Here is a 56,167-nt window from a genome sequence, read left to right on the forward strand (position 1 = left end):
CGTCACCGCGATCAGCGGCAGGCTGAATTGCGCGCGCCACAGCGCGGCCAGCTCGCCCAGCGCGAGCCGGGTGTCGGGCACTTCCACACCAGGCAACCCGGCCGCCGTCAGCCCACCGTTCGCGATCGCGGCCACGGCCCCGGCGGCACCCGCCTGGGGCAGGAACGTGTTGGCATCGAAACGCTCGCCGCGCAGGGCGACGAAGAGGTCACCCGGCTGCAGGCTGCGGGTATCGGTGTGCACGCGCACGATGGGGGCGATCACCTCGCCTTGCGGGCGCGCACCCTTGAGCAGGGGCAACAGTTCGGCAAAAGACTTCATGCCGCCGCTCCTTCGACCGCCCGGCGCGCCAGCGCCATTTGGGCCTGCTCGTGATCGGAGAACGGGCGCTTGACGCCCATCACCTCCTGGTAATCCTCGTGCCCCTTGCCGGCGATCAGCACCACATCGGCCACCGCCGCTGCCTGCACCGCCAGGGTGATGGCGGCAGCCCGGTCGGGCTCGATGCGCGCCGCGTCCGGCCGCGCCAAACCCGCGCGCATCTGCGCCAGGATCGCCAGGGGATCTTCGCTGCGCGGGTTGTCGCTGGTGAGCACCACACGATCGGCCTCGCGCTCGGCCACGTCCGCCATCAGCGGCCGCTTGCCCGGATCGCGATCACCACCGCAACCGGCGACCACCCACAACACACCACCGCGCTGGCGCGCCAGCGGCTGCACGGCCTGGAGGGCCTTTTCCAGCGCGTCGGGCGTGTGGGCGTAGTCGACCAGCACCAGCGGACGGCCTTCGCGCGCATCCACCTGCGCCATACGGCCCGGCACCGGGGTCAGCGCGGCGCAAGCGGCCACCGCGTCGGCCAGCGGCACCCCGAGGGCGCGCGCTGCGGCCAGCACGCCCAGCAGGTTGCTCACGTTGTAGGCCCCCACCAGCGGCAGGCTCAGCGCAAGCCGCGCCCGCTCGGCACCGGCCGCATCGGCCTCGACCAGATCGAACGCCATGCCTTGCGTGGTGAAGCGCAGACCCTGCGCCGACAGACGGGCCGGGGCACCGATGGCCAGCGTCCATACGTCCACACCGGCGCGCGCACCCAGCCGTTCGGCCAACCCACGCCCCTGGGCATCGTCGAGGTTGACCACCGTCGCCTGCAGGCCCGGCCAGTCGAACAGGGCTTGCTTGGCGTCCCAGTAGGCGGCCATGCTGCCGTGGAAGTCCAGGTGGTCCTGCGTGAAATTGGTGAACACCGCCACCCGCACCCTCACGGCATTGAGCCGGCCTTCGACGAGGCCGATGGACGAGGCTTCGATGGCGCAGGCACGGGTGCCGGCATCAACCAGTCCGCGCAGGCGCTGCTGCAGCAGAACCGGGTCGGGCGTGGTCAGACCGGTGGGCACCAGGCTGTGCCCCGACTGTCCGGCCAGCGGCGGCCGGCCAATGCCCAGCGTGCCCACCACCGCGCACGGCCGGTCCAGCGCCGACAGCAACTGGGCCATCCACCAGGCGGACGAGGTCTTGCCGTTGGTGCCGGTGAAGGCCACCACGTCCATGGCCGCGCTCGGGTCTTGGGCATAAGCACTGGCGATGGGACCGGCCAGCGCTTTGAGCCCCGGCACGGCAACGATGCGCGCGTCGTCGAAGCCGTAGGCCTCGACACCCGCCTGTTCGACCAGCACGGCTGCGGCGCCGGCCTGCAGCGCGGCCGCCACGAAGCGGCGGCCATCGGTCGCCGCGCCCGGCCAGGCGACGAAGCCATCGCCGGCTTGCACCTGGCGGCTGTCGCAATGCAACGCGCCGCGAACGCGCGCGCGCAGCCAGTGAGCGATCCGGGCCGGGTCGTGCATCAGGGTGGTCGCCATCAGAACGACTCCTCCACCGCCTCGGTCACGATCTGCGGCTTGACGTTCATGTCGGGCTGCACACCCATGATGCGCAGCGTCTGCTGCACCACTTCGCTGAACACCGGCCCGGCCACGGTGCCGCCGTAGTAGGCACCGGCACTGGGCTCGTCGATCATCACCGCGACGATGATGCGCGGCTTGTCGATCGGCGCCATGCCCGTGAACCACGAACGGTACTTGCCGGAGGCGTAACCCTTGCCGACCTGCTTGCGCGCCGTGCCCGATTTGCCGCCCACCGAATAGCCCACAGTCTGTGCCTTCTGGCCGGTACCGCCCGGGCCCGTGGCCAGCCACAGCATGTGCCGCACCTTGGCCGCGTTGTCGGCGGAAAACACGCGCGTGCCCGTGGCCGGCTCCGGCGACTTGAGGATGGTCACGGGGATGATGCTGCCGTCGTGCGCAAACGCCGTGTACGAGCGCGCCATCTGGAACAGCGACGCCGACAGGCCGTAGCCATAGGACATGGTCGCCTGCTCGACCGGCTTCCAGCTCTTCCAGGGCCGCAGACGGCCGCCGACCACGCCGGGGAATTCGACCTGCGGCTTCTGACCGTAGCCCAGCGCGGTGTAGAAATTCCACATTTCCTGCGGATTCATGCGCTGGGAGATCTTGAGCGCCCCCACGTTGCTGGACTTCTGGATCACGCCGTCCACGGTGAGCACGCCGTAGTTGTGCGTGTCGCTGATGGTGAAGCCGCCGATGGCGTAACGCCCGGGCGTGGTGTCGATGATCGTCGCGGGCTTGACGCGCCCGAGCTCCAGCGCCGAGGCCACGGTGATCGGCTTCATGGTCGAGCCCGGCTCGAAGGTGTCGGTCAGCGCCCGGTTGCGCAACTGTTCGCCCGACAGCTTCTGGCGCCGATTCGGGTCGTAACTCGGGTAGTTGGCCAGCGCCAGCACCTCGCCGGTCACCGCGTCGAGCACCACCACGCTGCCGGCCTTGGCCTTCTGCGCCGTCACCTGGTCCTTGAGCTTCTGGTAGGCGAAATACTGGACCTTGGAGTCGACGGAGAGTTGCAGATCCGGCCCGTCGACGGGCGGGATCACGTCGCGCACGTCCTCGACCACGCGGCCCAGCCGGTCCTTGATGACCCGGCGCGAACCGTTCTTGCCGGCCAGTTTGGCGTTGAAGGCCAGCTCCACGCCCTCCTGCCCGACATCCTCGACGTTGGTGAAGCCGACCACGTGCGCGGCCGCCTCGCCTTCGGGGTACTGGCGCTTGTATTCGCGGCGCTGGTAGATGCCCTTGATGTCCAGCGCGGCAATCTGCTTGGCGATGGGCTCGTCGACCTGGCGCTTGACCCAGACGAAGGTCTTGTCGTCGTCGGCCAGCCGCTTGCGCAGCTCGGGCAAGGGCATTTCCAGCAGGCGCGCCAGATCGCGCAGCTTGGGATGCTGCTTGTCCACGTCCTCGGGAATGGCCCAGATGCTCTGCGCCACCACGCTGGAAGCCAGCAGCAGGCCATTGCGATCGAAGATGCGGCCCCGGTTGGCCGGCAGCTCCAGCGTGCGTGCGAACCGCACCTCACCCTGGCGCTGGAAGAAATCGTTGCCGATCACCTGCACGTAGACCGCGCGCGCCGCCAGACCGACAAAAGCCAGCGCCAGCCCCGCCACGATGAACTTGCTGCGCCAGACCGGCGTCTTGCTTGCCAACAGGGGGCTGGCACCGTAGTTGATGCTGCGGCGGCTCATGGGGCGCTCCCCCGACCCGTCGCCGACGGCACCGTCGGCGTCACGTATTCGGTGATGCCCGGATGGGCCGGCCGCATCTGCAACTGGCGGGTGGCCAACTGCTGTACCCGTGCCGAGGCCGCCTGGGCGCGTTTTTGCACCTGCAACTGCTCGTGCTCCGCATCCAGCCGGCGCGTCTGGGCGTTGGCGCGGTCCAGCGCGGCGTACAGCCGGCGCGATTCGTACTGCGTGTGCACCAGGTAGAAGGCGCTCACGATCACCGCGGCCAGCAGCATGAGGTTGAGGCGGATCATGCGGCCACCTCCGTGCGGGTCGCCACCCGCATCACGGCGCTGCGCGCACGCGGGTTGGCCTGCACCTCGGCAGCCGAGGGCATGATCCGGTGCACCTCGGCCAGCCGGGTCGGGGGCGGTTCGGCGAACGGGGCGCGGCGATCCACCACGGCGCGCGAATGGCCCGCCATGAACTGTTTGACCATGCGGTCTTCCAGGGAGTGGAAACTGATCACCACCAGCCGACCTCCGGGACGCAGCACCTGCAGGCTGGCCGTCAGCGCCTGTTGCAGCTCTTCAAGCTCGGCGTTGATGAAAATCCGAAGAGCCTGAAATGTGCGCGTTGCAGGGTCCTTGCCCGGCTCGCGGGTTTTGACCGCGCCAGCCACGACTTCGGCCAGCTCGCCGGTGGTTCGAATAGGGCCCCGTTCCTGTCGGCGACGATCAATCGCCTTTGCAACCGATTGAGCAAACCGTTCTTCGCCGTATTCACGAATGACCTCCGACAAGGTGGACACATCGGCCGTTTCCAGCCATTGGGCGACGCTCTGGCCGCGCGTGGTGTCCATGCGCATGTCCAGGGGTCCGTCGTTGCGAAAAGAAAAACCCCGGGCGGGGTCGTCGATCTGGGGCGAGCTCACCCCCAGGTCCATCAGCACACCGTCCGCACTGGCTGGCGCCAGCCCGGACAGCAGCCGAAATCCTTCGTGCCTTATGAAAAAGCGGCCATCGCGGGCCGCCAGTTCCTGCGCCACCGCCACCGCCTGTGGATCCTTGTCGAAGGCGGTCAGCCGCCCCTGCGCCGACAGGCGCTGCAGGATGAGCCGCGAGTGCCCGCCCCGACCGAAGGTGGCATCGACGTAGTGCCCTTCGGGCCTGACCGCCAACGCGTCCACCGCCTCGTTCAACAGGACGGTCTGGTGAATCCATGCGTTTTGCACCACCGGCCTCAGAAAGAAAAGTCCTTGAAGACATCGGGCATCTCGCCCTGCATGGCTTCGGCTTCCTGGGCCGCGTAGGTGGCGGCATCCCAGAGTTCGAAATGGTTGCCCATGCCCAGCAGCACGGCATCCTTGCTCAAGCCGGCGGCGGTGCGCAATTCGGGCGAAATCAGCACCCGGCCGCTCGCATCCATGTCCGCATCCATGGCATTGCCCAGGAAGATGCGCTTCCACCACTGGGCCGACATGGGCAGTGCGGCGATGCGCTCGCGGAACTTTTCCCACTCGCCGCGGGGGAAAATCATCAGGCAGCCATGGGGATGCTTGGTGATCGTGATCTGGCCGCCCGCCGTCGCGCTCAGGACGTCACGGTGCCGGGTCGGCACGGAGAGCCGACCCTTGGCATCGAGACTGAGTGAGGAGGCGCCTTGAAACACGGTGTCCTAGCCTAGAAAAACACTTTTCACCACTTAATTGCACTTTTTCCCACTTTATCAGGATTTGATCGCCCCACCCCATGGGAAGCGGTCTTTTTTCACAATGAAATCAATCACTTAGCGTCGATTTGCAAAGTTGATGAGTTCAAAATTCCTGCAAAAGCAAGCACTTACGTGGCTCACTGCATGTGAAGCTTGAAAACCCGTCTTGCCGGAATCTTTGTAACCAGTCGCATCAGATCGACGAACGGGCCACCACCTCCGGCAGGTACCCGACCAGGGACGGCAGGCTGTCCATGGCTGCAGACCACAAAAAAGGCCGGCAAAGCCGGCCTGGAGCACCCGATCACGCCTGAACTTCAGAGGATGTAGCGCGACAGATCCTCGTTGTGACTGAGCTCGCTCAGGCGCGCATCCACATAGGCGGCATCGATGACCACCGACTGCCCTTCCATGCGCGCAGCCCCGAAGCTGACCTCGTCCAGCAGGCGCTCCATCACCGTGGACAACCGGCGCGCACCGATGTTTTCGGTGCGCTCGTTGACGTCGCAGGCGATCTGCGCCAGGCGGCGGATACCCTCGGGCTGGAAGTCGAGCGTGACGCCTTCGGTCGCCAGCAGGGCCTGGTACTGCTTGACCAAGCTGGCATGGGTGCTCGTGAGGATGGCCTCGAAGTCGTCGACCGACAGCGACTGCAGCTCGACCCGGATTGGGAAGCGCCCTTGCAGTTCGGGAATCAGATCGCTCGGCTTGCTCAGGTGGAAGGCCCCCGAGGCAATGAACAGGATGTGGTCGGTCTTGACCATGCCGTACTTGGTCGACACCGTCGTGCCTTCGACCAGCGGCAGCAGGTCGCGCTGCACCCCCTGGCGCGACACCTCGGCACCGCTGCCCTCGCTGCGCGAAGCCACCTTGTCGATCTCGTCGATGAAGACGATCCCGTTCTGCTCCGTGATCTGCAGCGCACGGGTCTTGATGTCGTCCTCGTTGACCAGCTTGCCCGCCTCTTCGTCGATCAGCAGGTCCATCGCCTCGCGGACCTTGAGCTTGCGCTTCTTCTTGCGCTCCTGGCCCAACTGGCTGAACATGCCGCGCAGTTGCTCGGCCATCTCTTCCATGCCCGCCGGTCCCATGATTTCCATCGCAGGCCGCGGTTCGGCCAGGTCGATCTCGATCTCGCGATCATCCAGCAACCCCTCGCGCAGCTTCTTGCGAAAGGCCTGGCGGGCGGCGTTGTCCGGTGTGGGCTGCGGCTCGGTGCCCACACTGCGCGGAGGCGGCACCAGCACGTCGAGGATGCGCTCCTCGGCCGCGTCCTCGGCACGCATGCGCTGCTTGCGCATGTCGGCCTCGCGAACCTGCTTGACCGCCATTTCGACCAGGTCACGGATGATGCTGTCCACATCCTTGCCCACGTAGCCGACTTCGGTGAATTTGGTCGCCTCGACCTTGATGAACGGCGCATCGGCCAGCCGGGCCAGTCGGCGCGCGATCTCGGTCTTGCCCACGCCGGTGGGGCCGATCATCAGGATGTTCTTGGGTGTGATCTCCGGCCGCAGCTTCTCGTCGACCTGCTGGCGCCGCCAGCGGTTGCGCAGCGCGATGGCCACGGCACGCTTGGCGCCGTTCTGGCCAATGATGAAGCGATCGAGCTCGGAGACGATCTCCTGGGGGGTCATGGAAGACATGGGTGTTCTGCGTTGGGGAGTGTGGCGCCGGGCCGGGAGAGATTCGCGCTGAACGCCCGACGTCCAACGCGAAGCCCGATCAAAGCACCTCGATGGTGTGGCTCATGTTGGTGTAGATGCACAGCTCGCCCGCGACCTTCAGCGATTCGCGCACCACGTCTTCGGCGCTGAGCTGCGTGTGGTCGATCAGGGCCTTCGCCGCCGACTGGGCATAGGCACCGCCCGAGCCGATGGCCACGATGCCGTGTTCGGGCTCCAGCACGTCGCCATTGCCGGTGATGATCAGGCTGGCACTGTGGTCGGCCACGGCCAGCATGGCTTCCAGACGTCGCAGCACGCGGTCGGTGCGCCAATCCTTGGTCAGCTCGACCGCTGCGCGCGTCAGATGCCCCTGGTGCTTCTCCAGCTTAGCCTCGAAGCGCTCGAACAAGGTGAAGGCGTCGGCCGTGGCCCCGGCAAAACCGGCCAGCACCTTGCCGTGATAAAGCTTGCGCACCTTGCGCGCCGTGCCCTTGACGACGATGTGGCCGAGGGTGACCTGGCCGTCACCGCCGATGGCGACTTGAACCCCTTCGGGGGTGGGCCTGCGCACGCAGACGATGGTGGTGCCGTGAAACTGTTCCATGGCGGTGCAGATGGGGATGGAAAAGCCAAAAACAAGACCGCCCCGAAAGGCGGTCCGTACCGGGTGTCGGGCTGCGCTCAGTCGTTGCGCACCACGACCTTGGCGTATTCGGTGATACCGATGACGTGGAAGAAGGCCGAAACCAGCCGGTGCACGTCCACGAACTGCACCATACGCCCTTGGGCATGGTGGCCCGAGACCCAGTTGAGCAGCGTGCCGGCGGCCGAAAAATCGACCCGGATCAGGTTGCGGCAGGAGATGATGAGCACATCCGCCCCCTGGAGACGCGCTTCCAGGGCTTCGAGCATGGCCTGGGGGTCGCCCCGGATTTCACCGGACAGCTCCACCAGCCCGAGATGGTTCAGGCCCGAACTCTGTCCGTCGAACATCGATTCCTGCGGCAGCGTGGAGACCCCGGGAACCGGCTCGATCACGGACTCGCCGAGCACCGACATCCCCGACTCGCCCTGCCCCGTGGATATGCCCATGAAATGGCAGCGGGGCTTCTCCCAGCCAGGCGGTGACACCTCGTAAGTCACGCAGAAATCGAGCGCGGTCAACTCGAACTCGTCCGGCCGGCCCATCACCCGCAGCGCCGCCATCCGCAGTTCCCACCAGAGCTGCTCCACATCGCGGCGCCCCGAGGGCGTGAGGCTCTTGAGCAGGTCGCTCAGCCGCGCAGAGCCCAAAAAGCGCAACTCCACTTCCTGGTCGCCCCAGAGCGAGAACAGTCCCAGCAGGGCGCGGGCGGCCTTGACATCAATACTCTCCAGCGGCGTCCAGTCCAGCACCCAGGGCTGGGCAACCCGCAGGAGCACGTTCTGCAGCGTCCCGACCGCGTGCGCATCCAGTTCCGGCTCGCTCACCCAGACCGCCTTGGTCGACACACTGGACGGGGTGTAGGACCGCCCGGTCATGTCGGTCACCGCCCCCGGCATGTCGTACCACTGCGGCGCTGAGCGGCCGAAACGGTTGACGAAATCCACCGCGCGGCTTTCGAAAGGCGCCAGTTGGCCGGTCGCGCGGTACAGATCGAACATGGCCAGCCAGCCATCCACCTGGTCCGCTTTGGCGCCGCCCTCTCCCAGCGACTCGACCAGACCCTGTTCGGCGCCGGCATCATCGCCATTGGCGAAGCGGATCGCGGCCTCTTCGACCTCCGGATCCTGGGCAATTTCCTGCACATCCAGCGCGTAGAAGTGCGACGCCGAAAAGCTGGAGTTCCCACCGGTGTCGCCGGACGCCCTGGGGGCCACCAGACCGGTGCGCAATTGCTGGCTGGTGGCCGGCGCCGCCCCTAGCACCGCATCGTCCCGGTAAGACGGGGCCGCCGGCGCCGCCGGCTGCCGAACTGTCGAGTTCGGCTTTGTGGGCGGCGGATCGAGCGTCAGGGGCGCGGCCTCGGTTTCGTTGTACTGCGCCTGCCGACGCCGGGCTTCCGCCTGCTGCCGCTGGGCGTTTTCCGCCTGCGGCTGCGAAGCTGCGCCATCGGCAGACGGCGTGCCCGAGTGCAGCCCCGAACCCGTGGTGGTCAGGGAGTCCGGCCCCTTGGTCTTCCACCACTGCATGGACATCTGCGCCTCGATCTCGTCGATCTTCTTGAGCGTCATGGCCCGGTCGTCCGGTTTGGACGGCAGGCTGCTCTGGAAAAAGGACGGTCGCACGCCCGGCCCCTGGTGTTCGGAGGCTTCGCGGCTGCGGATCTTGCGCAGCATGTCGAACTCACGACGCCGCACAAAGTCGTTGCGGCGCTTGCGCTCGATCATCTCCTTGAGAGCCGCCTTCGAATACTCGCTTTCGCGGTCCGCACTGCGGGTGTCCAGGTCCGACCAACTGGTGGTGGGGTGGCGAACGAACTTCACCACCTTGGAGAGGAAACCGCCGCCGGAATCGTCCTTGGCCATGGAATGCGTGTGAAAGAGGAGGTGGCTCGAAGAAGGCGGCGATCCGCAGGATCAATCGCCGAACATCTTCTGCTTGAGTTCGCGACGCTGCTGCGCTTCCAGCGAGAGACTGGCCGTGGGCCGGGCCATCAGGCGCCCGACACCGATCGGTTCACCGGTCTCTTCGCAGTAACCATAGTCGCCCGCGTCGATCCGCGCAATGGCCTGCTCGATCTTCTTGAGCAGCTTGCGCTCGCGGTCGCGGGTGCGCAGTTCCAGCGCGTGCTCTTCCTCGATAGTGGCGCGGTCGGCCGGATCGGGCACCACCACGGTGTCCTCGCGCAAGTGCTCGGTGGTCTCGCCGGCATTGGCCAGCATGTCGGCCTTGAGCTGCTGCAACTTGCGGCGGAAAAACGCCAGTTGCACGTCGTTCATGTATTCGCTGTCGGGCATCGCCAGCACATCCTGGTCGACCAGTTGGTCGAGCGCCAGGGTTTTCCAGTTGTTGGCCCGTTTCGGGTCTTTCTGGAGAGAGGCGGGTGCGGGAGGGGTCATTACTCGTTCGCTCATGGTGAAAAACGTCGCCTTGGCGGCGTCGGGTGCATGGGTGGGGACCACCTCGGGCTGGGGCGGCGGCACCTTGGACACCTTGCGGGGTGCCCGGGGTGCCGGAGCGCGTGGCTCGACAGGCGCAATGATAGGCGCAGGAGGCGCCACCACCGCGGTCCGCGCGGGGCCAGCCACGGACGGAGAAAGCTCTTTCGCCGGGCCCCGCTCCGGCGTCCCTTTCGAAGACGCGGCAGGCAGAGCCACTGGCCGGGAATCGCTCCCCTTCTTGGCCGGCTTCGCGGTCTTCACCGCCGCACTGGCCGGACCCGCCTTCGCCACCGGCTTGGCAGACGCGCGCGGCCGTGATTCGGGAGGGGCCACTGCCTTGTCCGCCTTTTTGGCGGGAACGGCGGCCCGTGCGGCCGGCTTGGCGGACGCACGCCCCTGCACCACCACCGCCCCGGAAGGCTTGGCGGTCTTGGCTGTTGTCCTGCTGGCCGAGGCTTTCACGTGGGCGCTCCTCATTGCTCCTGACGATGCACGGTCTTCAGGCTGCACCTCCAGGAAGCAAAAACGCTTGCCGCCAGGAGGACCGGACGATGACGAGCCGCCGGCTCATCAACTTGGGCCGCGATTGTAGCCATGCATCGGCGGCGGCCTGCGAGAAAAAACGGACAAAGTCAACCGTCCGTTGGCAAGGCGAGACACCCAGACCTCAGACCAGCGACTGGTCCAGCCCCTGGACCAGGATGTCGCGCGGCAAATCGATGCCGATGAACACCATCTTGCTCACGCGCGGCTCACCTTCGGCCCACTGCGGCCCCAGGTCGCTGCCCATGAGTTGGTGCACGCCCTGGAAAATGACCTTGCGCTCGGTCCCCTGCATCGCCAGCACCCCCTTGTAGCGCAGCATGCGCGGGCCATAGACCTGCACGATGGCACCCAGAAAGTCTTCCAGCTTGGCCGGGTCGAAAGGCCGGTCGGCCCGGTAGACGAAGCTCTTCACATCGTCGTCGTGATGGTGGTGGTGTCCGTGACCACCGTGCTGGTGCGAGGGGTGGTTGCAGTGTTCCCCGTGCTCATGCTCATGGTCGTGATGACCATGATCGTGATCGTCGGCCTGGAGGAAGTCCGGGTCGATGTCGAGCTTGGCGTTGAGATTGAAGCCGCGCAGGTCCAGCACTTCCTTGAGCGCCACTTCGCCAAAGTGCACGGGGCGCAGGGCCGCCCGCGGGTTCATGTGCTTGAGACGGTGGGTCAGCGCATCAAGCTCTTCCGCGCTGACCAGATCGGCCTTGCTGACGAAAATCTGGTCGGCAAAGCCCACCTGGCGGCGCGCTTCCTGGCGGTCGTTGAGCTGCTGGGCCGCGTGTTTGGCGTCGACCAGGGTGATGATGGCGTCCAGCAGGTACTGCTCGGCCACCTCGTCGTCCATGAAGAAGGTCTGCGCCACCGGGCCCGGATCGGCCAGGCCCGTGGTTTCGATGATCACGCGCTCGAAATCCAGCTCGCCCTTGCGCTTTTTCTGCGCCAGATCGGTCAGCGTGGCGCGCATATCGTCGCGAATGGTGCAGCAGATGCAGCCATTGCTCATCTGGATGATGTTCTCGTTGGTGTCGGCAACGAGGATGTCGTTGTCGATGTTCTCTTCGCCGAACTCGTTTTCCACGATGGCGATCTTCTGCCCGTGCGCCTCGGTGAGCACGCGTTTGAGCAAAGTGGTCTTGCCCGAACCGAGGAAGCCGGTGAGGATGGTGGCGGGAATCAGTGACATGGCAGAGCAGGTTGCCCGCGAGGCGGGCCTGGGCGTTGGAGAAGGAAGCGGGGCAGTGTAGACCACCCGGCGCCCGCCTGCAGCGACCGATTCAGAGCTGGCGCATCAGCACCAGGCCCTTGAGGTACTCGCCCTCAGGAAAGGCCACGGTCATCGGGTGGTCACAGGCGCCGCCAAGGCGCTGCAGGATGGCCGCATCCACCCCGGCATCGAGCGCGGCCGAGGCCACGATCTTGTGGAAAAGCTCCACCCCAATGCCCCCCGAGCACGAAAACGTGAACAACATGCCGCCCGGTGGCAGCAGCTTGAACGCCAGCCGGTTGAGATCCTTGTAGGCACGCGCGGCCCGCTCGGCGTGCGCCGCCGTGGGGGCGAACTTGGGCGGGTCGAGCACGATGGCGTCGAACTGCCGGCCCTCGGCCACGAACTGGCGCAGCGAGCTGTTGACGTCGGCATCCAGAAACGCGGCGCGGCTCAGGTCCAGACCGTTGAGGCGCAGGTTTTCCCGCGCCTGAGCGAGTGCCGGGCCCGATGAATCGATGGACGTGACATGCCCCGCCCCGCCGGCCAGCGCCGCCACCGAAAAACCGCCCGTGTAGCTGAAGCAGTTGAGCACGGTACCGAACCGCAGCCGCCGCGTGTGCGCGTGCAGCGCCAGACGGCTGTCGCGCTGGTCCAGGTAGTAGCCGGTCTTGTGGCCGGTTGCGATGTCCAGCCCCAGTCGCCAGCCGTGCTCCGTCAGCTCGAACGCGGTCGGCCCGCTGCCGCGCAGCCAGCCCGTCACCTCCGGCAGCCCTTCCAGCGACCGGGCGCTGGCGTCGGAGCGTTCGTACAGCCGCTCGCAGCCGGTCAGCGCGAGCAGCGCGTCGGCAATCACGGATTTCCAGCGTTCCACCCCGGTCGCGCCGAACTGCGCCACCAGCGTGTCGCCGTAACGGTCGACCACCAGGCCCGGCAGGCCGTCGGATTCGCCATGCACCAGCCGCAACCCGTTGCTGTCGATGCCCATGCGCGCGCGCAAGCCGATGGCGCGGCGCAGGGTGTCGTGGAAAAAAGCGGCGTCGATGCGCCGGGCCTCATCGAAGCTCCAGGCCCGCACCCGGATCCGGGACTGCGGCGAGAAAGCGCCCCAGGCCAGAAAGTGCCCGTCGTGGCTCTCCACGCGCACGGTCTCGCCGGCATCGGCCCCGCCTTTGGCAATGGCCCCGTCGAACACCCAGGGGTGGCGCCGCAGCAGCGAGCGCTCTTTGCCGGGCTTGAGTCGGATGATTTTCATCCGGCTATTGTCCGCCCGCCCGGCAGGACGGCCCCAGCAACCGGCTCAGGGCCGCAGGTACACGAAACCTTCCTTGGCCTGCAGGCGCGCCACCTCGGCCACGCCCGAAGGCACCACCTTGGCCTCCATCACCAGCTTGGCGGGATCGATCTTGCGCGAGACCAGGGTGTTGTTGCAGACCCGGAACTCCACGCCGCGCGCCGCCAGCTCGCCGATGGCGCCGGCAAACGGCTGCTCCATCTGGTTGGTGGCGCCTTCGAGCAGGAAGTCGATGCCCAGGCCGTGCGTGACGACCACGATCTTGGCTTTCGGATCGGCGTTGAGGTGGTTGCGGATGTTGTTGATCGCGCGCGAGGCCTGGGGAATGCCCTCGCTCATGTGATAGACCACCTTGATGGCGTCATCGGCGGCATGGGCCGGCGCCGTCAGCGCCAGGAAACAGGCCAGCAGGGCCGTTTTGAGGGTCAGCAGGAAGCGGGTCATGGTGTCTCCGGAATGGGAAAAGGAGGAATCGGCCTCAAAAAGAAGCATGAAACGATATTTGAATTCGATATTGCTTCAAGCCGGGGCCCCGATGCTAGCGGGTAATCCCGGGCGCGCCCGCTCAGGACGATCCGGAGCCCCCACGGCGCGCGCGGGGATGGGCGGCGTCGTACACCCGGGCCAGATGCTGGAAGTCCAGCCGCGTGTAGACCTGCGTGGTGCTGATGCTCGCGTGGCCAAGCAGCTCCTGCACGGCGCGCAGATCGCCACTGGATTGCAGCACGTGACTCGCAAACGAGTGCCGCAGCATGTGCGGATGCACCGGCGTGGCCAGCCCCGCCTGCAGCGAGCGCTGGCGCAGCCGCACGCGGATGTGCTGGGGTGTGAGCCGCTGTCCGTGCTGGCCGATGAACAGGGCTGGTTCGTCCCTGGCCAGCGCGCCACGCACCGCCAGCCAGTGCGCCAGTGCGGCACGCACCGCCTGGCCCAGCGGCACGCTGCGGCGCTTGGCCCCCTTGCCCAGCACGTGCGCCACGCCTTCATCGAGATCGATCCAGCCCCGCGCCCGCGGGCCGGCAGCCACGTCAAGCCCCACCAGTTCACCGATGCGCAGGCCGCCGCCGTACAGCAGCTCGGTGATGCAGGCATCACGCGCCTCCAGCACCGGGTCGTCGTCGGTCTGGCGGTGGGTGGCCAGACCGACCGCTTCATCCACCCCCAGGGCTTTGGGCAGCGGTTTGCCCGCCTTGGGGGCTCGCACCGTCTGCACGGGGTGGTGGGTGATGTGCCCCTGGCGCCCCAGCCAGCCGTAAAAGCCGCGCCAGGCCGACAGCAGCAGCGCCAGACTGCGCGCGCTCAGGCCCTGCCCGTGCATCCGGGCCACCCAGCGGCGCACGTGGTGGTCCTGCACCTGCGCCAGGGGCACGGCGGCGGCTGCGGCGCAGGCGGCGAGCCGCTCCAGGTCGGCCCGGTAGAGCACGAGCGTGCGTTCGGCCAGCCGCTTGTCGACCCGGACATGGGTCAGGTACGCCTCCAGCCAGGCCCGGTCGGCCGCCGCCAAGGCCCCGGATGTGGTGGCGTTTGCGGCCGGCATGGCGGGAGCGGGCTCAGCCCTCGGCGGGCAGCAACCGCGACAGCGCGGCCGCCGACAGCTCGCCGATGCGCTCCAGGAATTCGGTGCCCATGTCGCTGGCGAAGCGCTGCGCGTCGGGCGATGCCAGCACCAGCAGGCCGAAAGCCTGGGCCGGGTCCTCGTGGCGCAACGGAATCAGCGCCAGCGACGCGGCCGCCGCCGGTTCGGCCAACCAGGTGGCCGCTTCCAGGCCGGGATTGCCCCCGCAGTACGGCTTGACCAGCGACGAGGCGAACGCCTGCGCGTCCTCGCTCGTGCCCTGGGCGCAGGGCAGGTCGGCCTGTTCGGGCGACAGCCCCCAGAGCTTGATCGTCACCTGGGGCACGGCGAAGTGGGCGGCGATTTCCCGCGCCACCACGTCGGGCAGGCGGCGGGCGTCGCGGGTGAGCAGCAGTTGCAGCGTCCAGCGCTGCAGGCGATCGGCGATGCCGCTGTTCTCGCTGCCGTGGCGGATCATTTCGGCCGCCTTGAGCTCCAGCCCGCGGATCTTCTCGCGCAGCATTTCGGCCTGGCGCTCCTGCAGGCTCACCGCGCGCTGGCCGTGCGGGCTGGTCAGTTGCACCGACGCGAGCAGACCGGCATGCCGTTCGAAAAAGTCCGGCGTGTTGACCAGGTAGTTGGCGATGTCGTCTTCGGTGATGGGGGGAATGCTGTGCTCGCTCATGCTCGGGAGTATCCAGAAAAGAAGAGGGTCAGGACAGGTCGGGCAGGTCGATCTCGCCCTCGAACACGGTCGTGGCCGGGCCCGTCATGAACACCGGCGCGTCCGGGTTGCCGGCCCATTCGATGGTCAGCACGCCGCCCCGGGTCTGAACATCCACCCGGGCATCCAGCCAGCCCTGGCGGATGCCCGCGACCACGGCGGCACAGGCACCGGTGCCACAGGCCAGGGTCTCGCCCGCACCACGCTCGTACACGCGCAGGCGCACGTGCGAACGGTCCAGCACCTGCAGGAAGCCGGCGTTGACGCGCCGGGGAAAGCAGGCATGGCCCTCGATCTGCGGCCCCCAGGTGCCCACCGGCGCGGCGTCCACGTCGGCCACACGCAGCACCGCATGCGGGTTGCCCATGGACAGCACGGCCACGGGCGCTTCCTCGCCGCCCGCCAGCGGCAGCGGCCAGGCCACCCAGCCGCCCGAGGGCCGCGATGCGAGACCGGCCGGCGCAAAAGGCACCTGCGCCAGATCGAAGATCGGCGGGCCCATGTCGACCGTGACCCGGCCGTCGGGATTGAGCGCGAGGCTGATCGCCCCGTGGTGAACCTTGACCCGCACCGGGTTGTGGGTGGTCAGGCCCTTGTCGTGCACGTAGCGCACGAAGCAGCGGGCGCCATTGCCGCAGTGCTCCACCTCGCCGCCGTCGGCGTTGTGAATCACGTATTCGAAATCCAGGCCGGCGGCGGGCGACGGCCGCACCGACAGGATCTGGTCGGCCCCGACCCCGAAGTGCCGATCGGCCAGAAAGCGGTACTGCGCAGCACTCAGGCCCAGCGGCCCGCGCCTCTCGTCCAGCACCACGAAATCGTTGCCGGCGCCCTGCATCTTGGTGAATCGCACTCGCATGGCCGGATTATCCGCCCACATCGGTGCACCTTCACCCGGAGGGCCGCTGCCGCGTGGTGCACCCCGAATCGGTGCCCCTGCACCAGCCTGCACGCCGGCGGGTACATCCGCCCTGGATGCGCACGATCTTGGGGATTTTTTGTACGCAATCCCCAAAAAATTGCGTACAAAACCATGGCACGGCTTATGCAAGAGCTGGGGCATGGACGCCACCACACCCCCACCCGCTGCCGTCGAACTGATTGCCCTGACCAAACAATACGGTCCGGGCAGCATCGCGGTCGACGCCATCAACCTGCGCATCGCGGCCAACAGCTACTGCTGCCTGCTGGGCCCCTCAGGCTGCGGCAAGAGCACCACGCTGCGCATGATCGCGGGGCACGAGAGCACGACCAGCGGCGACATCCTGCTGGAGAACCGCAACATCACCGACCTGCCTGCCGCCGAACGCGGCACGGCCATGATGTTCCAGAGCTTCGCGCTGTTTCCGCACCTTTCCGCGCTGGACAACGTGGCCTTCAGCCTGAAGATGAAGGGCGTGGCCAAGGCCGAGCGCCAGGCCAAGGCGCAGGACCTGCTGGAGCGCGTTTCCCTGGGCCACCTGGCGCACCGCAAACCCGGTGAACTCTCCGGCGGCCAGCAGCAGCGCGTGGCGCTGGCGCGCGCCCTGATCACCCAGCCGCGCGTGCTGCTGCTGGACGAGCCGCTGTCGGCGCTCGACCCCTTCCTGCGCATCCAGATGCGGGCCGAGTTGCGCCAGTGGCAGAAGGACCTGGGCCTGACCTTCATCCACGTCACCCACAGCCAGGAAGAAGCCATGGCGCTGGCCGACACCATGGTGGTGATGAACCACGGGCTGATCGAGCAGGTCGGCTCGCCCCACGCTGTCTACAACCACCCGGCCAGCGAATTCGTGGCGCGCTTCATGGGCGGGCACAACGTGCTCGACACCACCGCCGGCAAGGTGGCCGTGCGCAACGACCACATCCGGCTCGCGCCGCTGGGCAGCACCGGCTGGGCCGCGACGGTCAGCGACGTCGAATACCAGGGCACCTATGTGCTGCTCGGCCTGCAGCTTGACGGCCGCACGGACAAGGACGGCAGCGTCTCGGTGATGCTGCCCGAAGCCCGCTTCGTGCAGCAGTCCTATGCCACGGGCGACCGGGTCGACCTGAGCTGGGAGCCCAGCCAGGCGCACGTCCTGGCCGCCTGACCCCTCTGCCCTTCTTTCGTTTCCTCCCTCCGCAACCCTCCCAGGAGTTACCCATGTCCGATTCCATCGATTCGAAGTTCAGCGGCGCCGGCATCTCACGCCGCGGCCTGCTGCAAGGCACCGCCGGCATGGCCGGCATCCTCGCCAGCGGCCTGGCCCCCAGCGTGCACGCACAGGACAAGATCACCCTGCGCTACCTGGGCACCGCCGTGAACCAGGACAAGACCATCGCCGAGAAGTTCGAAAAGGACACCGGCATCAAGATCCAGTACGTGGCCGTGACCACCGACGACGTGACCAAGCGCGCCGTCACCGCGCCCAACAGCTTCGACCTGATCGACACCGAGTACTTCTCGCTCAAGAAGATCGTGCCCACCGGCAACCTCAAGGGCATCGACGTCAAGAAGATCAAGAACGCCGACAAGATCACCACGCTGTTCACCACCGGCACCGTGGCCGGCAAGTCCGTCGGTGACCAGGGCACGGCACCCAAGAAGGTGATCTTCCTGGAAGGCGAAAAGAGCAAGGTCTTCGCCAAGAGCCCGACCCAGTTCATGAGCCTGATCCCCACCGTGTACAACGCCGACACGCTGGGCATCCGCCCCGACCTGATCAAGCGCCCGATCTCCAGCTGGGCCGAACTGCTGAACCCCGAATTCAAGGGCAAGGCCGCCATCCTGAACATCCCCTCGATCGGCATCATGGATGCGGCCATGGTGGTGGAGGCCATGGGCATCCACAAGTACGCCGACAAGGGCAACATGACCAAGGCCGAGATCGACCTGACGATCAAGACCCTGATCGAAGCCAAGAAGTCGGGCCAGTTCCGCGCCCTGTGGAAGGACTTCAACGAGTCCGTCAACCTGATGGCCTCGGGCGAGGTGGTGATCCAGTCGATGTGGAGTCCGGCCGTGACCGCCGTGCGCACCAAGGGCATCGACTGCGTGTTCCAGCCGCTCAAGGAAGGCTATCGCGCCTGGGCCGCCGGCTTCGGCCTGCCGGCCACGCTGTCGGGCCGCAAGCTCGACGGCGCCTACGAGTTCATCAACTGGTTCCTCGACGGCTGGGCCGGCGCCTACCTGAACCGCCAGGGCTATTACAGCGCCGTGCTGGAGACCGCCAAGGCCAAGATGGAAGCCTACGAATGGGCCTACTGGATGGAAGGCAAGGCCGCCACGCAGGATATCAAGAGCCCGAACGGCGACGTGTTGGCCAAGGCCGGCGCGGTGCGCGACGGCGGCAGCTACGAAGCGCGCATGGGCGGCATCGCCTGCTGGAACGCGGTCATGGACGAGAACGAGTACATGGTCAGAAAGTGGAATGAATTTGTCGCGGCCTGACGGCCTCCCCCCGCGCCGCGCCTGCGGCGCGTCACCCCCCTGAGGGGGCGCCACTGGTGGCCCGGCCAAGCCGGTTCCGCGGTGGCGTGGAGGAGGCTTCGCTGTGCTCGCCGCGCTGCGCCCTCCGCTCTTCCCTGTTTGATCGAGTCATTCCATGAGCAGTCCCTCCACCTCCACCGCAGCGCTGGTCACCGACAGCCCCAACCGCACCGTGCCGGCCTGGTGGCAGGCCACGCCATACACGCTGGTGTTCGTGCTGTTCTTCCTGATCCCGCTGGGCCTGGTGCTGATGGTCAGCTTCTGGGACTTCAACGAATACGAGCTGATCCCGGCCTTCACGGTCCGCAATTACCTGTCCATCTTCGAGGGCTGCTCCACGCTCACCGACCACGGTGACTTCTGCGTCACGCTCTCGACCTACCTGTCCACGCTCAAGTTCAGCTTCCTGGTCTGGCTGATCACGCTGGTGCTGGGCTTTGCCGTCGCCTACTTCCTGGCCTTCCACGTGCGCTCGTCCGGCATGCAGACGGCCCTGTTCGTGCTCTGCACCGTGCCGTTCTGGACCTCCAACGTGATCCGCATGATCTCGTGGGTGCCGCTGCTGGGCCGCAACGGCCTGGTCAACCAGAGCCTGCAGGGCATCGGCCTGATCGATCAGCCCATCGAGTGGCTGCTGTTTTCCGATTTCTCGGTGGTGCTGGCCTTCGTCCACCTCTACACCATGTTCATGATCGTGCCCATCTTCAACAGCATGATGCGCATCGACCGCAGCCTGCTGGAAGCCGCCAGCGATGCTGGCGCGAGCGCCTGGCAGACGCTGTGGAACGTGATCGTGCCGCTGTGCAAGACCGGCATCATCATCGGCTCGATCTTCGTCATCACCATCGTCATGGGCGACTTCGTGACCATCGGCGTCATGGGAGGCCAGCAGATCGCCTCGGTCGGCAAGATCATCCAGGTGCAGACCAGCTACCTGCAATTCCCGCTGGCGGCCGCCAACGCCGTGATCCTGCTGGCGGTGGTGCTCATGATCATCTGGGGCCTGACGCGCCTCGTGGACATCCGGAAGGAACTGTGATGCGCGAACCCCGCTCGGCCGGCTTCTGGCCACTGGCCATCGTCTTCGCCCTGTTCGTGCTGTTCATGTACGGACCGATGTTTGTGATCTTCGTGCTCTCCTTCCAGGGCCCCGAAGGCGGCCTGACCTTTCCGCTGCGCGGTTTCTCGCTGCACTGGTTCCGCCAGCTCGCCGAAGGCCTGGGCACGGTGGACATCGGCGCCGCCTTCCGGCGTTCGCTCGCGGTCGGCGTGGTCGTCATGGGCCTGACCGTGTTGCTGTCGGTGCTGGCGGGCCTGGCTTTCCGCAAGAAGCTGCGCGGGGGCAACGCCCTGTTCTACGTGACGGTTGCCAGCCTGATCATGCCGTCCATCATCGTGTCGCTGGGCATCGGCCTGCAGTTCCGGCTGCTCGACGGCGGCATCAAATGGCTGCTTGAAGCGGTGGGGGCAACCGAAACCCTGGAAAATTACGGCACCGCGCTCGGCCTGTTCACCTCGGCCCTGGGCGCCCACCTGACCTGGACGCTGCCCTTCGGCCTGCTCATCATGTTCGCCGTCTTCAACCGCTTCAACCCTGCCTACGAGGAAGCCGCCCGCGACCTCGGCGCCACGCCCTGGCAGACCTTCCGCCACGTGGTGTTCCCGCTGATCGCGCCCTCGGTCATCGGCGTCGGCATGTTCGGCTTCACGCTGAGCTGGGACGAAATCGCCCGCACCTCGCAAGCCATCGGCGACGTCAACACGCTGCCGCTGGAACTGCAGGGCCTCACGTCCACCGTCACCACACCGGCGATCTACGCGCTGGGCACGGTCACCACCGTCGTCTCCTTCCTGGTGATGGCCGTGGCCGTCGGGTTGGCCATGGCGCTGGGCCGGCGCTCTCGCCAGCGCGGGAGGGTGCCGTCTTGACCCCCCTGGAAGTGCCGCCCGCCAGCCCCAGCGATGCCGAGATCTACGAACGCATGATCAACGCCATCCTCGACCACCAGTTGCCGCCGGGCACCAAGCTGGTGGAAGACCGGCTGGCCGGCGCCTTCGGCGTCTCGCGCACGCGCATCCGCCCGGTGCTGGTGCGGCTGGCCAACGAGCAGGTCGTCACGCTCACGCCCAACCGCGGCGCCACCATCACGCGCCCGAGCGAGCAGGAGGCGCGCGAGGTGTTCGAAGTCCGGCGCCTGATCGAGCCCACACTGACCGAACGCTTCATCCACAACGCCTCGCGCACCGACATCCAGCAACTGACGCAAACCATCCGCGACGAAGAAACCGCCCGCGCCGCCGGCGACATGCGCCGCGCCATCCGCCTGTCGGGCAACTTCCACCTGCTGCTGGCCGAACGTTCGGGCCACCAGACCATGGGCCGGATCCTGCGCGAGCTGGTTTCGCGCACCTCGCTGATCCTGATGACCTACAGCCCGCCGCACAGCCAGGCGCGCGAAGAAGCCACCGCCTGTGGCTGCGCCGAACACCGCGCGCTGCTGGCCGCCATCAAGCTCAAAGACGCGCGCGAAGCCGCCCGCCTGATGCGCGAACACCTGGAGCGGCTCGAAGCGCAGCTGGTGTTCGGCAAGGCCGAGCCCGAAGCCCTCGATCTGGCCCGCCTTTTTGCGGCCTGACACCATGCGCCAACTGCTGGTCATCAACCCCAACACGTCGGCGCGCGTGAGCGCGCTGCTGCAGCAGCACGTGCAGGCCGCCGCCGGTTCGCACGTGCAGGTGCGCACCGTCACGGCCCGCTTCGGCGCGCCCTACATCGCCGACGAAGCCAGCTACGCGATCGCGGCGCACGCAGCGCTCGACGCCTGGGCCGCAGCGCTGGCCGACACCGCCTCGCCGCCGCCCGACAGCGTGCTCATCGGCTGCTTCGGCGACCCGGGCCTGATGGCGCTGCGCGAATCCAGCCCGGCGCCGGTCACCGGTCTGGCCGAGGCCGCCTTCATCGAAGCCGCGCGCCATGGCCGCTACGCCATCGTCACCGGCGGCGAGCGCTGGGGCCCCATGCTGCAGCGCCTGGCGCAGGCCCTGGGCCAGGCCCAGCAACTCGCTGGCATCCACACCGTGGTGCCCACCGGCGCCCAACTCGCGGCCGACCCCGACGCCGCACACCGCCTGCTGGGCCAGGCTTGCCGCGACGCCGCGCACCAGTTGGGCGTGCAGGCGGTGATCCTTGGCGGCGCCGGGCTCGCGGGCATGGCCGCTGCGGTGCAGTCCGCCGTGCCGGTGCCCGTGATCGACAGCGTGATCGCAGGCACCCACTGGGCGCTGCGCACCCCGCCCCTGCCACCCCAGCGCGCGACGCCGGGCTTCGACATCGCCTGGGAAGGGCTGTCGCCCGAGATGGTGGCGATGAGTGGTGAGCCCCCACGCTCCACCGCTGCGCGGGTCGCTGCCCCCCAAGGGGGCTGACCCCGCCTTGGGGCGGCCCGGCGGCAGGGTCGGTGAGCCCTTACCCTCCACCGCTGCAAGGTCGCCGACGCACACACACCGTCATTCCCGCGCAGGCGGGAATCCAGCCGCTTCAGGGCAGCCGGAGCCAAATACCCTCCACGCGCGCGGCCTTTTGCCCCACCCGCGCAAACCCCGATCCCCTGCGACAGCGCCGCGCACCCGGGCGACGCACAATGTCGCCATGGTCCGCCCCACCCAACTCCTGCACCCCCAGCGCACCCCTGTCGCCGTGCGCCCCGCCGCCACCGTCCTGCTGCTGCGCGACAGCCCGCAAGGCCTTGAAGTGCTGATGACGCGCCGCTCCATGACGGCCAGTTTCGCGCCCGGCGCCTACGTCTTCCCCGGCGGCGGCATCGACGCCGCCGACGCCCAGGGCCACGCCCTGTCCACCCGGCGCCCGACCCAGAGCGACACGCGCCTGACGCAGGCCATCGCCGCCATCCGTGAAAGCTTTGAAGAGCTGGGCGTGCTGCTGGCTCGCCGCGCCGACGGCAGCTTCCTGAACACCGCACAAATCGCCGCGCTCGACCGCCGCGCGCCGTTCGCCGAGCAGTGCGCAGCCCAGGGCCTGACCCTGGCCGGCGCCGAGGTCTTCGTGCTCGCGCACTGGGTCACCGACCGCGACCTGCCCAAGCGCTTCGACGTGCCCTTCCTGGCCGCGCGCATGCCCGAAGGGCAGGAGCCGGTGGCCGACGAATCGGAGCAGTTCGAGCCCGTCTGGGTGCGCCCGGCCGACGCGCTGGCGCGCCACGCCGCCGGCCAGTTCTTCATCATCTTTCCCACCATCCGCACGCTGGAGCGGCTGCAGGCCTACGCCACGGTGGACGCGGTTCTGAGAGCCTGTGGCCAGTCGCTCGCCGGGCCGCCCCAAGAGCGACTGCACCCCCTCGGGGGGCGTGGCGAAGCCAGGGTCGGGGGCCAGGTTCTCGACGAACCGCTGTTCACCAGTTGCCCGCGCGCCGGCCTCATGAATGGCCACGAGTCGCGCCACATGGAACACGAAATGCCCTTCGGTGAACTGGCCCTGGTCAGCCCCGACGGCCAGATCGTGCACGAGCTGGCCTGGCAGCACGAACGCCCCGTGCCCCTGCTCAAGAACGTGCAGCGCCTGACCGCGCCCAACCCCGGCTTCATGACCGGCCCGGGCACCAACAGCTACCTGGTCGGCGACCCGGCCACCGGCCACATCGCCATCGACCCGGGCCCGGCTGACCCAGTACATGTGGAACGCCTGTGGCGCGCGGCGGGGGGCGACATCCGCGCCATCGTCTGCACGCACTCACACGCCGACCACTCCCCCGGTGCGCCGCTGCTGCAAGCCCTGTGCGAACAAGGTGGCAAGGGCAAACCACCCATCCTGGGCCTGCCCAGTGCCGACACCGCCCGCGCCAACAGCCAGTTCACACCCGAGCGCGCGCTGGCCGACGCCGAACGCCTGGTGCTGCGCACCCCCGACGGTGCGGTGGCGCACACCCTGCAAGTGGTCCACACCCCCGGCCACGCCGCCAACCACCTGTGCCTGCTGCTCGAAGAGGACGGCCTGCTGTTCAGCGGCGACCACATCCTCAACGGCAGCACCACCGTGATCGACCCGCCCGACGGCCACATGGGCGCCTACCTCGACGCGCTCGACAAGCTCGACCGCCTGTGCGAAGCGCACGGCGTGCACTTCATCCTGCCTGCCCATGGTTATGTGCTGGGCGACCACCAGCGCAGCGCCGAGCAGCCGGGCAGCCCCGAACACGGCGGCGCCCGCGCCGCCATCGCCCACCTGAAAGCCCACCGCCTGGCGCGCGAAGCCAAGATCGCCCGCGCCATGCAGGCCGCGCCCGACGGCACACTGGACGACTGGGTGAAGATCGCCTACGACGACGTGCCCGAACGCCTGTGGCCGGTGGCCAAGCGCTCCATGCTCGCGCACGTGGAACGGATCCAGAGTCTGGGCGGGTTCAACGCCTGAAGGATTCCCATGACACCCCGCATCGACCGACACGCCTGGTACTCCCGCTTCGCCAAGGCGGCTGCGCGCTTCTCCGGACGCCCGCGCATCTTCACCCTGGCCGTCGCCATGATCGGCGTCTGGCTGGTGACGGGGCCGCTGTTTCACTTCAGCGACACCTGGCAACTGGTGATCAACACCAGCACCACCATCGTCACTTTTCTGATGGTGTTCCTCATCCAGAACACCCAGAACCGCGACACCGAGGCGATCCAGGTCAAGCTCGACGAACTGATCCGCGTCACCCAGGGTGCGCACAACGCCCTGCTGGCGCTGGAGGAACTGGAAGAAGAGGAACTCGACGCCTTCAAGGCCCGGTACCTGGCACTGGCGGCCGAAGCCCGCGCCCGCCTCGACCTCGGCGCACCGGACACCGACACGCCCGAGGCCTGACCCCACCGCCTCGCCAAGCGCATCGCGTTCGTCTCCCATATTCATGGCAACCTGCCCGCGCTGCGGGGGGCGCAAGACGGGTGAATGTGTGGCATCAAACGTGGCGGATGAGACGCAGATGGCAGCGGCGTCGGCCGCGTCGTGCTCGCCGCGCTTGCCCGAGAGGCGGTAGGGGATGACGAACTTGGGCGCCATCAGGCGCACGGTGTGACCGAACCGAGCAAACTCACGCGCCCAATGGTGGGCGCCGGAGCAGGCCGCCATGCTGATCACGCACGGCGGCAGCGAGGCGATGAGTTCGAGCAGCGTGGCTGCGCGGCACACGGGGACGCACCAGCGCGGGCTTGCCTGCTTCGTCCACGCCGTGAACGGCAAAGACGTTCTTTGCCAGATCGATGCCAACGGATACGATTGCCATGGCCTTCCCCTTCCAACAAACGAGTGAGTTGATGAGAGTTCGCACTTCCCATCGTGGCACCTGGATGCCGTACCCCGCAAATGCGCGGATCACCCGGGACGGGGAAGTCCCTTTCATTCGTTAGACCTCAGAACCAGCACATGGCCATCATCGGTCGCAAGCCAATCACCATCCCACCTTGGGTGAGGATTGCCATCGCGCTCGTGGTCGCGACTGTGCTCACACTGGTCGCCCTCTCGTTGACGTTCGGCAATTCGGGAAACATCGGTGGAAAGGCCGCTCTAACCGGAGCCGTTCTGGTGCTACCCCTCGTCTTGGCCACAAAGTCCGAGTGGTCCGCTGGCGTGTCCATCGCCTTCGCGTTCGTAACTTACTTTTTAGTGTGCATGGCCGCGGTGTGGTTCTTCACGCGCGAAAAGCGTGTCCAAGGTGAGTAGGCAACAGAATGCCGGACGGACTGAGGTCCAACAGGTCGTTCGCCGCAGACACGCGGCGGCATTGCGCCGCCAAGCGGAGGTTCACCAGCATGCCAGACGGAGCAATGCCAATGCGTGCGTGATGAAGTGGGGGCAATAAAAGTGTGAAGCGCACCGATAAGCCGGATTCTGTGCATGCAGGTTGCCCCGCATGTGACCGCCATTTCTCTGGGCCGGGGGTCGCCCACCCGGCTCGATGCTACCTACCCGCCAGCTCCGCGGAACCACATCAACGCTGGCCTATTTGGTATTGCTGCGCGTAGAGATTGCCCGTTTCACCCGAACTGAATCGGCTCGTCTCTGTTGCTCTGATCCTCACCTTAGGGTCTTGCGACTGGTCGGTGGAGAGGTGTTACCTCCTACGCTGTCCTGTGCAGTCCGGACGTTCCTCCAGCACACCCTTTCGGGTCTCGTGCCAGCGGCGGTCTGGCGCGCTTCACGGGCCGGATTATCCCGCAACCGTGCGGCGAAATTGCGGGGTGGCCCAGATTCAAGCGCCGGGCCGCCGCGGCCTTGCTGGATGCCCGCCTGCGCGGGCATGACGGAGTTGGGGGGCAGCGACCCGCGCAGCGGCGGAGCGTGGGGGCCACATTCATCACACCAGCCGCCGGATCTCCTTGTGGCGCCAGACACCGTGGTAGTACGCCGTCTGCAGCCCCAGCATCACGAGGTAGGCCACCGGGAAGCCCAGCCAGATGCCGGGCAGGCCCATGCGTGCGTCGAGCGCCCAGGCCACCCCGGTCTGCACGACGATGATGCAGAAGATGGTGATGAGGGTGGGCACCAGCACCACGCCGCTGGCGCGCATCAGCCCGCCGATGACGGCCTGGAAGCCGAAGATCAGGATGCTCCAGAGCATGATGTGCAGGAAGTGTTCGGCCTGCGCCAGCACGTTTTCCTGCGTCAGGAACAGGCCCAGGAACACGCGCGACAGCGCGTAACCCAGCAGCACCAGCCCGCCAGTGATCGCCACGTTGAGCCACAGGCCGGTCTTGAGGATGCGCCCCAGCCGTTCGTTGGCGCCGGCACCGATGGCCTGCGCCGCCAGGATGGAGGCGGTGATGGCGATGGACAGCGCCGGGAACTGCACGTAGTTCACCACCTGCGTGACGGCGCCATAGGCCGCGGTGGCTTCGGAGCCGTGGCGGTTCACCAGGGTCAGGATCACCAGTTCCGACACCGAGATCACCACCATCTGCACGCCCGTGGGCAGGCCGATGCGCAGCACCTTGGCAAGCACGGCGCGGTCCAGCCGGAAGGCGGCGAGCAGGTGGCGGTCGGGCGCCATCACGTGGCCGAGCCGGCGCAGGCGCACCGCCAGGAAAGCCAGCGCCGCCAGGGTCGAGATGAAGCCGGCCACCGCCGCACTCAGGATGCCCAGTTGCGGCAAACCGAGCCAGCCGCGGATGAAGGCCGGCGTCAGCAGCAGCCCCAGGCTGGTGGAAATGGCCAGCGCCATGAGCGGCGAGACGGTGTCGCTCACGCCGCGCAGCAACTGGGTGAACAGGATGAACACCAGCAGCACGGGCATCATGAGCATCATCACCCGCGCATAGCGCAGCGCGTCTTCCAGAACGTCGGGCGGGGTGCCCAGGGCCTGCATGGCTTCGCGGGCGAACACGGCGCCCAGCACCGCCGCCACCAGGCCGATGAGGGCGCCCAGCGCCAGCGCAGCGCCCGTGATCTGGCGCACCTTGCCCGGTTCGCGGGCGCCCCAGGCCTGGCCCACCAGCACCGAAGCGCCCGCGCCCAGCCCGATGACCAGCGAGATGAAGAAGAACACGATGGGGAACATGCCCGCCACCGCCGCCAGCGCGTGGGTGCCCAGCATCTGGCCGATGTAGATGCCGTTGAGCGTGCCCGACAGCCCTTGCAGGATGTTGGACAGGATCATGGGCACAAGGAAGATGAGGTAGACGCGCCACAGCGGCGGGGGCGTCTGGGGAATCGAAGCGGTCATGAAAACCCAGTCAAAAAAATTCGGCGGGGTGCCACATGGGGCGGTGTGGGTCAGGGGGCCACGTCAAAGGCGTCGCGGGCCAGCCAGGCGAGGTGGCCTTTCACGTCGGCCGGCCAGCCGGTGGTCTGGCGGTGGAAGCCGGCGCCGTCGCCCGCAAACAGGGCGCGGCAGGCCTCTTCAAACCCGGGCCAGTCGGCCGTCATGGCGCTCATGAAACGGTAGGCGCGCTCGCGCGCCAGGCGCTGGGCGTCGGCTTGCACCTGGCTGCGGCGGGCTTCGTCCACCAGCCGCCGCAGGGTGGCGGATGCCCCCCCGCGCTGTTGCGCCAGCCAGGCCCAGTGGCGCGGCAGCAGCGTCACTTCGCGCGCCACCACGCCCAGCCGCGGCCGGCCGACCGATGCGCCACTGTCCGGCGCGGCGCCGTCTGCCGCAGCGTCCTCGGGCTCGCCGGTGCCGGCGGGCCAGGGGTGGTCGACCTGGGCGCCAGTGCCGTCATCAAACACCAGCAGGCGCTCGTCGGACGCGGGCAGGTCGGCCAGCGCCCGGGCAACGTCGGCATACCGGCCCTGCGCCACGCGGCGCGGACCGAGGAAGGCCGAGCAGGTCGGCCAGGGTTCGGCAGGGGTATCGGGGGTTTCGGTGAGCATGGCGCGCATTATATCCGGGTATTTTATTTTTACCCGGGCTAAATAAAACCTGCGTCCACCGCTGGCACGGCGACAATAGCGGGCCACGACCGTCCTGCTTGATCACTACAAGCCCCACGACCATGATCCGCATTGCCGAACTGAAACTGCCCCTGGCCGAGGTGCCTTTCGAGCACCGCCGCGCCGCCGACGCCCCCACCGAAACCGACGACGACCGCGCGCCACCGCCCCATCCGGTCGAGGCGCTGACGCGCCTGGCGGCGCAGGCCCTGGGGGTCGACCCGGCCGCCATCGCCAGCCTGCAGGTGTTCAAGCGCAGCTTCGACGCGCGCAAGGCCGATCTGCTGGCGGTCTACATCGTGGACGCGACGCTGGCCGATCCGGCGCTGGAGCCGCACCTGCTCGCGCAGCATGCGAAGAACCCGCACATCCAGCCCGCGCCCGACATGGCCTGGCACGCGCCCGGGCAGGCGCCGGCCGGCTGGCCGGTGCGCGAAGAAGACCGGCCGATCGTCGTGGGCCTGGGCCCCTGCGGGCTGTTCACCGCCCTGACCCTGGCACAGATGGGGTTCCGCCCCATCGTGCTGGAACGCGGCAAGCCGGTGCGTGAGCGCACCAAGGACACCTGGGGCCTGTGGCGCAAGAAGCAGCTCAACCCGCAGAGCAATGTGCAGTACGGCGAAGGCGGCGCGGGCCTGTTTTCCGACGGCAAGCTCTACAGCCAGATCAAGGACCCGCGCTTTCTGGGCCGCAAGGTGATGCAGGAATTCGTCGAGGCCGGCGCGCCGCCCGAAATCCTGTACCAGGCCCACCCGCACATCGGCACCTTCAAGCTGGTCAAGGTGGTCGAGACCATGCGCGAGAAGATCGTCGCGCTCGGCGGCGAGATCCGCTTCCAGCACCAGGTGACCGGTCTCCGGCTGGAGGCCGGCGGCGATGGCCGGCAGCAACTGGCCGCCCTAAGCGTGCGGCGCCTGGACACGGGCGACACCGTGGAACAGCCGGCGCGGCGCGTGGTGCTGGCCCTGGGCCACAGTTCGCGCGACACCTTCGCCCTGCTGCACGACGCGGGCGTGTTCCTGGAAGCCAAACCGTTTTCGGTCGGCTTTCGCATCGAACACCCGCAGGGCGTGATCGACCGCGCGCGCTGGGGCCGCCATGCCGGCCACCCGCTGTTGGGCGCGGCCGACTACAAGCTGGTGCACCACGCCCAAAACGGGCGTGCGGTCTACAGCTTCTGCATGTGCCCGGGCGGCACCGTGGTGGCGGCCACCAGCGAACCCGGCCGCGTCGTCACCAATGGCATGAGTCAGTATTCGCGCGCCGAGCGCAACGCCAACGCCGGCATGGTGGTGGGCATCGACCTGGCCGACTACCCCACGCACTTCCCGCAGGACCTGCCGCTGTGGACCGCCGCCTTCGGCGACACCGATGGCCCCCGCTACGCCCAGCAGGCCGAGGCCATGGCGGCGCAGGGCCAGACGCACCCGCTGGCGGGGATCGTGCTGCAGCGCGCGTTGGAAGCGCGCGCTTTCGAACTGGGCGGGCGCAGCTACGAAGCACCGGGCCAGAAGGTGGGCGACTTCCTCGCCGGCACCCCCTCGCGCGCCTTCGGCGAGGTGCAGCCTTCGTACAAACCGGGCGTGAAGCTGGGCGACCTGGCCCCCGCCCTGCCGGCCTACGCCATCGAGGCCATGCGCGAGGCGCTGCCGGTGTTCGGCCGCAAGATCAAGGGTTACGACATGCCCGACGCCATGCTCACAGGCGTGGAAACGCGCACCAGCTCACCACTGCGCATCACGCGCGGCGAAGACTTGCAGAGCCTGAACACGCGCGGCCTGTACCCGGCCGGCGAAGGCGCCGGGTACGCCGGCGGCATTCTGTCGGCGGGGGTGGACGGCGTGCGCATTGCGGAAGCGGTGGCGCGCGACCTGCTCGGCTGAGCCCCGCGCCGTCCCGCCCCTACACGGCGTTACATCTGCCGCACCAGCTTTACCTGCCTATCGGTGCGCCTTGACAGGGCACCGGCACGATGAAGGCTCCTTCAACCCAAGGAGTTCTTCATCATGAACCTCTCTCGCAAGCCCCTCCTGCTGCCCGTCATGGCGGGCGTGATCGCAGCATCCGCCACCGGCCTGGCCCAGGCCGGCAACGAGAAGGCCCGTGTGGTCAGCAGCACCCCGATCTACGAAACCGTGTCGGTTCCGCGCGAAGTCTGCCGCGCCGAGCAGGTGGTCGTGCCAGGCCGCTCCAGCGGCGCCGGCGCCATCATGGGCGGCATTGCCGGCGGTGCCATGGGCAATGCCATCGGCGGCGGCAGCGGCCGCGCCATCGCCACCGTGCTCGGGGTCGTGGGCGGCGCCGTGCTGGGCGACCGCATCGAAGGCCGTGGCCCGGCCACCACCCAGACCGTGCAACGCTGCCAGACCGAATACGTGAGCGAGCAACGCCCGGCCGGCTACAACGTGGTGTACGAATACGCTGGCCGGCGCTACAGCATGCAGACCGAACAGGCCCCGGGCCGTTACGTGAATGTGAACGTCACGCCCAGCGCCCCGGCCTACCGCCCGCAAGCCGGCTGGCAGCAACCGCAACCTGGCGTGATCCACATCGACGCCCAACCCCAGCCACGCGGACCCGGCCGCCACTGGTACTGACGCGCACGGCCACAGGGCCTGACCAGAAACGACAAACCCCGCCGATGGCGGGGTTTGTTTTGAGGGAAAACCGGAAGCCGGTGGGTCAGAGCTTCTGCAGCGCGGCGATGCGCTCTTCCATCGGTGGGTGGGTGCTGAACAGCTTGCCCAGGCCGCCGGCGATGCCCATGGCCTGCATGGTCTTGGGCAGCTCGCCCGGAGTCATGCCGCCCAGACGGGCCAGGGCATTGATCATGGGCTGCTTGCGGCCCATGAGCTGGGCGGCCCCGGCGTCGGCGCGGAATTCGCGCTGGCGGCTGAACCAGGCCACCACAATGGCGGCGGCAAAACCCAGCACGATGTCGAGCACGATGGTGGTGACCATGTAGCCGATGCCCGGGCCGCTGCTGTTGCTGTCGCCCCGGCGCAGGAAACTGTCCACCGCATAGCCGATGACGCGGCTGAGGAACACCACGAAGGTGTTCATCACGCCCTGGATCAGCGTCATGGTGACCATGTCGCCGTTGGCCACGTGGGCCACTTCGTGGCCGATCACGGCCTCGACCTCTTCGCGCGTCATGCCCTGCAGCAGACCGGTGGAAACGGCCACGAGCGCGCTGTTCTTGAAGGCGCCGGTGGCGAAGGCATTGGGAGCGCCGTCGTAGATACCCACTTCGGGCATGCCGATGCCGGCCTTTTCGGCGAACTTCTGGACCGTCTGCACGATCCAGGCCTCGTCGGCGGTCTGCGGCTGGTTGATGATGCGCACGCCCATGCTCATCTTCGCCATCATCTTGCTCATCAGCAGCGAGATGGTCGCGCCGCCAAAGCCGATGATCAGCGAGAAGCCGGCCAGCGCCGTCATGTTCAGGCCGTTGGCGGTCAGGTAGCGGTCGACCCCGAACAGGCGGGTCGTGATCAGCAGCACCGCCATGACGGCCACGTTGGTCAGGACAAACAAGAGGATGCGTTTCATGCAGGCTCCGTGGGGTTGAAAACAGGGATGAATGATAGTGGGGGCCGATCTGCCCCGTTTCAAGCGGAACGGCGGCCCATCTGCGGAGCAGTTCGGCGCTCAGACCTGGGGCAGCAGGAAGCGGCGTTCCCAGGCGGTGACTTCGCGCAGGAAATGCTCGTGCTCCAGGGTCTTGACGGCCAGATACCCGCGCACGAAACGTTCACCCAGCAAACGGGCAGCATGCCGGCTCGACGCCATCTGATTCAGCGCCGCGTCAAAGGTTCGCGGCAAGTCGCGCGCCTGATCGTAACCATTGCCCTGCACCGGCTCGGCGGGCTGGCAGCGCTCTTCCAGGCCGGCCAGCCCGGCCGCCAGCGTGGCGGCCATGGCCAGGTAGGGATTGGCATCGGCACCGGCCAGGCGGTTTTCCACCCGGCGTGCGGCCGGGCCGCTGACCGGCACGCGCAGGCCAGCGGTGCGGTTGTCGTGGCCCCACTGCACGTTGGTCGGCGCCTGGCTGCCGGCCACGTAGCGACGGTAGCTGTTGACGGTGGGCGCGTAGACCAGCATCAGGTCGGGCGTGTAGGCCTGCAACCCGCCGATGTAATGCCCGAAGGCCTCGGTCGCCGAGCCATCGGCGGCACTGAAAATGTTGCGCCCCTGCGCGTCGACCACGCTCTGGTGCAGGTGCATGGAGCTGCCGGCTTGCCCGGGCACGGGCTTGGCCATGAAGACGGCATTCAACCCCTGCTGCAGCGCGATCTCGCGCGCCGCGGTCTTGAACAGGAAGGCCTGGTCGGCCACCGCCACCGGATCGCCGTGCAGCAGGTTGATCTCGTACTGGTTCTCGCCCACCTCGTGCAGCCAGGTGTCGGCGCGGATGCCCAGACCGTCGATGGCGGCGTGAAAGGCGTCCCAGAACGGCGCCAGTTCGTTGAGCGCGTTCAGGCTGAAGGCCGACTGACCCACCTCGGGCCGACCGCCCTTGCCGGTCGGCGAGACCAGCGGCTGGGCCGGGTCGGTCATGGCGGCGGTCAGGTAGAACTCGATCTCGGGCGCGACCACCGGGGTCAGCCCGGCTGCGGCGTAGCGCGCGACCACGTTTTTGAGCACCGAACGCGGCGCGAACTCGCACAGGCTGCCGTCCATTTCATAGGCGTCGTGCACCGCCAGATAGCGCGGCACGCTGGCCCAGGGCGAGCGTTTGAGCGTGGCCAGATCGGGCACCAGACGCACGTCGGGATCGCTGTCGGGGAAGATGGGGTCGTAGCTGTATTCGCCGGTCACGCACTGCATCGGGATCGCCTGGCAGATGCGCAGCTCGGTGCCACCGGCAAAGCTCGCCGCCGGCATGAGCTTGCCACGCGGGTAGCCGGTGACGTCGGCGAACAGGCACTCGACGTCGCGCACGCCGATCTCTCGGAAGTGGGCGGCCAGGGTGGCGCGGTCGGCGTCCAGCGAGAGGTTCAGGTGGGACCAGGAAGCGGCGGCGGAAGAAGTCATGTCAGATGGGCGGTGGCGATTCGGGGCGGCCGGAACACGGTGTCGTCGTTGTAGAACGCCGGCTGCTGGTTGGCCGGCCACCAGCCCGGTACGCCCAGCACAGGCAGGGGGGTGAAGGGTTTGGTGGCCAGTTCGGCGGCCGTCAGGCGTGCTGCCAGCCAGTGGTCCCAGGCCGCCAAGTCGTCCCCCAGTTCGGTGGGCACGGGTGCACGGTAGACATGCCCGGTGATGGACTTGTAAGGCAAAACCAGCTTCTCCAGCAGCGCGTGCCCGAACGCTACCAGCCGCGTCTGCGCCCACAGGGGCCGCAGGTCCACGAAGAGCCGGGTCCACTCACGGGCGATCAAGGCGTCCCAGATCTCGTCGGGCGCCTGCAGCAGCACGGCGTTTTCGTCGAACAGGGTGATCGCGTCGCGCACCGGCCCGCGCACCTGGCCCACGCCCGCCTGCGCGATCTGTGCCGCCTGCAAGCGGTTGAGCAGGCGCTTGGTGGCCGGAAACCGTTGCCAGACCAGGCCGTTGAAGAAGTCGTGCAGGCCCTCGCGCGTGGGCACCGCGCCGGTCTCGAAGATGAACTGCTCGTAGGCCATGCCCTCGGGCAGCTCGCCCTGCGGCACGAAGCGTGGGCCGGCCGCCCCGACCTGCTGCGTCAGCGCCTGCGGCAGCGGCACGCCCCGCGCACAGGCCGCGCACACCGCCTCACCGGCGGTGGCAAAGGCGGCGTTCCAGGGCAGCGACCAGTCGGGCGAGGGCCTTGCCTGTTTCGCCCCGGTCGCGGCACACATGGTCTCAGCCCACCAGCTTCCAGGGCAGCGCTTCGCCCGAGCGCAGCGGCTTGAGCTCGGCTTCGCCGAAGGCAAAGCTCTCGGGCGGCGTCCAGCTTTCCTTGCGCAGGGTGATGGTGCCGCTGTTGCGTGGCAGGCCGTAGAAGGCCGGGCCGTTGAAGCTGGCGAAGGCTTCGAGCTTGTCGAGCGCGCCCGCAGCCTCGAAGGCCTCGGCGTACATCTCCATGGCGGCGTGCGCGGTGTAACAGCCGGCGCAGCCGGTGGCATGTTCCTTCAGGTGCGCCGGGTGCGGCGCGCTGTCGGTGCCCAGGAAAAACTTGGCACTGCCGCCCGTGGCCGCCACCATCAGGGCCTGGCGGTGGGTCTCGCGCTTGAGCACCGGCAGGCAGTAGTAGTGCGGGCGGATGCCGCCGGTGAAGATGGCGTTGCGGTTGTAGAGCAGATGGTGGGCGGTGATGGTGGCGCCCAGGTTGTCGCCCGCCTCGGCCACGTACTGCGCGGCTTCTTTCGTGGTGATGTGTTCCATCACGATCTTCAGGCCCGGGAAGTCCTTGCGCAGCGGTTCCAACTGCTGCTCGATGAACACCGCCTCGCGGTCGAACAGGTCGATGTCGGGGCTGGTCACCTCGCCGTGCACCAGCAGCAGCACGCCAGCCTTCTGCATGGCTTCGAGCGTTTTGTAGGTCTTGCGGATGTCGGTCACGCCCGCATCGCTGTTGGTGGTGGCGCCGGCCGGGTACAGCTTGCAGGCCACCACGCCGGCGTCCTTGGCGCGCGCGATCTCGTCGGCCGGCAAGTTGTCGGTCAGATACAGCGTCATCAGCGGCTCGAAGGCCACACCTGCGGGCACGGCGGCGCGGATGCGCTCGGCGTAGCCCGTCGCCTGGGCCGCGGTGGTCACCGGCGGCTTGAGGTTGGGCATGATGATGGCGCGGCCGAACTGGGCAGCCGTGTGGGGCACGACGGTGTTCAGGGCGGCGCCGTCGCGCACGTGCAGGTGCCAGTCGTCGGGGCGGGTGAGGGTCAGGGTGTCTGGGGTCATGGGGTCTGCTCAGGAGTCGGGCGGATTGTCCCATGGGACCTGCACGCCGTGCGCCGCCTCCAGGCAGCGCAGAAAGGTCTGTGCCAGCCGGTCGGACGTTGAAGAAGCCCGCGCCACCGCCACGAAATCCACGGTGTAACCCAGCTCGGCCAGCGCCACCCGGCGCATCTCTCCTTGCGCCACGAAGGGGGCGGCATAGTGGTCCGGCAGGAAGCCGACATAGCCGCCCGAGCGCACCAACAAGGCCACGGCTTCTTGGTCGTTGACCATGGCGCTGCGCTTGAGGCCGAAGCGCCGCGTCACCTCCATGTTCGGCGAATGGAAGGCCAGACCGGCACAGTCGGCCGGGCGCACATCGTCCAGCGCCACCGGATCGCGGGCGAACAGGGGATGCTCCCGGCCGCAGTAGAGGTGCATCTGCTCGTCGAACAGCGGTGTGTACTGCAGGCTTTGCGAACGGCGGTGGTCGGGGACCACGGCGAGGTGCAGTTGCCCGTCAATGACGCCAGGTTCGAGCACATTGAGTGCGCCGATGGTCAGCTCCAGCCGCACCTGCGGCGCCTGCGCCCGGAAAGCGCGCAAGGCGCGATCGATACGTGCCGCCGGGTTGGTCACCGTCTTGTCGAACAGCCCCAGCCGCAAGGTCCCGGTGAGTTGACCGTGCATCTGTCCGACATGGGTGCGGAACGATTCGAGCGCACCCAGCAGGTTCAGGGTGTCGGCGTGCACGCGCTGCCCTTCGTCCGTGAGCGCAAAACCGCCCCGGCCGCGCCGGCAGAGCACCAGGCCCAGGCGCTCCTCCAGGTCCTTGACGTGGCGGCTGATGGTCGAACGGCCGATGTTGAGCTCCAGCTCGGCCGCGGCCATGCCGCCGCAGTCCACCACCGCCTTGAACACTTTGAGCAGGCGGATGTCGGTGTCGCCCACCTGCCCCAGCCACGCCTTGGAATGCGCCACGATGCCCACCTTTCAAAGTTTCATGAATCTGCAACTGAACAGCGCCATGTTGCAGTTTAAAGAATGCGGTGAGCGCCGCACAATCGCGAGATTGTTTGCCCCTCCACAGGATTTGCCACCATGGACATGACCGATCTGAAAGCCACCGCCGGCCTGACCGCCGCCCAGCTCGACGCCCACTGGATGCCCTTTTCGGGCAACCGCCAGTTCAAGGCCGACCCTCGCCTCATCACGGGCGCCGAAGGCGTGCACCTGATCGACGCCCAGGGCCGCCGCATCCTCGACGGCCTCTCGGGCCTGTGGACCTGCGGCCTGGGCCATTGCCGCACCGAAATCAGCCAGGCCATCGCCCAGCAGGCGGCCACGCTGGACTACTCGCCGGCCTTCCAGTTCGGCCACCCAGCCGCCTTCCAGCTGGCCGAGAAGATCGTGCAGCACATGCCCGAGGGCCTGAACCACGTGTTCTACACGGGCTCGGGTTCGGAATCGGCCGACACCGCACTGAAGATGGCGCGCGCCTACTGGCGCCTCAAGGGCCAGGCCAGCAAAACGCGCTTCATCGGCCGCGAAAAGGGTTACCACGGGGTCAACTTCGGCGGCATCTCGGTCGGTGGCATCGGCGGCAACCGCAAGACCTTCGGCCAGGGCGTCGAGGCCGATCATCTGCCCCACACCCAGCCGGCGGCCGGTTCGTTCGTGAAGGGCATGCCCGCCGAAGGCGGCGAAGCACTGGCCAACCGCTTGCTGGACATCATCGCCCTGCACGACGCCAGCAACATCGCGGCCGTGATCGTCGAACCCTTCTCGGGCTCGGCCGGCGTGGTGATCCCGCCGGTGGGCTACCTGCAGCGCCTGCGCGAGATCTGCACGCAGAACAACATCCTGCTGATCTTCGACGAGGTCATCACCGGCTTCGGCCGCTGCGGCGCCTGGACCGGTGCCGAGGCTTTCGGCGTCACGCCCGACATCCTCAACTTCGCCAAGCAGATCACCAATGGCGCCGTGCCCCTGGGCGGCGTGGTCGCCACGTCCGACATCTACAACACCTTCCTGGCGGCGGGCGGACCGGACTACATGGTCGAGTTCGCGCACGGCTACACCTACTCGGCGCACCCGCTGGGCTGCGCCGCCGGTCTGGCCACGCTGGAGCTGCTGGAGCGGGAAGACGCGCCGGCCCAGGTGCGCGCCCTGGCGCCGCATTTCGAGCAGGCCGTGCACAGCCTGAAGGGCGCAAAACACGTCGTCGACATCCGCAACTACGGCCTGGCCGCTGGCCTGTCGATCGCGCACGCACCGGGCGAGCCCGCCCTGCGCCCCTACCAGGTGGCCATGCACTGCTGGAAGCAGGGTTTCTACGTGCGCTATGGCGCCGACACCATCCAGCTCGCGCCGCCCTTCGTCACCACGCCTGCCCAGGTCGACGCACTGGTGAATGCGGTGGGCGAAGCACTCGCCGCCACCGCCTGAGGCGGTCCGGCCGGCCGGTGGTCAGAGCGTGTACTGGCCGTCGGCCTCCGGCTGGAACACCACGCCCAGGATGCGCAGCGTGTCGCGCTGCCCGTCCGGGCCGGTGAGTTCCACCGCATCGCCCTGGCGCCGCCCCAGCAGCGCCATGCCCACGGGCGACAGCACCGACACGCGTCCCGCAGCCACGTCGGCATCCGGCGGGTAACACAGGGTCAGCCGCCGCTCGCCCTCGCCAGGGGCCTGGCCCAGCACCACCTGCGAGTTCATCGTCACCACGTCGGCAGGCACGTCCTGCGGCGCCACTTCGTCGGCGCTGTCGATCAGGTCCATCAGTTCGGCGGCCAAAGCCTCCGCCGGCAGGCGCTTGAGCCAGCGGTGCAGCCGGGCGCGGTCGGTGGCCGTCACCACCGGCCAGTCGGGGGCGGCGGCATTCGAAAGAGGGGGGGCATTCATGAATCACTCCTGTCAGCAAACACCCCGGCAACCATGCCCCGGGGTCGGGCCGAGCGTGGGCGGAACACGGTCCACCCTGTGCAGAAGGCCCGGCGATGGGAAGTGACGCTCAGTTCAGAAAAGGGGGGAGAGGCATCGCCGGGCCAGATCATCTGCGGCGCGGCGTTTCGGTGCGGCCTCCCCCTGGGCGTTCGCACGCGCCGTGGTCTGCACAAAGACAGCCCGGCGGGTGGGGACGAGGGGGTGGCGGAGATTCATGCCGGCATCATAGCCCGGCCCCGGGGATCAGGCCACGGGATGTGTGCTCAGGTAGGCCTGTAGGTCGCGCCAGAACGCCTCGACCGTGCCCTTGGCTTTGCGCGTGCCGGAACGCTCGCGGTAGAGGCGGATGTCCAGCCCGGTCTCAAAGCCGTCGCCAGCGCTGACCAGGCGCCGCGCACGCACTTCGCGCCGCACCGCGCTGGCGGGCAGGAAGGCAATGCCGTGGCCTTCCAGGGCCATGGCCTTGAGACCTTCGGACATGTCGGTTTCGTAGATGCGGTCCAGGTGCACCGGGGTGCCGCTGGCGCGCAGCACCTGGTCAACGGCACGCCCCATGTAGGCACCGGGCGCGTAGGCCAGGTAAGGCAGCGGGTGCGCGGCCGTGCCGGGCAGTGCGTAGCGGGGCCGGCCCTCGGCGTCGGGTTTCACATACGGCGAGAGCGTCTCGCGCCCCAGGGGTAGCATCTCGTAGCGCGCGGCGTCGAGCTGGATCGGCTGCGATGTGTGGTGGTAGGCGATCAGCAGGTCGCAACTGCCTTCCATCAGCCGCATCACCGCGTCGTGCACGTTCATCGCGATCAGGCGGCTTTTGATCGGCGCGCAGCTTTCGCGCAGCCCCGACAGCCAGGCGGGGAAAAACGTGAACGCCAGCGTGTGCGGCACGGCGAACTCGATCACGTCCTGCGCAGCCGCGGTGTGCGCCCGCAGCATCGCACGCGTGGTCTGCAGGGCCTGCAGCATCTCCAGCGCCTGGGTGTAGAGCGTCTGTCCGGCCGGGGTCAGGCGCGTCGGGTAGGACGAGCGGTCCACCAGGTCCGTGCCGGCCCAGGCCTCCAGCGACTGGATGCGCCGGGAGAACGCCGGCTGGGTGACGTGGCGCAACTGCGCCGAGCGGCTGAAGCTGCGCGTCTCGGCCAGGCTGACGAAGTCTTCGAGCCACTTGGTTTCCATGGATCGGCATTATGGCGAGCCCTAGAATTCCGTCATCCCCGCATTCCCGCCACCGGAGCCTTCATGACCTGCCCGACCGCCCAACCCACCGACCTCTCCCACGTGCAGCCGCGCGACAAGGCCGAAATCCTGGCCCAGGCCCTGCCCTACATCCGCAGGTACCACGGCAAGACCATGGTCATCAAGTACGGTGGCAACGCCATGACCGATCCGGCCCTGCAGCAGGCCTTCGCCGAAGACGTGGTGCTGCTCAAGCTGGTCGGCATCAACCCGGTGGTGGTGCACGGCGGCGGCCCGCAGATCGAAACCCTGCTGCAGCGCCTGGGCAAAAAGGGCCACTTCATCCAGGGCATGCGCGTGACCGACGCCGAGACCATGGAGGTGGTCGAATGGGTGCTGGCCGGCGAGGTGCAGCAGGACATCGTGGGCCTGATCAACCAGGCCGGCGGCAAGGCGGTGGGCCTGACGGGTCGGGACGGCGCCATGATCCGCGCCCAGAAGCTCCAGCTGTCGGACCAGCAGGACCCGAACGTCAAGCACGACGTCGGACAGGTGGGCGACATCGTCTCCATCGACCCTTCGGTGGTGAAGGCGCTGCAGGACGACCAGTTCATCCCCGTGGTCAGCCCGATCGGTTTCGGCGAAAAGAACGAGAGCTACAACATCAACGCCGACGTGGTGGCCGCCAAGCTGGCCACGGTGCTGCAGGCCGAGAAGCTGCTGATGCTGACCAACATCCGCGGCGTGCTCGACAAGGCCGGCCAGCTGCTGACCGAGCTGACCCCGCGCCGCATCGACGAGCTGTGCGAAGACGGCACCATCAGCGGCGGCATGATCCCCAAGATCGCGGGCGCGCTGGACGCCGCCAAGAGCGGCGTCAACGCGGTGCACATCATCGACGGCCGCGTGCCCCACGCGCTGCTGCTCGAAGTGCTGGGCGACCAGCCCTTCGGCACCATGATCAAGAGCCATTGATGGCACCGCTGCGCCCACCGCGCGCGCCCTGCCGCCTTCTCGCCAGCGCCTCGCCGGCCCCCATCCGCGACTGAAACGATGCGCCTGCTCCTGGTCGAAGACGACGTGATGGTGGCCAGCGGCATCAAGCTGGGCCTGTGCGATGCCGGCTACACCGTCGACTGGGTCGGCAGCGGCGAGCGCGCCGAACAGGCCCTCGACCGGGAGAGCTTCGACCTGGCCATCGTCGACATCGGCCTGCCCGGCATCGACGGCCTGGAGCTCACACGGCGCCTGCGCGAACGCGGCCTGTCGATGCCGGTGCTCATTCTCACCGCCCGCGACGCCCTGCACGACCGCGTGCAGGGGCTGGACCTCGGCGCCGACGATTACATGGTCAAACCGTTCGAGCTGCCCGAGCTGCTGGCCCGTCTGCGCGCGCTGTTGCGCCGCTCCCAGGCCGCCACCTCGGCGGTGCTCAGTTTCGGCGCGCTGGAGATGGACACGGCCCACCGGCGCGTCACCCTGGCCGGCCAGGTCATGGACATCGGTCCGCGCGAATGGACCGTGCTCGAATACCTGCTGATGCAGGCACCCAAGCCGGCGGCCAAGGACAAGCTGCTGGCCGCGCTGACCGGCTGGGACAAGGAAATCACGCCCAACGCCATCGAGGTCTACGTCTCGCGGCTGCGGGGCAAGCTGGAGCCTGCGGGCATTCTGCTGCGCGCCATCCGGGGCTTCGGCTACCGGCTCGAACTGGCCGGGGCGACCGACGATGCCCACCCCGGCTGAGCCCCGCCCGCCCGAGGGCATGATCTGGGGCCTGCAGAAGCGCCTGCTGGTTCTGCTCATGCTGCCGCTGAGCCTGGTCGGCCTGGTCAGCATGTTTTTTCACTACCAGAGCGCGAGCACCGTCGCGCTGCAGAAAGACCAGCAGTTGCAGCGCCTGCTGCCCATGCTGGCCGATTCCATCGTGGTGGTGAGCGACGCCCCCATGCGCGACGAGCTCGACGACGACCCTGGGCTGGTGTTGCTGCTGGCGCCACCGGTGGAAGAGTTCCTCAAAGAGCGCGAAGGGTTCGCCGCCTACGGCATCGCCGACCACAACGGCCGGCAGCTCGCGGGCGAGAGCTGGCTGCCCACCATCTTGCCCAGCACCGACGACGCGGAATTCGTCAGTGTCGTCGAAGGCGGCATCACCTACCGGGTCATTGCCCAGCGCAACCCGACCGCGGCCGGCGACATGATCCTCATGCTCGCCGACGGCTCCGACGCGCGCCAGCACTGGCTTGACACCGTGCTCGTGCGCGTCATCCTGCCCAACCTGGTGCTGCTGCTGGTCGCAGCGGCTGCCGTGACCTGGGCTGTCGCGCGCGCCTTGCGTCCGCTGCTGACCCTCAAACTGGCCGTCGAACGGCGCTCGCCGCGCGACCTGTCTCCGCTGGACGTGGAGAGCGCCCCGGTGGAGGTGCGGCCCCTGGTGACCTCGCTCAACCGCCTCTTCGGCCTCGTGAACCAGCAGGCCGAAGCCCAGCGCCGCTTCGTCGCGGATGCAGCCCACCAGTTGCGCACGCCGTTGGCGGGCCTGCAGGCCCAGGTCGAGGCCTGGGCCCAGGCCGCCCGCAGCAAACAGGGTGCCGACCTGCTGGCCTTGCGCGTCGATCAGGTGCAGCGCCTGCGCGACGCCACCCGACGCACCTCCCAGTTGGCCAACCAGTTGCTGGCCCTGTCGCGGGCCGACACGGCGAACGCCTCGGCCCAGCCGACCCAGCAGGTCGACCTGATGGACCTGTGCGAAACCATTCTGGCCCTGTACCTCGACGCGGCGGCCGAAAAGCAGATCGACCTCGGGCTGGAAACCGAACCCGCCCAGGTGACCGGCCACGGCTGGCTGCTGCGCGAACTGCTGATCAACCTGGTGGACAACGCCATCAAGTACACCCCCGCCGCGGGGCGCGTCACCCTGCGCTGCGGGCTGCAACAAACCCCGCTGGGCCAGCAGGCCTGGCTGGAGGTCGAAGACGACGGCCCCGGCATTCCCGCCCACGAACTGCACAAGGTGCTGGACCGCTTCTACCGCCTGCCCGGCACGCCCGGCGAAGGCAATGGCCTGGGACTGGCCATCGCCGATGAAATCGCCCGTGCCCACCACACACTGCTGCAGCTTCACCGCGGCGCGCAAGGACAGGGCTTGCGCGTGCGCGTCGACTTCGTTCCGGTGTCTCCGCCGCCCGAAGAACCCGCAAGCGCCCCCATGCCGTTCGCCTGAGGGGCCGCCACAAGCCTGTGCGAAAATGTTTCTCGAGGAAGACAGACGTGCGGCCGAGACCTTCGGCTCCACAAAGGCCGACCCCCTGACCGAACGCCCATGACCTCCAGCGCCCCCGAGTCCACGCCCCTGGCCGACACCGAGGCCGACCTCCCCACTCCCGCCGCCGATCCATCGCCCGCTCCCGGACGCAAGCGTCCGCGCCCGGGCGAACGCCGTGTGCAGATCCTGCAGACGCTGGCCAGCATGCTGGAGCAGCCCGGGGCCGACCGCATCACCACCGCGGCGCTGGCGGCCCGGCTGGAAGTCAGCGAAGCCGCCCTGTACCGGCACTTCGCCAGCAAGGCGCAGATGTTCGAAGGGCTGATCGATTTCATCGAACAATCGGTCTTCAGCCTCATCAACCAGTTGGGCGAACGCGAACCCGATCCGCTGCAGCGTTGCCGCAAGCTGGTTGCCCTGCTGCTGCAGTTCGGCGAAAAGAATCCCGGCATGACCCGCGTCATGGTCGGCGACGCGCTGGTGTTCGAGAACGACCGCCTGCAGCAGCGCATGAACCAGTTCTTCGACAAGATCGAGGCCGCCCTGCGCCAGGATCTGCGCGAGGCGGCCACCATCGCCGGGACGGCCACCCCCACGGTCGATGCCCAGGCCGATGCCTCCACCCTGACCGCCTTCTGCGTCGGCCGCTTGCAGCGCTATGCCCGCAGCGGCTTCCGGCGCCTGCCTGCCGAAGGCATCGAACACAGCCTGGTGCGCCTGCTCCCGACGGCTCCCCTCTGACCACAAGGGTTTACCCGCAAATCCCGGCACTTCGCCGCAGAAGCGCACAAAAAAACCCGCGATACGACCCCGGCCGATGCGCACGGGGTCTTTTTTTGGGTGAAAATAGCACGATCGTTCGTTTTATTTTCTTCCCAGCGTCCCATGCCCACGCCCCCCGTCCCGCGCAGCCGCTCACGGCCTTTGCAAAAAGGCCAGCAGACCAAAGCCGCCATCGTCGACGCCGCGCTCGGCCTGGCCACCCAGATCGGGCTGGAGGGGCTGTCCATCGGGGCGCTGGCCGAAGTCATGCAGATGAGCAAGTCGGGGGTGTTTGCCCATTTCGGCTCGCGCGAAGAACTGCAGATCTCGGTGGTCCGTGAATACCACGCCCGTTTCGAAGAGGAAGTGTTCTACCCGGCCATGCAGGCGCCACGCGGCCTGCCCCGACTGCGCGCGCTGTTCAACAACTGGATGAAGCGCACCTCGGTCGAAATCGATTCGGGTTGCATCTACATCAGCGGCGCGGTCGAATTCGAAGACCGCACCGGCCCCGTGCGCGATGCGCTGGAATGGTCGGTCAACACCTGGCTCGAAGCCATGCGCCGTGCCATCGCCCTGTCGGTCGAAGAAGGCCACCTGCGCAGCGACACCGATCCGGCGCTGATGGGCTTCGAGATCCACGCCCTCATTCTGGCGCTGCATTACGAGGCGCGTTTCCTGCGCCGCCCCGACTCGCTGCAACGCGCCATCACCGCTTTCGAGAGCATCGTGCAGCGCTACAGCACCGGCACGATCCTCGCGGTCCCCGCCACCACGGGCCGTCCCCGCAGCGGCGTCAAGGCCTGACCCGTTTTTTTGCCTCACCACACCCTTAGGAGTCCACCCATGCCCGTCTACAACCCGCCCCTGCGCGACATGCAATTCGTGATGCATGAGGTTTTCAACGTCGAGGCCGAATTCAAGGCCATGCCGGCCCATGCCGAGACCGACGCCGACACCATCAACGCCGTGCTGGAAGAAGCGGGCAAGTTCGCGGCCGAAGTGGCCTTCCCGCTGAACATCAGCGGCGACACCGAGGGCTGCACGCTCAACAAGGACACGCACGAAGTCACGCCGCCCAAGGGCTTCAAGGAAGCCTATGCGCAGTACGTGGAAGGCGGCTGGCCCGCGCTGTCGTGCGACCCCGAGTTCGGTGGCCAAGGCCTGCCGTACGTGGTCAACCAGTGCCTGTACGAAATGCTCAACAGCGCCAACCAGGCCTGGACCATGTACCCGGGCCTGAGCCACGGCGCCTACGAAGCCCTGCATGCCCACGGCACCGACGAGCAGAAGAAGACCTACCTGACCAAACTGGTGAGCGGCGAATGGACCGGCACCATGTGCCTGACCGAGCCCCACTGCGGCACCGACCTGGGCCTGCTGCGCACCAAGGCCGAGCCCCAGGCCGACGGCAGCTACAAGATCACCGGCAACAAGATCTTCATCTCGGCCGGCGAACACGACATGGCCGAGAACATCGTCCACCTGGTGCTGGCCCGCCTGCCCGATGCGCCCAAGGGCAGCAAGGGCATCAGCCTGTTCGTGGTGCCCAAGTTCAAGGTCAATGCCGACGGCAGCCTGGGTGAGCGCAACCCGATCTTCTGCACCGGCCTGGAACACAAGATGGGCATCCACGGCAACGCCACCGCGCAGATCGCGCTGGACGGTGCCATCGGCACGATGGTGGGCGAGCCCAACAAGGGCCTGGCCGCCATGTTCGTGATGATGAACGCCGCCCGCCTGGGTGTGGGCAACCAATCGCTGGGCCTGACCGAAGTCGCCTACCAGAACGCCCTGGCCTACGCCAAGGACCGCCTGCAGATGCGCAGCCTCTCGGGCACCAAGGCCAAAGACAAGGAAGCCGATCCGATCATCGTGCACCCCGACGTGCGCAAGATGCTGCTGACGGCCAAGGCCTACGCCGAAGGCGGCCGAGCGCTGCAGATCTTCTGCACGCTGCTGCTGGACAAGGCCCACAACCACCCCGATGAGAAGGTGCGCAAGGAGTCCGACGAACTGGTAGCCCTGCTGACCCCGATCGTCAAGGCCTTCATCACCGACAACGGACACATCAGCACCAACGCCTGCATGCAGGTCTTCGGCGGCCATGGCTTCATCAAGGAATGGGGCATGGAGCAGTACGTGCGCGACAACCGCATCAACATGATCTACGAAGGCACGAACACCGTGCAGTCGCTGGACCTGCTGGGCCGCAAGGTGCTGGGCAACCAGGGTGCCACGCTCAAGAAGTTCGGCAAGCTGATCGCGGCACTGGTGGAAGAAGAAGGCGTGAACGAGCAGATGGCCGAGTTCGTCAACCCGCTGGCCTACCTGGGCGACCAGATGACCAAGTTCACGATGGAGATCGGCTTCAAGGGCATGCAGAACCCCGACGAAGTGGGCGCCGCCGCGGTCGACTACCTGCGCGTGGCCGGCCACCTGGCGTTCGCCTACCTGTTCGCCCGCATGGCCCAGGTGGCGCTGAAGAAGATCGCTGAAGGCAGCACCGATCCGTTCTACACCGCCAAGCTGCAGACCGCGCGCTTCTACTTCGCCAAGCTGTTCCCCGAAACGGCGACGCTGATGCGCACCGCCCGCGCCGGCAGCCGCGTGCTGATGGACACCGAAGCGGCCCTGGCCTGAAGCGCCACCGTCCAGGAGAAGAGCGATGAAGCGGAAAGCCTTGATCACCGCCGCCGTGCTCGGCGGCTGGGTGGTGAGCGCCATGGCGCAAATGACTCCCGAAGGTCTCTGGCGCAACGTCGACGACAAGACGGGCGAGGCCAAGGCCGAGATCCGCATCGCGGCCGGCGCCAATGGCGTGCTCCATGGTCGGATCGAGAAGACGCTGGTGAGCTCGGGCGAGCCGCTGTGCACCGAATGCACCGATGACCGCAAAGGCCAGCCCAAGCTCGGTCTGGAAATCATCCGCGGCGCCCAGAAGTCGGCCACCGATACGCTGTGGGAAGGCGGCCGCATCCTCGATCCTGAAAACGGCAAGGAATACACCCTGCGTTTGACGCCGCTGGAAGGCGGCAAAAAGCTGCAGGTGCGCGGCTACATCGGCCCCTTCTACCGCACCCAGGTCTGGACCCGCGTCGAGTGACGCGGCCACCATGAACGGAACCCCCATGAAATCATTTCAAGTGAAAAAAGTCGCCGTGCTCGGCGCGGGCGTGATGGGCGCGCAGATCGCGGCGCACCTTGTCAACGTCAAGGTGCCGGTCGTTCTCTTTGACCTTCCTGCCAAGGAAGACCCGAAGAGCGGCATCGTCATCCGTGCTGTCGAGAACCTCAAGAAGCTCAAGCCCTCGCCGCTGGGCGTGGCCGCCGACGCGGAGCTGATCACCGCCGCCAACTACGAAGAGCACCTGGCCCTGCTGGGCGAGTGCGACCTCGTGATCGAAGCCATCGCCGAACGCATGGACTGGAAGCGCGACCTGTACCAGAAGATCGCGCCGCACGTGGCCCTGCACGCCATCCTGGCCTCCAACACCTCCGGCCTGTCGATCACCAAGCTCAGCGAAGCGCTGCCCGAGGCAATCAAGCCGCGCTTCTGCGGCATCCACTTCTTCAACCCGCCGCGCTACATGACGCTGGTGGAACTGATCGCGACGCCCACCACGCAGCCGCAGATCCTCGACGATCTCGAAGCCTTCGTCACCAGCGGCCTCGGCAAGGGCGTGGTGCGTGCCAAGGACACGCCCAACTTCATCGCCAACCGCATCGGCATCGCCGGCATGCTGGCCACGATGAAAGAGGTCGACAACTTCGGCCTGACCTACGACGTGGTGGACGACCTCACCGGCAAGCGCCTGGGCCGCGCCAGCAGCGGCACCTTCCGCACCGCCGACGTGGTGGGTCTGGACACCATGGCCCACGTGGTCAAGACGCTGCAGGACAACCTGGACGAAACCACCGACCCGTTCTACGGCAGCTTCGGCACACCGCCCGTGCTGGCCAAGCTGATCGAGCTGGGCCACCTGGGGCAGAAGACCAAGGCCGGTTTCTACAAGAAGGTCGGCCGCGACGTGCTGCGCTTCGAGCTGGAGAGCGAAGAATACGTGCCCGGTGGCCAGAAGGCCGACGAGGTCTACGGCCGCATGCTCAGGAAGCCCGCGGCCGAACGCCTGAAGCTGCTGCGCAACAGCACCGGCCCGCAAGGTCAGTTCCTGTGGGCCATTCTGCGCAACGGTTTCCACTACGCCGCCGTGCATCTGGCCAGCATCGCCGACACCGCTCGCGATGTGGACCAGGCCATGCGCTGGGGCTTCGGCATGAAGCAAGGCCCGTTCGAGCTCTGGCAGGAAGCCGGCTGGCTCGACGTGGCGAAGATGGTGCAGGAAGACATCGACGCCGGCAAGGCGCTCAGCAAGGCGCCGTTGCCCGAGTGGGTGTTCAAGGGCCCGGTGGCCGAGGCCGGCGGCGTGCACACCGCCGAGGGTTCGTGGAATCCCTCCAAGGGCAGGTTCGAAGCGCGCCGCAGCCTGCCGGTGTATCAACGCCAGCACTTCCCCGAGCTGCTGCTGGGCGAAGCCGGGCCGAAGTTCGAGACGGCCGGCACCACCATCAGCGAAGACCGGAACCTGCGCACCTGGACGCTCGACGGTGAGGTGCTGATCGCCAGCATCAAGACCAAGATGCACACGCTCAGCCCCGAGGTCTGCGAAGGCCTGATGGCTGCCATCGCCCTGGCCGAGGCCGAGTACCAGGGCCTGGTGGTGTGGTCGGGCGATGAACCCTTCAGCGCTGGTGCCGACCTGCAGGCCCTGCTGCCGGCCTTCATGGCCGTGGGTGTGGCCGCGGTGGAAGACGCCGAAGGCTTCATGCAGCAGATGATGCTGCGCCTGCGTTATGCCAACGTGCCCGTGATCAGCGCCATGCGCGGCCTGGCCCTGGGCGGTGGCTGCGAGCTGGCGGTGCACAGCGCGCGCCGCGTGGCCCACATGGAAAGCTACGTGGGCCTGGTGGAAGTGGGCGTGGGCCTGATCCCGGGCGCCGGCGGCCTGACCTACATCGCCCGCCGTGCGGCGGAGAACGCGAAGACCTCCACCGGCAAGGACCTCCTGCCTTTCCTGACCGAGGGCTTCACCGCCGCCGCCATGGCCAAGGTGGGCACCAGTGCCATCGAATCGCGCACCATCGGCTACCTGCTGGAGAGCGACCTGATCGTGCCGCACAAGGACGAGGTGCTGTTCGTGGCGCTCAACGAAGCCAAGGCGCTGTTCCGCGCCGGCTACCGCCCGCCGCACAAACGCCTGTTCCCCGTGGCCGGCCGCGACGGCAAGGCCACCATCCTGGGCCAACTGGTGAACATGCGCGACGGTGGCTTCATCAGCCGGCACGACTTCCACATCGCCAGCCTGATCGCCAACGTGGTCACCGGCGGTGACGTCGATCCGGGCACACTGGTGAGCGAGGAGTACCTGATGACGCTGGAGCGTCAGGCCTTCTGCTCGCTGATCGAGCACCCGAAAACCCAAGAGCGGATTCTCGGCATGCTGAACACCGGCAAGCCCCTGCGCAACTGAGGACGCGACATGAGCAAACAGATTCAAGACGCCTACATCGTCGCCGCCACCCGCACGCCCATCGGGCGCTCGCACAAGGGCTCGTTTAAGCACCTGCGCCCGGACGACCTGCTGGCCCACGCGCTGCGCGCCGCCATGGCCCAGGTGCCCAGCCTGGACCCGAAAGCCGTGGAGGACGTGATCGCCGGCTGCGCCATCCCCGAGGCCCAGCAGGGCCTGAACGTGGCGCGCATCGGCGCCATCCTGGCCGGGCTGCCCAACAGCGTGGGCGGCATCACCGTCAACCGCTTCTGCGCCTCGGGCCTCTCGGCCGTGGCGATGGCGGCCGACCGCATCCGCGTGGGCGAGGCCGACGTGATGATCGCTGCCGGCGTGGAGAGCATGAGCATGGTGCCCATGATGGGCAATAGCCCCAGCCTCTCGCCCACGATCTTCCGCAACACCGATGACATCGAGAGCTACGGCATCGCCTACGGCATGGGCCTGACGGCCGAGAAGGTGGCGCAGCAATGGAAGGTGAGCCGCGACGCGCAGGACGCGTTTGCCGTGCAATCGCACCAGCGCGCCGTGCTGGCGATGAAGAACGGTGAGTTCACCGACGAGATCACGCCCGTCACCGTGCAGGAACGCAGCGTGGACCTGGAATCGGCCGAGGTGTCCATCAGCGAGCGCACCGTGAGCCTGGACGAAGGCGCGCGCCCCGACACCACGCTCGAAGGCCTGGCCAGGCTGCGCACGGTGTTCGCCGCGCGCGGCTCGGTCACGGCCGGCAACAGCTCGCAGACCAGCGACGGCGCGGGTGCGCTGATCCTGGCCAGCGAAGCCGCCGTCAAACGCTTCGGGCTGACGCCGCTGGCGCGCTTCGTGAGCTACGCCAGCAAGGGCGTGCCGCCGCACATCATGGGCATCGGTCCGATCGAGGCGATTCCGGTGGCGTTGAAGTACGCTGGCCTCACGCAAGACCAGATCGACTGGTTCGAACTGAACGAGGCCTTTGCCGCGCAGTCGCTGGCGGTGATGAACACCCTGGGCCTGGACCCGGCCAAGGTCAACCCCATGGGCGGCGCCATCGCGCTCGGTCACCCGCTGGGCGCGACCGGGGCCATCCGTTCGGCCACCGTGGTGCATGCGCTCAGGCGGCACAACAAGAAGTACGGCATGGTCACCATGTGCGTGGGCATGGGTCAGGGCGCGGCGGGCATCTTCGAGCGGGTATGACCCTGTGCGGGGCGGGGTGCTGTCGCCCGACAGACCACCCGGCCCCGTCTGTGCGGGCACACTGCAGCCCGATGAACACCCCCGCCACCTCCGCCTTCGACGAAGCCATCGCGCTCTCGGAAACCGCTCCCGGCCGCTACCGTGGCCAGACCCACCCGGGCTACGCCAACATGGTCGGCCCTTTCGGCGGCATCACCGCCGCCACGGCGCTGGCCGCTGTGTGCCGCCACCCGGAGCGCCTGGGTTCACCGGTTGCGCTGACCGTCAACTTCGCCACCGCGCTGGCCGACGGGGCCTTCGAGCTGGAGGCCCGGCCCGTGCGCACCAACCGGTCGACCCAGCACTGGGTGATCGAGTTGCGCCAGAACGGCGCCGTCGCGTTCACGGCCACGGCCATCACCGCCACGCGCCGCGACACCTGGGGCGTCGATGACGAAGCCAAGCCGGCGGTGCCCGCGCCCGACAGCGTGCGCCAGATGGCCATCCCCTCGCCCGTGCAGTGGGTCAAGCGCTACGCCATGCGCCCCATCGAAGGCCTGCTGCCCATGAAGTGGGACGGCAGCGGCATCGGCAGCCGCTCGCGCCTGTGGGTGCGCGACGAGCCGCCTCGCCCCCTCGACTTCGCCAGCCTGACCGCACTGGCCGATGTGTTCTACCCCCGGGTGTGGTTGCGCCGCGCGACCATGGTGCCGGCCGGCACGGTGTCGATGACGGTGTACTTCCACGCCGGCCCTGAGGAATTGGCCGCCACCGGCACCGGCTGGCTGCTCGGCCAGGCCCGCGCCCAGGGCTTTCGCAACGGCTTCTTCGACCAGACCGCCCAGCTCTGGAACGAGGCCGGCCGCCTGCTGGCGACCACGCACCAGGTCGTGTACTACAAGGAATAACCGGGCCCCGCGCGGCGGCGGCGCGGCGTTGGAGGCCAATGGGCCGCCATCACGCTGCTGGATTCCCGCCTGCGCGGGAATGACGGTGTCTGCGCGCCAGCGGCCGCGTCAGCGGTCCAGCGTGGGGGCTGACGGGCCAGCCGCCGGGCCGCCATGGCGTTGCGGGATTCCCGCCTGCGCGGGAATGACGGTGTCTGCGCGCCAGCGACCCGCGCAGCGGCGGAGCGTGGGGGCCCAGAACCCAGCGCCGGGCCGCCCCAAGCGGGGTTCACGCCCCCTCGGGGGGCAGCGACCCGCGCAGCGGCGGAGCGTGGGGGCTCTTCATGGCCGCCCGAGGAACAGGTACAGCCCGGTGTAGCCACGCGGCGCGCTGACCACGCTCAGGTACAACGGCCCCAGCGCGGTGTCGGCCCCCACGAACAGGCTGCGGCCGACCAGCAGGTCGTTCCAGCTCGCGTCGCGCCGACGCAGCCAGGCGTTGCCGGCCTCCAGCGAGCCTCCCACAAACAAAGCCCGTGTCAGCGGGCTGTTCCAGGGCAGGCGGTGGTAGTAGGTCAGCCGGCCGAACGCCAGCATGTTGCCCGAGACCTGGCCGATGCGAAAACCCGAGAGCTGCTGGAAGCCCCCGAGCGAAAACTCGTCGATCGAGCCGATGGCCAGGCGGCTGGCGCGCGCCGCCCGGAACCCGAGGTTGAGCGTGTCGCGGCCCCAGGTGATGGCGCCGGTGGCGGTCAGGTCCATCTTCACGAAGCTGGACGATGGCTGGCCACTGACGAGGCGGCGCCCGCCGATCAGCTCGCCACGCAGCCGGTACCCCGAGGTCGGGAAGTTGGCGTAGTCGAGTTGGTCGGACACCAGGCTGAAGCGCAGGCCGTTGTCGCGCCAGCGCTGGCGCCAGATGGCCGGATCGATGTCCGACAGCGAGGTGCTGATGATCTTGGGCGAAGTCTGGCGCCAGGCCGACAGCAGGCCCACCCGCGCCTCGCCCAGGTGGCCGAGCACCCCCAGCGGCCAGCCGTAGTCCAGCCCCAGGTCCACGTGCGTGCGCGACAGGCTGGCCGCCGCTTCGCCGCTGCCTTCGAACAGGTCGACCCGGCGCAGGCTGCTGCTGAGATAGGCCGACAGGAACTGCGTGCCGTCGCGGCCCAGCGGCTGGTAGAACTCGGTCGACGCCACCGAGGTCTGCCCCAGTTGCAGCAGGTTGCGCCACTCGGCGCCATAACGGTTGATCCAGCGCCGGTTGTGGCTCAGACGCAGGTTGAAGGCCGACTGGCCCTCGAAGTCGGTGCGCAGGTCCAGCCCCATGCGCAGGTAGTTGGGGCCCCAGTCGTTTTCGCGCAGGCGGATCACCAGCGCCTCGCCGCTTTCGGCATGCAGGCGGTCCAGCCGGTAGTCGACCCGGTCGAAGTCACCCGTGGCGGCCAGCGTGCGCAAATCCTGCTCGACGCGCTGCACGTCCAGCGGCTGGCCGGCCTCGCTGTCCACCAGTTGGCGCACGCGGTCGATACGGTCCTGCTCCACCCCTTCAAAGCGCACCTGAGAAACCCAGCTGTCGGCGCCCTGCTCCTGGGTCAGCCGCGTCTGCCGGTGCGCCTGCCACGCGGCGTAGGCCTCGGGCGTGACCGCAAAACGGTCCAGCGCCTGCCGCACGGATTCGGCATAGTCGCGCCCGATCTTCACCAGGTCTTCGGCCCGGTCGAAGCTGGCCGAGGTGATGGTGCCCAGGTCGGGCAGCAGCAGCAGGTCGGACTTGGTGAGCATGTCCATGCTGCGCCGCACGTTCTGCTCGGTCAGGATGTTCACCATCTGGGTGGTGATGCCCACCAGCGTGCCCAGGGTCTCGCGGCCGGCCAGCGGCGTGCCGATGTTGACCGCGATGATCACGTCGGCCCCCATGCGGCGGGCCACGTCCACCGGCAGGTTGTTGACCAGCCCGCCGTCGCCCAGGATGCGGCCGTTGACCTCCAGCGGCGAAAACACCCCTGGCACCGACATGCTGGCGCGCAGCGCGGCCGCGAGGTCGCCGTGGTCCATCACGATGGGCTCGCCGGTCTCCATGTCGGTGGCCACCGCGCGGAAGGGAATCGGCAGGCCGTCGAACGACGCGAGGTGGCGCGCGCCCAGCGTGTAGCGGCGCAGCAGCAGCTCCAGCGACCGGGTCGACACCGCACCGGTGGGCAGGCGGAATTCGCCATCGCGAAAGCCGAGTTCGATCAGCGGCGCGAGCTCGAAGTCCTCTTCCTTGCGGCGCTGCGACAGCAGCTGGCGCGGTTCGCTGCGCTGGAAGATGCCGCCCCAGTCGAGCGACACCACCTCGTCCTGCAGGGCCTGCGGGCTCATGCCCGCCGCGTAGAGCCCGCCGACGATCGCCCCCATCGAGGTGCCCACCACCATGTCCACGGGCACCCGCGCGGCTTCCAGCACCTGCAGCACGCCCACGTGCGAAAGCCCTCGCGCCCCGCCGCCCGACAGCACCAGCGCCACCTTGGGCCGGGCCGGGTGCAGCAGGCGCGAAAGCGGGGTGTCCGCCGCGGCGGCGGTGGCGGGCCAGCCCGCCAGCAGGGCCAGGCCGGCCAGCAGGCCGGCGCACCGCGGGCGCGCAAAAAAACAGGACAGAAGACGGCGGATAAGCATGGCAGCCATCAGGCGGAAAGTGGCATCGAACCGCAGTGTAGGCGCCCGCAGGAGTGCGGGCAGCCCGTGTCGCCCCAGGCGCACGCGATGCCCCCTGCGGCCGCCCTTTCGTGGTAACTTGGCGGCCCTTCCGAGCGGTCCCCGCGACCGGCCCCTTCACCGCATTCCAGCACCATGAGCGACATCCTGACGCACACCGACGGCGGCGTGACCACGCTGACCTTCAACCGCCTCGACAAGAAGAACTCCATCACCAGCGCCATGTACGCCGCGCTGGCCGACGCCATCGAGGCTGCAGCGGCCGACCCGGCCGTGCGCTGCGTGCTGATCCAGGGCCACGAGACCGTGTTCTCCGCTGGCAACGACATCGCCGACTTCCTGAACAACCCGCCGGCCGGGCAGGACTCGCCCGTGTTCCGCTTCCTGCGCGGCATCGCCCAGTTTCCCAAGCCGCTGCTGGCGGCCGCCTGCGGCCCGGCTGTGGGCATCGGCACCACGCTGCTGTTCCATTGCGACCTGGTCTACGCCGGCGACAACGCCGCGTTCTCGATGCCGTTCGTGAACCTGGGCCTGTGTCCCGAAGCGGCCTCCAGCCTGCTGGTGCCGCAGATGCTGGGCTACCACCGCGCCGCCGAAGCCCTGCTGCTGGGCGAACCCTTCATGGCCGAAGCCGCGCTGGAAGTCGGCCTGGTCAACCGCGTGCTGCCCCCCACCGAAGCCAACAGCTACGCCCAGGGCGTGGCGCGCAAGCTCGCGGCCAAGCCGCTGGCCTCGCTGGTGGAAACCAAGCGCCTGATGAAAAAGGGCCAGGCCACCCTGGTGATGGACACCATCGCCGAGGAAGGCGCGAGCTTCGGCCGCATGCTGCGCGAGCCCGCCGCGCGCGAGGCTTTCGGCGCCTTCATGGAACGGCGCAAGCCCGACTTCTCCAACCTGTAAGCCGCTACCGGCCGGCACGCCCTGCAACCGCGCGGCGCGGCCTCACAGGGCCACGGCGAATTCCTGTCGCCCGTCGGCGAACAGCGGGTTGCGTGCCGCCAGCGCAACCGCGTCGGCGCCGGCCGCGTACCGCAGCCGCGACGAGGCATCCTGGGCAGCCGCCCACACGGTTTCGGCCACATCGGTTTCTCGCGTCACGGTGCCGTGCTGGCCGAATTGCGCAAAGACCGACTGCGCATAGGCCGCATAGGGTTCGGGAATCAGGCCCTGCATGCGCTCGGCGCCGTTGGCCGTGAACCGCGTGGTGGGCGCGTAACCTGGCTCCACCAGCTTCAGCCGCACGTTGAACGCTTCCAGCTCAAACGCCAGCGATTCGGTGAATCCTTCCACTGCTGTCTTGCTGGCGGTGTAGGCCGCCACCAGCGGCATGGGCGCCAGCGTGGCGCTGGAGGTGACGTTGATCACCGTGCCGGCGCGGCGCGCCCGGAACTGCGGCAGCACCGCCTGCGTCATGGCCAGCACGCCCAAGGTATTGGTCTCGAAGATATCGCGCACGGTGGCCATGGGCGTCGCCTCGAAGGCCCCGAACAGGCCCAGGCCCGCGTTGTTCACCAGCACGTCGATGGGGCCAGCGGCTTCCAGGGCGCTGGTGATGCTGTCGGGGCGGGTCACGTCCAGCGGCAGCACCTGCAGGCGGGCGGACGCAGGCAACAGGTCGTGGCGCGGTTGGCGCATGGTGGCCACTACCCGCCTGCCCTGGGCGAGAAAGTGGCGGGCGGTTTCGAGGCCGTAGCCGGACGAACAGCCGGTGATCAGAACGGTTTTCATGACAGAACTCCTGAGGTCGGGTTGAGGAATGGCACCAACGATACCGGCTGAAAACAGGATTAACTACAATCAATAGTCCATATTTGATTTGCAGGAGTCCGGTTTTGATCGACCCCATGGCCGAAGTCATCAGCCTGCTGAAACCGCGTGCGGTGTTCGCCAAGGTGATCAGCGGGGCCGGCGCCTGGGCCGTGCGCTACACGGCGTTCGGGCAGCCGAGCTTTTGCACCATGCTCGAAGGACAGTGCGTGCTCGCGGTGGACGGGGTACCCCCCGTGGATCTGCAGGCCGGCGACTTCGTGCTGCTGCCAGCCACGCCTGGTTTCACCCTGTCCAGCCAGGCGCCTGCGGCGCCGGTGCTCCTCGACCCCAGCGCCGCGCCCGGCACGGTGACCGAGTTGCGGCATGGCCGGCAGACCGGTCCGGCCGACGTGCGCATGCTGGGTGGCGGCTTCGCGTTCGACGCGCCCGACGCCGCGCTGCTGGCCTCGCTGCTGCCGGTGCTGGTGCACGTGCGCGGGGTGGAGCGCCTGTCGCTGCTGGTGAAGCTGGTCCGGGACGAGTCGCTGGCAACCCGCCCCGGTCGCGAGCTGGTGCTGGGCCGGCTGGTGGAGGTGCTGCTGATCGAGGCCCTGCGCGCCCACCCGCCCGAGGGGGCGCCTGCCGGCCTGCTGCGCGGCCTGGCCGATGCGCGGATCGCCGCGGGCCTGCGCCTGATGCACGGCGACCCCGCCCAGCCCTGGACGGTGGAGGCGCTGGCCCGGGAAGCCGCGCTGTCACGTTCCACGTTCTTCGAACGCTTCTCGCGCGCCGTGGGCATGCCGCCGATGGAGTACCTGCTGGTGTGGCGCATGGCGCTGGCCAAGGACCTGCTGAGCCGCACCAGCCTGGCCATTGCCGATGTGGCCGCGCGCGTGGGCTACGGA

The 56,167-nt window shown here is 68.1% G+C and carries 51 protein-coding genes, 1 other RNA gene and 1 pseudogene (2 of these 53 cut by a window edge); 24 read left to right on the forward strand and 29 right to left on the reverse strand.

Going from position 1 to position 56,167, the window contains the following annotated elements; translation table 11 throughout:
* From QQK43_RS07360 to dapF, 16 genes are all read right to left on the reverse strand, one after another.
* Positions 1-321, reverse strand: the 5' end (the start) of a protein-coding gene (locus QQK43_RS07360; protein ID WP_284307232.1) for a UDP-N-acetylmuramoyl-tripeptide--D-alanyl-D-alanine ligase. Its footprint begins 1,107 nt before the window's first position; 321 of the gene's 1,428 nt are visible here — the first part of the coding sequence; its start codon is at positions 319-321; its stop codon lies off the left edge, out of view.
* Entirely contained in the window at positions 318-1,853 is a 1,536-nt protein-coding gene (locus QQK43_RS07365; RefSeq protein WP_284307233.1) for a UDP-N-acetylmuramoyl-L-alanyl-D-glutamate--2,6-diaminopimelate ligase, read from the reverse strand. Before QQK43_RS07365 ends, QQK43_RS07360 begins: the two co-directional genes overlap by 4 nt.
* Complete coding sequence (locus QQK43_RS07370; RefSeq protein ID WP_234265624.1) at positions 1,853-3,589, reverse strand: peptidoglycan D,D-transpeptidase FtsI family protein; 1,737 nt, start codon at positions 3,587-3,589, stop codon at positions 1,853-1,855. Before QQK43_RS07370 ends, QQK43_RS07365 begins: the two co-directional genes overlap by 1 nt.
* Complete coding sequence (gene ftsL, locus QQK43_RS07375; protein WP_234265625.1) at positions 3,586-3,882, reverse strand: cell division protein FtsL; 297 nt, start codon at positions 3,880-3,882, stop codon at positions 3,586-3,588. The genes QQK43_RS07370 and ftsL overlap by 4 nt, the downstream gene beginning before the upstream one ends.
* Positions 3,879-4,802 (reverse strand): 16S rRNA (cytosine(1402)-N(4))-methyltransferase RsmH, encoded by a 924-nt coding sequence (gene rsmH / locus QQK43_RS07380; protein WP_234265626.1) that lies wholly within the window; start codon positions 4,800-4,802, stop codon positions 3,879-3,881. Before rsmH ends, ftsL begins: the two co-directional genes overlap by 4 nt.
* An 8-nt stretch (positions 4,803-4,810) precedes the next feature.
* A complete protein-coding gene (gene mraZ, locus QQK43_RS07385) occupies positions 4,811-5,239 on the reverse strand; it encodes a division/cell wall cluster transcriptional repressor MraZ (RefSeq protein WP_284307235.1) in 429 nt (142 codons plus the stop codon).
* Between the two features lie 359 nt (positions 5,240-5,598).
* Positions 5,599-6,927 carry an ATP-dependent protease ATPase subunit HslU gene (hslU, locus tag QQK43_RS07390; protein ID WP_234265628.1) on the reverse strand — a complete coding sequence of 443 codons (1,329 nt, stop codon included), beginning with the start codon at positions 6,925-6,927 and terminating at the stop codon, positions 5,599-5,601.
* A 79-nt stretch (positions 6,928-7,006) separates the two neighbouring features.
* Positions 7,007-7,552 carry an ATP-dependent protease subunit HslV gene (gene hslV / locus QQK43_RS07395; RefSeq protein ID WP_234265629.1) on the reverse strand — a complete coding sequence of 182 codons (546 nt, stop codon included), beginning with the start codon at positions 7,550-7,552 and terminating at the stop codon, positions 7,007-7,009.
* Positions 7,553-7,629: 77 nt separating this feature from the next.
* Positions 7,630-9,456: an STAS domain-containing protein gene (locus QQK43_RS07400; RefSeq protein WP_284307238.1), complete on the reverse strand. Its 1,827-nt coding sequence runs from the start codon at positions 9,454-9,456 to the stop codon at positions 7,630-7,632.
* 51 nt (positions 9,457-9,507) lie between these two features.
* Positions 9,508-10,005 carry an RNA polymerase-binding protein DksA gene (gene dksA / locus QQK43_RS23650; RefSeq protein ID WP_326491073.1) on the reverse strand — a complete coding sequence of 166 codons (498 nt, stop codon included), beginning with the start codon at positions 10,003-10,005 and terminating at the stop codon, positions 9,508-9,510.
* A gap of 694 nt (positions 10,006-10,699) precedes the next feature.
* Positions 10,700-11,758, reverse strand: coding sequence for a CobW family GTP-binding protein (locus QQK43_RS07410; protein ID WP_284307240.1), 1,059 nt, complete (start codon positions 11,756-11,758; stop codon positions 10,700-10,702).
* A 91-nt stretch (positions 11,759-11,849) separates the two neighbouring features.
* On the reverse strand, positions 11,850-13,034 hold the full coding sequence (locus QQK43_RS07415) for a class I SAM-dependent rRNA methyltransferase (protein WP_284307241.1): 1,185 nt from the start codon (positions 13,032-13,034) through the stop codon (positions 11,850-11,852).
* Between the two features lie 45 nt (positions 13,035-13,079).
* The gene (locus tag QQK43_RS07420) at positions 13,080-13,517 is read right to left on the reverse strand and encodes a DsrE family protein (protein WP_234265634.1); all 438 of its coding nucleotides are present in this window, start codon (positions 13,515-13,517) and stop codon (positions 13,080-13,082) included.
* Positions 13,518-13,638: 121 nt separating this feature from the next.
* Positions 13,639-14,610 carry a tyrosine recombinase XerC gene (locus tag QQK43_RS07425; protein ID WP_284307242.1) on the reverse strand — a complete coding sequence of 324 codons (972 nt, stop codon included), beginning with the start codon at positions 14,608-14,610 and terminating at the stop codon, positions 13,639-13,641.
* A 13-nt stretch (positions 14,611-14,623) separates the two neighbouring features.
* On the reverse strand, positions 14,624-15,313 hold the full coding sequence (locus tag QQK43_RS07430) for a DUF484 family protein (RefSeq protein ID WP_234265636.1): 690 nt from the start codon (positions 15,311-15,313) through the stop codon (positions 14,624-14,626).
* 28 nt (positions 15,314-15,341) lie between these two features.
* A complete protein-coding gene (gene dapF / locus QQK43_RS07435; RefSeq protein WP_284307243.1) occupies positions 15,342-16,211 on the reverse strand; it encodes a diaminopimelate epimerase in 870 nt (289 codons plus the stop codon).
* Positions 16,212-16,413: 202 nt separating this feature from the next.
* Between dapF and QQK43_RS07440 the strand changes: the two genes are divergently transcribed.
* The 8 genes from QQK43_RS07440 to QQK43_RS07475 all read left to right on the forward strand — a co-directional run bounded on the left by QQK43_RS07440 (position 16,414) and on the right by QQK43_RS07475 (position 24,663).
* On the forward strand, positions 16,414-17,424 hold the full coding sequence (locus QQK43_RS07440; protein WP_284307244.1) for an ABC transporter ATP-binding protein: 1,011 nt from the start codon (positions 16,414-16,416) through the stop codon (positions 17,422-17,424).
* Positions 17,425-17,477: 53 nt separating this feature from the next.
* On the forward strand, positions 17,478-18,764 hold the full coding sequence (locus QQK43_RS07445) for an ABC transporter substrate-binding protein (protein WP_234265639.1): 1,287 nt from the start codon (positions 17,478-17,480) through the stop codon (positions 18,762-18,764).
* Between the two features lie 154 nt (positions 18,765-18,918).
* The gene (locus QQK43_RS07450) at positions 18,919-19,842 is read left to right on the forward strand and encodes an ABC transporter permease (protein WP_284307245.1); all 924 of its coding nucleotides are present in this window, start codon (positions 18,919-18,921) and stop codon (positions 19,840-19,842) included.
* Entirely contained in the window at positions 19,842-20,732 is an 891-nt protein-coding gene (locus tag QQK43_RS07455) for an ABC transporter permease (RefSeq protein WP_234265641.1), read from the forward strand. The genes QQK43_RS07450 and QQK43_RS07455 overlap by 1 nt, the downstream gene beginning before the upstream one ends.
* The gene (locus tag QQK43_RS07460) at positions 20,729-21,439 is read left to right on the forward strand and encodes a GntR family transcriptional regulator (protein WP_284307246.1); all 711 of its coding nucleotides are present in this window, start codon (positions 20,729-20,731) and stop codon (positions 21,437-21,439) included. The genes QQK43_RS07455 and QQK43_RS07460 overlap by 4 nt, the downstream gene beginning before the upstream one ends.
* Before the next feature lie 4 nt (positions 21,440-21,443).
* The gene (locus QQK43_RS07465) at positions 21,444-22,229 is read left to right on the forward strand and encodes an aspartate/glutamate racemase family protein (protein WP_284307248.1); all 786 of its coding nucleotides are present in this window, start codon (positions 21,444-21,446) and stop codon (positions 22,227-22,229) included.
* Positions 22,230-22,452: 223 nt separating this feature from the next.
* Complete coding sequence (locus QQK43_RS07470) at positions 22,453-24,231, forward strand: MBL fold metallo-hydrolase (protein ID WP_284307250.1); 1,779 nt, start codon at positions 22,453-22,455, stop codon at positions 24,229-24,231.
* 9 nt (positions 24,232-24,240) lie between these two features.
* Entirely contained in the window at positions 24,241-24,663 is a 423-nt protein-coding gene (locus QQK43_RS07475) for a low affinity iron permease family protein (RefSeq protein WP_284307251.1), read from the forward strand.
* A gap of 110 nt (positions 24,664-24,773) precedes the next feature.
* On the opposite strand, the pseudogene QQK43_RS07480 reads toward QQK43_RS07475, so the two are convergent.
* Positions 24,774-25,081: pseudogene (locus QQK43_RS07480) on the reverse strand (IS110 family transposase); the annotation flags it as partial.
* A gap of 140 nt (positions 25,082-25,221) precedes the next feature.
* On the opposite strand from QQK43_RS07480, the gene QQK43_RS07485 reads away from it, so the two are divergent.
* On the forward strand, positions 25,222-25,518 hold the full coding sequence (locus tag QQK43_RS07485; protein ID WP_284307252.1) for a hypothetical protein: 297 nt from the start codon (positions 25,222-25,224) through the stop codon (positions 25,516-25,518).
* Positions 25,519-25,659: 141 nt separating this feature from the next.
* Here the strand turns inward: QQK43_RS07485 and rnpB are convergent.
* From rnpB to QQK43_RS07500, 3 genes are all read right to left on the reverse strand, one after another.
* Positions 25,660-25,995: RNase P RNA component class A (rnpB, locus tag QQK43_RS07490), an RNA gene on the reverse strand.
* Between the two features lie 157 nt (positions 25,996-26,152).
* Positions 26,153-27,517, reverse strand: a complete 1,365-nt coding sequence (locus QQK43_RS07495) for an MATE family efflux transporter (protein WP_234263909.1) — start codon at positions 27,515-27,517, stop codon at positions 26,153-26,155.
* Positions 27,518-27,567: 50 nt separating this feature from the next.
* Positions 27,568-28,164 (reverse strand): DUF2239 family protein, encoded by a 597-nt coding sequence (locus QQK43_RS07500; RefSeq protein ID WP_234263911.1) that lies wholly within the window; start codon positions 28,162-28,164, stop codon positions 27,568-27,570.
* Between the two features lie 122 nt (positions 28,165-28,286).
* On the opposite strand from QQK43_RS07500, the gene QQK43_RS07505 reads away from it, so the two are divergent.
* Both QQK43_RS07505 and QQK43_RS07510 read left to right on the forward strand, forming a co-directional pair.
* A complete protein-coding gene (locus QQK43_RS07505; protein WP_234263912.1) occupies positions 28,287-30,107 on the forward strand; it encodes an NAD(P)/FAD-dependent oxidoreductase in 1,821 nt (606 codons plus the stop codon).
* A gap of 123 nt (positions 30,108-30,230) precedes the next feature.
* The gene (locus tag QQK43_RS07510) at positions 30,231-30,821 is read left to right on the forward strand and encodes a glycine zipper 2TM domain-containing protein (RefSeq protein WP_284307253.1); all 591 of its coding nucleotides are present in this window, start codon (positions 30,231-30,233) and stop codon (positions 30,819-30,821) included.
* Between the two features lie 85 nt (positions 30,822-30,906).
* Here QQK43_RS07510 and htpX read toward each other — a convergent pair whose 3' ends face one another.
* The 5 genes from htpX to QQK43_RS07535 form a co-directional block, all read right to left on the reverse strand.
* Entirely contained in the window at positions 30,907-31,776 is an 870-nt protein-coding gene (gene htpX / locus QQK43_RS07515) for a protease HtpX (protein WP_284307254.1), read from the reverse strand.
* Between the two features lie 99 nt (positions 31,777-31,875).
* On the reverse strand, positions 31,876-33,261 hold the full coding sequence (locus QQK43_RS07520) for a glutamine synthetase family protein (protein WP_284307255.1): 1,386 nt from the start codon (positions 33,259-33,261) through the stop codon (positions 31,876-31,878).
* Positions 33,258-34,046 (reverse strand): DUF3025 domain-containing protein, encoded by a 789-nt coding sequence (locus tag QQK43_RS07525; protein WP_284307256.1) that lies wholly within the window; start codon positions 34,044-34,046, stop codon positions 33,258-33,260. Before QQK43_RS07525 ends, QQK43_RS07520 begins: the two co-directional genes overlap by 4 nt.
* A 4-nt stretch (positions 34,047-34,050) precedes the next feature.
* A complete protein-coding gene (gene pyrC / locus QQK43_RS07530; RefSeq protein WP_284307257.1) occupies positions 34,051-35,088 on the reverse strand; it encodes a dihydroorotase in 1,038 nt (345 codons plus the stop codon).
* A 9-nt stretch (positions 35,089-35,097) separates the two neighbouring features.
* Positions 35,098-36,045 carry a LysR family transcriptional regulator gene (locus QQK43_RS07535; RefSeq protein ID WP_284307258.1) on the reverse strand — a complete coding sequence of 316 codons (948 nt, stop codon included), beginning with the start codon at positions 36,043-36,045 and terminating at the stop codon, positions 35,098-35,100.
* A gap of 120 nt (positions 36,046-36,165) precedes the next feature.
* On the opposite strand from QQK43_RS07535, the gene aptA reads away from it, so the two are divergent.
* Positions 36,166-37,512 (forward strand): omega-aminotransferase AptA, encoded by a 1,347-nt coding sequence (gene aptA / locus QQK43_RS07540; protein WP_284307259.1) that lies wholly within the window; start codon positions 36,166-36,168, stop codon positions 37,510-37,512.
* Positions 37,513-37,533: 21 nt separating this feature from the next.
* Here the strand turns inward: aptA and QQK43_RS07545 are convergent, their stop codons facing one another.
* Both QQK43_RS07545 and QQK43_RS07550 read right to left on the reverse strand, forming a co-directional pair.
* Positions 37,534-37,965: a GreA/GreB family elongation factor gene (locus QQK43_RS07545; protein WP_284307260.1), complete on the reverse strand. Its 432-nt coding sequence runs from the start codon at positions 37,963-37,965 to the stop codon at positions 37,534-37,536.
* Positions 37,966-38,250: 285 nt separating this feature from the next.
* The gene (locus tag QQK43_RS07550) at positions 38,251-39,177 is read right to left on the reverse strand and encodes a LysR substrate-binding domain-containing protein (RefSeq protein ID WP_234263922.1); all 927 of its coding nucleotides are present in this window, start codon (positions 39,175-39,177) and stop codon (positions 38,251-38,253) included.
* Positions 39,178-39,240: 63 nt separating this feature from the next.
* Here QQK43_RS07550 and argB point away from each other — a divergent pair, with 63 nt between their 5' ends.
* The 10 genes from argB to QQK43_RS07600 all read left to right on the forward strand — a co-directional run bounded on the left by argB (position 39,241) and on the right by QQK43_RS07600 (position 50,840).
* On the forward strand, positions 39,241-40,152 hold the full coding sequence (gene argB / locus QQK43_RS07555; RefSeq protein ID WP_284307261.1) for an acetylglutamate kinase: 912 nt from the start codon (positions 39,241-39,243) through the stop codon (positions 40,150-40,152).
* A 78-nt stretch (positions 40,153-40,230) separates the two neighbouring features.
* Positions 40,231-40,923, forward strand: a complete 693-nt coding sequence (locus QQK43_RS07560; RefSeq protein WP_234263924.1) for a response regulator — start codon at positions 40,231-40,233, stop codon at positions 40,921-40,923.
* Positions 40,924-40,942: 19 nt separating this feature from the next.
* Positions 40,943-42,400, forward strand: a complete 1,458-nt coding sequence (locus QQK43_RS07565) for a sensor histidine kinase (RefSeq protein WP_284307305.1) — start codon at positions 40,943-40,945, stop codon at positions 42,398-42,400.
* 99 nt (positions 42,401-42,499) lie between these two features.
* On the forward strand, positions 42,500-43,183 hold the full coding sequence (slmA, locus tag QQK43_RS07570; protein ID WP_234263926.1) for a nucleoid occlusion factor SlmA: 684 nt from the start codon (positions 42,500-42,502) through the stop codon (positions 43,181-43,183).
* Positions 43,184-43,327: 144 nt separating this feature from the next.
* Positions 43,328-44,011: a TetR/AcrR family transcriptional regulator gene (locus QQK43_RS07575; RefSeq protein ID WP_284307263.1), complete on the forward strand. Its 684-nt coding sequence runs from the start codon at positions 43,328-43,330 to the stop codon at positions 44,009-44,011.
* 39 nt (positions 44,012-44,050) lie between these two features.
* Positions 44,051-45,847 (forward strand): acyl-CoA dehydrogenase C-terminal domain-containing protein, encoded by a 1,797-nt coding sequence (locus tag QQK43_RS07580; RefSeq protein ID WP_284307264.1) that lies wholly within the window; start codon positions 44,051-44,053, stop codon positions 45,845-45,847.
* Between the two features lie 25 nt (positions 45,848-45,872).
* Entirely contained in the window at positions 45,873-46,310 is a 438-nt protein-coding gene (locus QQK43_RS07585; RefSeq protein WP_284307265.1) for a DUF2147 domain-containing protein, read from the forward strand.
* Positions 46,311-46,335: 25 nt separating this feature from the next.
* Complete coding sequence (locus QQK43_RS07590; protein WP_284307266.1) at positions 46,336-48,735, forward strand: 3-hydroxyacyl-CoA dehydrogenase/enoyl-CoA hydratase family protein; 2,400 nt, start codon at positions 46,336-46,338, stop codon at positions 48,733-48,735.
* A gap of 9 nt (positions 48,736-48,744) precedes the next feature.
* Positions 48,745-49,953 carry an acetyl-CoA C-acyltransferase gene (locus QQK43_RS07595; protein ID WP_234263932.1) on the forward strand — a complete coding sequence of 403 codons (1,209 nt, stop codon included), beginning with the start codon at positions 48,745-48,747 and terminating at the stop codon, positions 49,951-49,953.
* Positions 49,954-50,024: 71 nt separating this feature from the next.
* A complete protein-coding gene (locus tag QQK43_RS07600) occupies positions 50,025-50,840 on the forward strand; it encodes an acyl-CoA thioesterase (protein ID WP_234263933.1) in 816 nt (271 codons plus the stop codon).
* A gap of 321 nt (positions 50,841-51,161) precedes the next feature.
* Here QQK43_RS07600 and QQK43_RS07605 read toward each other — a convergent pair whose 3' ends face one another.
* Entirely contained in the window at positions 51,162-53,483 is a 2,322-nt protein-coding gene (locus QQK43_RS07605) for a patatin-like phospholipase family protein (RefSeq protein WP_284307267.1), read from the reverse strand.
* A gap of 165 nt (positions 53,484-53,648) precedes the next feature.
* Between QQK43_RS07605 and QQK43_RS07610 the strand changes: the two genes are divergently transcribed.
* Entirely contained in the window at positions 53,649-54,413 is a 765-nt protein-coding gene (locus QQK43_RS07610) for an enoyl-CoA hydratase (protein ID WP_284307269.1), read from the forward strand.
* Positions 54,414-54,455: 42 nt separating this feature from the next.
* On the opposite strand, the gene QQK43_RS07615 is transcribed toward QQK43_RS07610, so the two are convergent.
* Entirely contained in the window at positions 54,456-55,241 is a 786-nt protein-coding gene (locus QQK43_RS07615) for an SDR family oxidoreductase (RefSeq protein WP_284307271.1), read from the reverse strand.
* A gap of 104 nt (positions 55,242-55,345) precedes the next feature.
* Here QQK43_RS07615 and QQK43_RS07620 point away from each other — a divergent pair, with 104 nt between their 5' ends.
* Positions 55,346-56,167, forward strand: the 5' portion of a protein-coding gene (locus QQK43_RS07620; RefSeq protein WP_284307272.1) for an AraC family transcriptional regulator. It continues 90 nt past the right edge of the window; the window shows 822 of its 912 coding nt (coding positions 1-822); it begins with the start codon at positions 55,346-55,348; its stop codon lies beyond the right edge, outside the window.

Source organism: Hydrogenophaga electricum, from assembly GCF_030160815.1.
In the GTDB taxonomy this organism is placed as follows: domain Bacteria; phylum Pseudomonadota; class Gammaproteobacteria; order Burkholderiales; family Burkholderiaceae_C; genus Hydrogenophaga; species Hydrogenophaga electricum.

What these genes read in the sequence shown, in the direction of transcription:
- QQK43_RS07595 (WP_234263932.1), top strand. Translation starts at nt 48,745, where the DNA reads ATGAGCAAACAGATTCAAGACGCCTACATCGTCGCCGCCACCCGCACG.
- QQK43_RS07520 (WP_284307255.1), bottom strand. Translation starts at nt 33,261, where the DNA reads ATGACTTCTTCCGCCGCCGCTTCCTGGTCCCACCTGAACCTCTCGCTG.
- QQK43_RS07525 (WP_284307256.1), bottom strand. Translation starts at nt 34,046, where the DNA reads ATGTGTGCCGCGACCGGGGCGAAACAGGCAAGGCCCTCGCCCGACTGG.
- QQK43_RS07600 (WP_234263933.1), top strand. Translation starts at nt 50,025, where the DNA reads ATGAACACCCCCGCCACCTCCGCCTTCGACGAAGCCATCGCGCTCTCG.
- QQK43_RS07510 (WP_284307253.1), top strand. Translation starts at nt 30,231, where the DNA reads ATGAACCTCTCTCGCAAGCCCCTCCTGCTGCCCGTCATGGCGGGCGTG.
- QQK43_RS07430 (WP_234265636.1), bottom strand. Translation starts at nt 15,313, where the DNA reads ATGAGCGAGCACAGCATTCCCCCCATCACCGAAGACGACATCGCCAAC.
- QQK43_RS07505 (WP_234263912.1), top strand. Translation starts at nt 28,287, where the DNA reads ATGATCCGCATTGCCGAACTGAAACTGCCCCTGGCCGAGGTGCCTTTC.
- hslU (WP_234265628.1), bottom strand. Translation starts at nt 6,927, where the DNA reads ATGTCTTCCATGACCCCCCAGGAGATCGTCTCCGAGCTCGATCGCTTC.
- QQK43_RS07445 (WP_234265639.1), top strand. Translation starts at nt 17,478, where the DNA reads ATGTCCGATTCCATCGATTCGAAGTTCAGCGGCGCCGGCATCTCACGC.
- QQK43_RS07420 (WP_234265634.1), bottom strand. Translation starts at nt 13,517, where the DNA reads ATGACCCGCTTCCTGCTGACCCTCAAAACGGCCCTGCTGGCCTGTTTC.
- QQK43_RS07475 (WP_284307251.1), top strand. Translation starts at nt 24,241, where the DNA reads ATGACACCCCGCATCGACCGACACGCCTGGTACTCCCGCTTCGCCAAG.
- QQK43_RS07610 (WP_284307269.1), top strand. Translation starts at nt 53,649, where the DNA reads ATGAGCGACATCCTGACGCACACCGACGGCGGCGTGACCACGCTGACC.
- QQK43_RS07575 (WP_284307263.1), top strand. Translation starts at nt 43,328, where the DNA reads ATGCCCACGCCCCCCGTCCCGCGCAGCCGCTCACGGCCTTTGCAAAAA.
- QQK43_RS07415 (WP_284307241.1), bottom strand. Translation starts at nt 13,034, where the DNA reads ATGAAAATCATCCGACTCAAGCCCGGCAAAGAGCGCTCGCTGCTGCGG.
- QQK43_RS07455 (WP_234265641.1), top strand. Translation starts at nt 19,842, where the DNA reads ATGCGCGAACCCCGCTCGGCCGGCTTCTGGCCACTGGCCATCGTCTTC.
- QQK43_RS07410 (WP_284307240.1), bottom strand. Translation starts at nt 11,758, where the DNA reads ATGTCACTGATTCCCGCCACCATCCTCACCGGCTTCCTCGGTTCGGGC.
- dksA (WP_326491073.1), bottom strand. Translation starts at nt 10,005, where the DNA reads ATGAGCGAACGAGTAATGACCCCTCCCGCACCCGCCTCTCTCCAGAAA.
- QQK43_RS07615 (WP_284307271.1), bottom strand. Translation starts at nt 55,241, where the DNA reads ATGAAAACCGTTCTGATCACCGGCTGTTCGTCCGGCTACGGCCTCGAA.
- QQK43_RS07495 (WP_234263909.1), bottom strand. Translation starts at nt 27,517, where the DNA reads ATGACCGCTTCGATTCCCCAGACGCCCCCGCCGCTGTGGCGCGTCTAC.
- QQK43_RS07425 (WP_284307242.1), bottom strand. Translation starts at nt 14,610, where the DNA reads ATGCCGGCCGCAAACGCCACCACATCCGGGGCCTTGGCGGCGGCCGAC.
- QQK43_RS07580 (WP_284307264.1), top strand. Translation starts at nt 44,051, where the DNA reads ATGCCCGTCTACAACCCGCCCCTGCGCGACATGCAATTCGTGATGCAT.
- pyrC (WP_284307257.1), bottom strand. Translation starts at nt 35,088, where the DNA reads ATGACCCCAGACACCCTGACCCTCACCCGCCCCGACGACTGGCACCTG.
- slmA (WP_234263926.1), top strand. Translation starts at nt 42,500, where the DNA reads ATGACCTCCAGCGCCCCCGAGTCCACGCCCCTGGCCGACACCGAGGCC.
- QQK43_RS07365 (WP_284307233.1), bottom strand. Translation starts at nt 1,853, where the DNA reads ATGGCGACCACCCTGATGCACGACCCGGCCCGGATCGCTCACTGGCTG.
- QQK43_RS07605 (WP_284307267.1), bottom strand. Translation starts at nt 53,483, where the DNA reads ATGGCTGCCATGCTTATCCGCCGTCTTCTGTCCTGTTTTTTTGCGCGC.
- ftsL (WP_234265625.1), bottom strand. Translation starts at nt 3,882, where the DNA reads ATGATCCGCCTCAACCTCATGCTGCTGGCCGCGGTGATCGTGAGCGCC.
- aptA (WP_284307259.1), top strand. Translation starts at nt 36,166, where the DNA reads ATGGACATGACCGATCTGAAAGCCACCGCCGGCCTGACCGCCGCCCAG.
- QQK43_RS07550 (WP_234263922.1), bottom strand. Translation starts at nt 39,177, where the DNA reads ATGGAAACCAAGTGGCTCGAAGACTTCGTCAGCCTGGCCGAGACGCGC.
- QQK43_RS07565 (WP_284307305.1), top strand. Translation starts at nt 40,943, where the DNA reads ATGATCTGGGGCCTGCAGAAGCGCCTGCTGGTTCTGCTCATGCTGCCG.
- QQK43_RS07500 (WP_234263911.1), bottom strand. Translation starts at nt 28,164, where the DNA reads ATGCTCACCGAAACCCCCGATACCCCTGCCGAACCCTGGCCGACCTGC.
- QQK43_RS07370 (WP_234265624.1), bottom strand. Translation starts at nt 3,589, where the DNA reads ATGAGCCGCCGCAGCATCAACTACGGTGCCAGCCCCCTGTTGGCAAGC.
- QQK43_RS07585 (WP_284307265.1), top strand. Translation starts at nt 45,873, where the DNA reads ATGAAGCGGAAAGCCTTGATCACCGCCGCCGTGCTCGGCGGCTGGGTG.
- QQK43_RS07400 (WP_284307238.1), bottom strand. Translation starts at nt 9,456, where the DNA reads ATGGCCAAGGACGATTCCGGCGGCGGTTTCCTCTCCAAGGTGGTGAAG.
- QQK43_RS07440 (WP_284307244.1), top strand. Translation starts at nt 16,414, where the DNA reads ATGGACGCCACCACACCCCCACCCGCTGCCGTCGAACTGATTGCCCTG.
- QQK43_RS07450 (WP_284307245.1), top strand. Translation starts at nt 18,919, where the DNA reads ATGAGCAGTCCCTCCACCTCCACCGCAGCGCTGGTCACCGACAGCCCC.
- QQK43_RS07470 (WP_284307250.1), top strand. Translation starts at nt 22,453, where the DNA reads ATGGTCCGCCCCACCCAACTCCTGCACCCCCAGCGCACCCCTGTCGCC.
- hslV (WP_234265629.1), bottom strand. Translation starts at nt 7,552, where the DNA reads ATGGAACAGTTTCACGGCACCACCATCGTCTGCGTGCGCAGGCCCACC.
- QQK43_RS07465 (WP_284307248.1), top strand. Translation starts at nt 21,444, where the DNA reads ATGCGCCAACTGCTGGTCATCAACCCCAACACGTCGGCGCGCGTGAGC.
- QQK43_RS07560 (WP_234263924.1), top strand. Translation starts at nt 40,231, where the DNA reads ATGCGCCTGCTCCTGGTCGAAGACGACGTGATGGTGGCCAGCGGCATC.
- QQK43_RS07590 (WP_284307266.1), top strand. Translation starts at nt 46,336, where the DNA reads ATGAAATCATTTCAAGTGAAAAAAGTCGCCGTGCTCGGCGCGGGCGTG.
- QQK43_RS07545 (WP_284307260.1), bottom strand. Translation starts at nt 37,965, where the DNA reads ATGAATGCCCCCCCTCTTTCGAATGCCGCCGCCCCCGACTGGCCGGTG.
- argB (WP_284307261.1), top strand. Translation starts at nt 39,241, where the DNA reads ATGACCTGCCCGACCGCCCAACCCACCGACCTCTCCCACGTGCAGCCG.
- htpX (WP_284307254.1), bottom strand. Translation starts at nt 31,776, where the DNA reads ATGAAACGCATCCTCTTGTTTGTCCTGACCAACGTGGCCGTCATGGCG.
- QQK43_RS07485 (WP_284307252.1), top strand. Translation starts at nt 25,222, where the DNA reads ATGGCCATCATCGGTCGCAAGCCAATCACCATCCCACCTTGGGTGAGG.
- dapF (WP_284307243.1), bottom strand. Translation starts at nt 16,211, where the DNA reads ATGCGAGTGCGATTCACCAAGATGCAGGGCGCCGGCAACGATTTCGTG.